The 57,671-nt window shown below is 60.2% G+C and carries 47 protein-coding genes and 1 other RNA gene (1 of these 48 only partly in view); 34 read left to right on the plus strand and 14 right to left on the minus strand.

Annotation, left to right across the window (positions count from 1 at the left end; translation table 11 throughout):
• From sctT to HU767_RS00515, 9 genes are all read left to right on the plus strand, one after another.
• A protein-coding gene (gene sctT, locus HU767_RS00470) for a type III secretion system export apparatus subunit SctT (RefSeq protein WP_186728171.1) crosses the window boundary here: on the plus strand, nt 1-228 show its final stretch. The gene continues 561 nt to the left of window position 1, outside the view; 228 of the gene's 789 nt are visible here — the last part of the coding sequence; its start codon lies beyond the left edge, outside the window; its stop codon occupies nt 226-228.
• Nucleotides 215-1,252, plus strand: a complete 1,038-nt coding sequence (locus HU767_RS00475; protein WP_186705285.1) for an EscU/YscU/HrcU family type III secretion system export apparatus switch protein — start codon at nt 215-217, stop codon at nt 1,250-1,252. The genes sctT and HU767_RS00475 overlap by 14 nt, the downstream gene beginning before the upstream one ends.
• Nucleotides 1,253-1,604: 352 nt before the next feature.
• Entirely contained in the window at nt 1,605-2,087 is a 483-nt protein-coding gene (sicA, locus tag HU767_RS00480; RefSeq protein ID WP_186705284.1) for a type III secretion system translocator chaperone SicA, read from the plus strand.
• Between the two features lie 2 nt (nt 2,088-2,089).
• Nucleotides 2,090-3,859 carry a type III secretion system translocon subunit SctE gene (sctE, locus tag HU767_RS00485; protein ID WP_186728173.1) on the plus strand — a complete coding sequence of 590 codons (1,770 nt, stop codon included), beginning with the start codon at nt 2,090-2,092 and terminating at the stop codon, nt 3,857-3,859.
• A 24-nt stretch (nt 3,860-3,883) separates the two neighbouring features.
• Nucleotides 3,884-5,257, plus strand: a complete 1,374-nt coding sequence (locus HU767_RS28710; RefSeq protein WP_238349386.1) for an IpaC/SipC family type III secretion system effector — start codon at nt 3,884-3,886, stop codon at nt 5,255-5,257.
• Nucleotides 5,258-5,270: 13 nt separating this feature from the next.
• Nucleotides 5,271-6,377, plus strand: coding sequence for an IpaD/SipD/SspD family type III secretion system needle tip protein (locus tag HU767_RS00500; protein WP_186728174.1), 1,107 nt, complete (start codon nt 5,271-5,273; stop codon nt 6,375-6,377).
• 53 nt (nt 6,378-6,430) lie between these two features.
• Nucleotides 6,431-6,715 (plus strand): phosphopantetheine-binding protein, encoded by a 285-nt coding sequence (locus tag HU767_RS00505; protein ID WP_238349387.1) that lies wholly within the window; start codon nt 6,431-6,433, stop codon nt 6,713-6,715.
• Between the two features lie 45 nt (nt 6,716-6,760).
• Nucleotides 6,761-8,881: a hypothetical protein gene (locus HU767_RS00510; RefSeq protein ID WP_186728175.1), complete on the plus strand. Its 2,121-nt coding sequence runs from the start codon at nt 6,761-6,763 to the stop codon at nt 8,879-8,881.
• Nucleotides 8,882-9,149: 268 nt separating this feature from the next.
• Nucleotides 9,150-9,332, plus strand: a complete 183-nt coding sequence (locus HU767_RS00515) for a hypothetical protein (RefSeq protein ID WP_238349388.1) — start codon at nt 9,150-9,152, stop codon at nt 9,330-9,332.
• Nucleotides 9,333-9,492: 160 nt separating this feature from the next.
• On the opposite strand, the gene HU767_RS00520 is transcribed toward HU767_RS00515, so the two are convergent.
• Entirely contained in the window at nt 9,493-10,467 is a 975-nt protein-coding gene (locus HU767_RS00520; protein WP_186728176.1) for a zeta toxin family protein, read from the minus strand.
• A 469-nt stretch (nt 10,468-10,936) separates the two neighbouring features.
• Here HU767_RS00520 and HU767_RS00525 point away from each other — a divergent pair, with 469 nt between their 5' ends.
• The 9 genes from HU767_RS00525 to HU767_RS00565 all read left to right on the plus strand — a co-directional run bounded on the left by HU767_RS00525 (nt 10,937) and on the right by HU767_RS00565 (nt 16,966).
• Nucleotides 10,937-12,196, plus strand: a complete 1,260-nt coding sequence (locus HU767_RS00525) for a winged helix-turn-helix domain-containing protein (RefSeq protein ID WP_186728178.1) — start codon at nt 10,937-10,939, stop codon at nt 12,194-12,196.
• The gene (locus HU767_RS00530; protein WP_272971642.1) at nt 12,193-12,657 is read left to right on the plus strand and encodes a transglycosylase SLT domain-containing protein; all 465 of its coding nucleotides are present in this window, start codon (nt 12,193-12,195) and stop codon (nt 12,655-12,657) included. Before HU767_RS00525 ends, HU767_RS00530 begins: the two co-directional genes overlap by 4 nt.
• A 114-nt stretch (nt 12,658-12,771) precedes the next feature.
• The gene (locus HU767_RS00535; protein WP_186728179.1) at nt 12,772-13,953 is read left to right on the plus strand and encodes a PrgH/EprH family type III secretion apparatus protein; all 1,182 of its coding nucleotides are present in this window, start codon (nt 12,772-12,774) and stop codon (nt 13,951-13,953) included.
• 3 nt (nt 13,954-13,956) lie between these two features.
• Nucleotides 13,957-14,220 (plus strand): type III secretion system needle filament subunit SctF, encoded by a 264-nt coding sequence (sctF, locus tag HU767_RS00540; RefSeq protein WP_186705277.1) that lies wholly within the window; start codon nt 13,957-13,959, stop codon nt 14,218-14,220.
• Nucleotides 14,221-14,279: 59 nt separating this feature from the next.
• A complete protein-coding gene (sctI, locus tag HU767_RS00545; RefSeq protein ID WP_186705276.1) occupies nt 14,280-14,588 on the plus strand; it encodes a type III secretion system inner rod subunit SctI in 309 nt (102 codons plus the stop codon).
• Nucleotides 14,585-15,307: an EscJ/YscJ/HrcJ family type III secretion inner membrane ring protein gene (locus HU767_RS00550; RefSeq protein ID WP_186705275.1), complete on the plus strand. Its 723-nt coding sequence runs from the start codon at nt 14,585-14,587 to the stop codon at nt 15,305-15,307. Before sctI ends, HU767_RS00550 begins: the two co-directional genes overlap by 4 nt.
• Nucleotides 15,294-15,860 (plus strand): secretion system protein, encoded by a 567-nt coding sequence (locus HU767_RS00555; protein ID WP_186728180.1) that lies wholly within the window; start codon nt 15,294-15,296, stop codon nt 15,858-15,860. Before HU767_RS00550 ends, HU767_RS00555 begins: the two co-directional genes overlap by 14 nt.
• Nucleotides 15,832-16,539, plus strand: coding sequence for an oxygen-regulated invasion protein OrgB (locus tag HU767_RS00560; RefSeq protein WP_186728182.1), 708 nt, complete (start codon nt 15,832-15,834; stop codon nt 16,537-16,539). The genes HU767_RS00555 and HU767_RS00560 overlap by 29 nt, the downstream gene beginning before the upstream one ends.
• Before the next feature lie 4 nt (nt 16,540-16,543).
• A complete protein-coding gene (locus tag HU767_RS00565) occupies nt 16,544-16,966 on the plus strand; it encodes a hypothetical protein (protein WP_186728280.1) in 423 nt (140 codons plus the stop codon).
• 177 nt (nt 16,967-17,143) lie between these two features.
• Here the strand turns inward: HU767_RS00565 and HU767_RS00570 are convergent, their stop codons facing one another.
• Nucleotides 17,144-18,622, minus strand: a complete 1,479-nt coding sequence (locus HU767_RS00570) for a hypothetical protein (RefSeq protein WP_238349391.1) — start codon at nt 18,620-18,622, stop codon at nt 17,144-17,146.
• 221 nt (nt 18,623-18,843) lie between these two features.
• Between HU767_RS00570 and HU767_RS00575 the strand changes: the two genes are divergently transcribed.
• The gene (locus tag HU767_RS00575; protein WP_186728183.1) at nt 18,844-19,863 is read left to right on the plus strand and encodes a quinone-dependent dihydroorotate dehydrogenase; all 1,020 of its coding nucleotides are present in this window, start codon (nt 18,844-18,846) and stop codon (nt 19,861-19,863) included.
• A 354-nt stretch (nt 19,864-20,217) separates the two neighbouring features.
• Here HU767_RS00575 and HU767_RS00580 read toward each other — a convergent pair whose 3' ends face one another.
• Nucleotides 20,218-20,433 carry a ribosome modulation factor gene (locus HU767_RS00580; protein WP_003223300.1) on the minus strand — a complete coding sequence of 72 codons (216 nt, stop codon included), beginning with the start codon at nt 20,431-20,433 and terminating at the stop codon, nt 20,218-20,220.
• 531 nt (nt 20,434-20,964) lie between these two features.
• On the opposite strand from HU767_RS00580, the gene rlmKL reads away from it, so the two are divergent.
• Nucleotides 20,965-23,235 carry a bifunctional 23S rRNA (guanine(2069)-N(7))-methyltransferase RlmK/23S rRNA (guanine(2445)-N(2))-methyltransferase RlmL gene (gene rlmKL / locus HU767_RS00585; protein ID WP_186728184.1) on the plus strand — a complete coding sequence of 757 codons (2,271 nt, stop codon included), beginning with the start codon at nt 20,965-20,967 and terminating at the stop codon, nt 23,233-23,235.
• A gap of 142 nt (nt 23,236-23,377) precedes the next feature.
• Complete coding sequence (locus tag HU767_RS00590; RefSeq protein WP_186728185.1) at nt 23,378-25,762, plus strand: GGDEF domain-containing protein; 2,385 nt, start codon at nt 23,378-23,380, stop codon at nt 25,760-25,762.
• 260 nt (nt 25,763-26,022) lie between these two features.
• Here the strand turns inward: HU767_RS00590 and dacB are convergent, their stop codons facing one another.
• The gene (gene dacB, locus HU767_RS00595; protein WP_186705269.1) at nt 26,023-27,489 is read right to left on the minus strand and encodes a D-alanyl-D-alanine carboxypeptidase/D-alanyl-D-alanine-endopeptidase; all 1,467 of its coding nucleotides are present in this window, start codon (nt 27,487-27,489) and stop codon (nt 26,023-26,025) included.
• A gap of 232 nt (nt 27,490-27,721) precedes the next feature.
• Between dacB and HU767_RS00600 the strand changes: the two genes are divergently transcribed.
• The gene (locus HU767_RS00600; RefSeq protein WP_186705268.1) at nt 27,722-28,066 is read left to right on the plus strand and encodes a YggL family protein; all 345 of its coding nucleotides are present in this window, start codon (nt 27,722-27,724) and stop codon (nt 28,064-28,066) included.
• A gap of 162 nt (nt 28,067-28,228) precedes the next feature.
• On the opposite strand, the gene HU767_RS00605 is transcribed toward HU767_RS00600, so the two are convergent.
• Nucleotides 28,229-29,419, minus strand: coding sequence for a benzoate/H(+) symporter BenE family transporter (locus HU767_RS00605; RefSeq protein WP_003199555.1), 1,191 nt, complete (start codon nt 29,417-29,419; stop codon nt 28,229-28,231).
• Between the two features lie 244 nt (nt 29,420-29,663).
• Here HU767_RS00605 and HU767_RS00610 point away from each other — a divergent pair, with 244 nt between their 5' ends.
• The gene (locus HU767_RS00610; RefSeq protein ID WP_186705267.1) at nt 29,664-30,428 is read left to right on the plus strand and encodes a GntR family transcriptional regulator; all 765 of its coding nucleotides are present in this window, start codon (nt 29,664-29,666) and stop codon (nt 30,426-30,428) included.
• A gap of 136 nt (nt 30,429-30,564) precedes the next feature.
• Here HU767_RS00610 and guaD read toward each other — a convergent pair whose 3' ends face one another.
• From guaD to xdhA, 4 genes are all read right to left on the minus strand, one after another.
• Nucleotides 30,565-31,869, minus strand: coding sequence for a guanine deaminase (gene guaD / locus HU767_RS00615; RefSeq protein ID WP_186728187.1), 1,305 nt, complete (start codon nt 31,867-31,869; stop codon nt 30,565-30,567).
• A gap of 20 nt (nt 31,870-31,889) precedes the next feature.
• Complete coding sequence (gene xdhC, locus HU767_RS00620) at nt 31,890-32,726, minus strand: xanthine dehydrogenase accessory protein XdhC (RefSeq protein ID WP_186728189.1); 837 nt, start codon at nt 32,724-32,726, stop codon at nt 31,890-31,892.
• 115 nt (nt 32,727-32,841) lie between these two features.
• Nucleotides 32,842-35,241 (minus strand): xanthine dehydrogenase molybdopterin binding subunit, encoded by a 2,400-nt coding sequence (gene xdhB, locus HU767_RS00625; RefSeq protein ID WP_186728191.1) that lies wholly within the window; start codon nt 35,239-35,241, stop codon nt 32,842-32,844.
• Nucleotides 35,234-36,688: a xanthine dehydrogenase small subunit gene (gene xdhA, locus HU767_RS00630; RefSeq protein WP_186705263.1), complete on the minus strand. Its 1,455-nt coding sequence runs from the start codon at nt 36,686-36,688 to the stop codon at nt 35,234-35,236. The genes xdhB and xdhA overlap by 8 nt, the downstream gene beginning before the upstream one ends.
• A gap of 383 nt (nt 36,689-37,071) precedes the next feature.
• On the opposite strand from xdhA, the gene HU767_RS00635 reads away from it, so the two are divergent.
• The 6 genes from HU767_RS00635 to ffs all read left to right on the plus strand — a co-directional run bounded on the left by HU767_RS00635 (nt 37,072) and on the right by ffs (nt 46,600).
• The gene (locus tag HU767_RS00635; protein WP_186705262.1) at nt 37,072-37,731 is read left to right on the plus strand and encodes a GntR family transcriptional regulator; all 660 of its coding nucleotides are present in this window, start codon (nt 37,072-37,074) and stop codon (nt 37,729-37,731) included.
• A 1-nt stretch (nt 37,732) separates the two neighbouring features.
• Nucleotides 37,733-41,221 carry a chromosome segregation protein SMC gene (gene smc, locus HU767_RS00640; RefSeq protein ID WP_186728192.1) on the plus strand — a complete coding sequence of 1,163 codons (3,489 nt, stop codon included), beginning with the start codon at nt 37,733-37,735 and terminating at the stop codon, nt 41,219-41,221.
• A 258-nt stretch (nt 41,222-41,479) separates the two neighbouring features.
• Nucleotides 41,480-42,325 (plus strand): cell division protein ZipA, encoded by an 846-nt coding sequence (gene zipA, locus HU767_RS00645; RefSeq protein WP_186705260.1) that lies wholly within the window; start codon nt 41,480-41,482, stop codon nt 42,323-42,325.
• A gap of 153 nt (nt 42,326-42,478) precedes the next feature.
• Nucleotides 42,479-44,836, plus strand: a complete 2,358-nt coding sequence (gene ligA / locus HU767_RS00650; protein WP_186728194.1) for an NAD-dependent DNA ligase LigA — start codon at nt 42,479-42,481, stop codon at nt 44,834-44,836.
• Between the two features lie 229 nt (nt 44,837-45,065).
• On the plus strand, nt 45,066-46,226 hold the full coding sequence (locus tag HU767_RS00655) for a putative zinc-binding metallopeptidase (RefSeq protein WP_186728195.1): 1,161 nt from the start codon (nt 45,066-45,068) through the stop codon (nt 46,224-46,226).
• 277 nt (nt 46,227-46,503) lie between these two features.
• Nucleotides 46,504-46,600, plus strand: an RNA gene (gene ffs, locus HU767_RS00660) — signal recognition particle sRNA small type.
• A 185-nt stretch (nt 46,601-46,785) separates the two neighbouring features.
• On the opposite strand, the gene HU767_RS00665 is transcribed toward ffs, so the two are convergent.
• Nucleotides 46,786-47,100 (minus strand): helix-turn-helix transcriptional regulator, encoded by a 315-nt coding sequence (locus HU767_RS00665; RefSeq protein WP_186705257.1) that lies wholly within the window; start codon nt 47,098-47,100, stop codon nt 46,786-46,788.
• Between the two features lie 338 nt (nt 47,101-47,438).
• Between HU767_RS00665 and HU767_RS00670 the strand changes: the two genes are divergently transcribed.
• Nucleotides 47,439-49,187, plus strand: coding sequence for a GGDEF and EAL domain-containing protein (locus tag HU767_RS00670; protein WP_186728197.1), 1,749 nt, complete (start codon nt 47,439-47,441; stop codon nt 49,185-49,187).
• Here the strand turns inward: HU767_RS00670 and HU767_RS00675 are convergent.
• Nucleotides 49,133-49,903, minus strand: a complete 771-nt coding sequence (locus HU767_RS00675; RefSeq protein ID WP_186728198.1) for a transporter substrate-binding domain-containing protein — start codon at nt 49,901-49,903, stop codon at nt 49,133-49,135. The two genes, HU767_RS00670 and HU767_RS00675, sit on opposite strands and share 55 nt — an antisense overlap.
• 132 nt (nt 49,904-50,035) lie before the next feature.
• Here HU767_RS00675 and dnaX point away from each other — a divergent pair, with 132 nt between their 5' ends.
• The 4 genes from dnaX to recR all read left to right on the plus strand — a co-directional run bounded on the left by dnaX (nt 50,036) and on the right by recR (nt 54,500).
• Nucleotides 50,036-52,099 (plus strand): DNA polymerase III subunit gamma/tau, encoded by a 2,064-nt coding sequence (dnaX, locus tag HU767_RS00680; protein ID WP_186728199.1) that lies wholly within the window; start codon nt 50,036-50,038, stop codon nt 52,097-52,099.
• A gap of 64 nt (nt 52,100-52,163) precedes the next feature.
• Nucleotides 52,164-52,502, plus strand: coding sequence for a YbaB/EbfC family nucleoid-associated protein (locus HU767_RS00685; protein ID WP_003183512.1), 339 nt, complete (start codon nt 52,164-52,166; stop codon nt 52,500-52,502).
• A 300-nt stretch (nt 52,503-52,802) separates the two neighbouring features.
• Nucleotides 52,803-53,831 carry an NADP-dependent oxidoreductase gene (locus HU767_RS00690; protein WP_186705253.1) on the plus strand — a complete coding sequence of 343 codons (1,029 nt, stop codon included), beginning with the start codon at nt 52,803-52,805 and terminating at the stop codon, nt 53,829-53,831.
• A gap of 66 nt (nt 53,832-53,897) precedes the next feature.
• The gene (gene recR / locus HU767_RS00695) at nt 53,898-54,500 is read left to right on the plus strand and encodes a recombination mediator RecR (RefSeq protein WP_186728200.1); all 603 of its coding nucleotides are present in this window, start codon (nt 53,898-53,900) and stop codon (nt 54,498-54,500) included.
• 127 nt (nt 54,501-54,627) lie between these two features.
• Here recR and HU767_RS00700 read toward each other — a convergent pair whose 3' ends face one another.
• The 3 genes from HU767_RS00700 to hemN form a co-directional block, all read right to left on the minus strand.
• Nucleotides 54,628-55,176 carry an adenine phosphoribosyltransferase gene (locus HU767_RS00700; protein WP_092197401.1) on the minus strand — a complete coding sequence of 183 codons (549 nt, stop codon included), beginning with the start codon at nt 55,174-55,176 and terminating at the stop codon, nt 54,628-54,630.
• Nucleotides 55,177-55,252: 76 nt separating this feature from the next.
• On the minus strand, nt 55,253-55,987 hold the full coding sequence (gene fnr / locus HU767_RS00705) for a fumarate/nitrate reduction transcriptional regulator Fnr (RefSeq protein WP_053120659.1): 735 nt from the start codon (nt 55,985-55,987) through the stop codon (nt 55,253-55,255).
• 94 nt (nt 55,988-56,081) lie between these two features.
• The gene (gene hemN, locus HU767_RS00710; protein WP_186728201.1) at nt 56,082-57,464 is read right to left on the minus strand and encodes an oxygen-independent coproporphyrinogen III oxidase; all 1,383 of its coding nucleotides are present in this window, start codon (nt 57,462-57,464) and stop codon (nt 56,082-56,084) included.
• Nucleotides 57,465-57,671: the final 207 nt, after the last annotated feature.

Raw genomic sequence — 57,671 nt, forward strand, 5'->3', positions numbered from 1 at the left:
GTGGTGGCGACCTTGCTGGTCAGCGAGGCGTTGCTCGGCTTGCTCTCGCGCTATGCGCCGCAGATGAACGCTTTCTCGGTGTCGCTGACGGTCAAGAGCCTGGTGGCGTTGGTGGTGCTGATGCTGTATTTCGGCGTGCACCTGCCCGATGAAGTTCTGCGCATGGGCATGATGTCCGACGGCTTGGCGAAGTATTTGGGCGGGGAGGAGGCTGATGTCATCCACTAGCGCCTCGAAGACTGAAAAACCCACCGCCAAACGCCTCAGGGATGCCGCGCGCAAAGGGCAGACGTTCAAGGCCAAGGACCTGGTGATCACCTGCCTGACCCTGTGTGGCATCACCTACATGGTCTTCAACAGCTCGCTGGTCGAAGTCATGGAGGTCTACCGGCGCATCATCGCCAGCGATTTTGACGCCGACCTGCAAGCCTATTCGGCGATGCTGGTGCTGGTCGGCCTCGAGGCGTTGCTGCCGTTGTTGCTGGTGTGCGTGCTGACCAGTGCCTTGCCGGCCTTGCTGCAAAGCGGTTTTACCTTGGCCAGTGAAGCGTTGAAGCTGAATCTGGGGGCGTTGAACCCGGTCAATGGCTTCAAGAAGCTGTTCAGCCTGCGCACGGTCAAGGACACGCTCAAGGCGCTGCTGTACCTGGGCAGCTTCGCCATGGCGCTGTGGATCGTCTGGATCACCCAGCGCCAGTTGCTGTTCGCCCAATTGTTCGCCGAGGCACCGGCGCTGTTCGCGATCTGGGGGCGTTTGTTGCTGGTGTTGGTGCTGGCATTCCTCGTTTGCGTGCTGCTGATCGTCGTGCTCGATGCCCTCAGCGAATACTGGTTGTTCATGAAAGACCAGATGATGGACAAGGATTCGGTCAAGCGCGAACACAAGGAGCAGGACGGCAACCCGCAGATCAAGGGCCGTCGTCGCGACCTGCACATGGAGCTGTTGTCGGAACAGGTCAAGTCCGATGTGCGCAGCTCGCGGATGATCATCGCCAACCCGACCCACATCGCCATCGGCGTGTATTTCCGCCCGGAAATCACCTTGCTGCCATTTATCTCCCTGATGGAAACCAACCAGCGCGCCCTGGCGGTTCGGGCGTACGCCAAGGAGGTAGGCGTGCCGGTGGTTAACGACGTCGCCTTGGCTCGGCGGATCTTCAAGACCCACCAGCGCTACAGCTTTCTCCAGGTGCAGGAAATCGAGGAAGTACTGCGCCTACTGATTTGGCTTGAGCAAGTCGAGCAGGCGTGAGGCCAGGCAAAGCCAGGCACAGTCTTTGTGGCCAGGGAGGAGGGCTGTGCGACTCCGCTCGATTGAAGGGCCCATCACTTGTGCCTGGCACCTGACCCTGTGGCGAGGGAGCTTGCTCCCGCTGGGCCGGGCTGGCGCTCCAGCGCGCAGCGGCCCCAAAGGCTGGCGACGCGGTGTTTCAGGTGGATTGAGTGGCGTTTTGGAGGGGCTGCTGCGCAGCCCAGCGGGAGCAAGCTCCCTCGCCACAAAAGCAGCCTCGTCATGGCATGAGCGCAATTTGGCAGCGGCCCTGCCGGCGTTTTGGCCCAATGCACCGGTCAGCGACGCTGACGTTTTTTCAGGAGTGTGGCTGATGAGTCGTGATAACAAACAAGACGAGCAGGTGGCCCTGGACGTCGTCGATGCAGTGCTCGGTGGGGCGGCGTTGAAAGACGTGCAAGGCCTCAGTGACGAGCACATGGACGGTCTCTATGCCTTCGCCTTCCAGTTCTACGAACAGGGGCGGCTGGACGATGCCGAGAAGTTCTTCCACTTCCTGTGCATCTACGACTTCTACAACAGCCATTACTGGATGGGACTGGCTGCAGTGCATCAGCTCAAGCAAAACCACCAGAAAGCAATCGACCTGTATGCCATCGCTTTCGCCCAAGGCAAGAACGACTACCGACCGATGTTGTACACCGGCCAATGTCACTTGGCCCTGGGCAAGGTCGGCAAGGCCCGGTTGTGTTTCGAGTATGTGCTTGAGCAAGCCACGCAAGACGATCTGCGCGAGCAAGCCAAGGTGTATCTCGACACCCTGGCCCACATGGAACAGCACTGTTCGGAGGACTGAACATGAGTGAAATAAGGACTGCTTTCAACCCGGCGCTTCACGGCGCGATGAGCCGCAGCGAAGCCTTTGAAAAATACGGCGCGGCGGCCAGCAAGGCCGCCAGGACCGCGGATTTTCAGGAGGCCGGCCAGAAAGCGCTGGCGGACCTGATGTCAGTGAAATACGAAGGCCACGACGGCCCGTCCGCCGCCAGTACCGGTCGGCCCGCATTGCACCCGCCAGCGCCGCGCGCCGATGGCAATAAACAGGAAACCAGCGGCGATCTGTTCACGTTATTGATGGCGATGATCAGCGAGCTGATCGGCGAGGTCGACGTCAAGAAACTGAAAAATCGCCTGGCGATGCTGCAGAGCATGGCTGGCGCCAAGCAACAGGCCCATGAAAATCTCTCGGCTGAATACACCGCTGCCGTCCAGGCGATGGAGGCCGCCGAGGGCAATGTCGGCAGCAGCCAGGAACACCTCGAACAACTGCGCGATCGGGTCTTGCACTTCCAGGGACTGCTGGATGAAAGCGAGGCGCGGCTGGCGCAACTGGACCCTCAATCGCCTGAATATGCACAGGAACTGGCCCGTCGCGACCAGCTAAAAGGCGAAGTGGCGAGCCATACCCAAGCCTTCAATGTGGCGACCGACGCGCATCTGAAGCTGATCGAAGTTGCCAATGCCTGTGCCAAGGCCGTGGGCACGGTATTCGCGAAAGTGGTCGCGTTCAGCGTGAATAGTTCGACACCCAAGCCAACCGATGAAAAGGCCCTCAGCAGCAGCGCGCTGGCGCTGTTGAACCGCTTGAAAATCATCGAGCTGCTCGGCGAATCGGCGCAGAACAAGGAGGAACTCAGCCAAGAGCTGTTCCAGGAACTGCAAGCCAGGCTTCAGGCACACATGGAGCGTGAGTCGGAAAAATACCTGGAAGAAGTCCGCAAGGCCGAGGCTCTGCAAAAGACCATGGGCTGCATCGGCAAGATCGTCGGGGCGATCCTGACGGTCGCGACCATCGTCGCCGGGGTCCTGACCGCCAATCCGGTGCTCATTGCGGTAGGCGTGATCGGCGCGGCGGTGATGATTGCCGACTCGGTGATCCAGGACAAAACCGGTGTGTCGTTCATGGCTGAAGCCATGAAGCCCCTGACCATCGTCATGCAAGAAGCCATCAAGCTGTTCACCGAGATCTACACCAAATTGCTGATCGGCCTGGGTGTGGATGAAGACACGGCCAAGAAAATCGCCCAGATCGCCGGCATGATCCAAGGCATCGCTTCGACCTTGGCGGCTGTCGTGTTGTTGGCGATGGTCGGGGTGCAAGTGATCGGGCCGATGGTCAGTGCCGTCGCCTCGAAACTGGCTTCGGTGGTCGCCCAAGCCACGCCCGCCGCGATGCAAGCGATGAAGCAAGTGGCAACCTCGGTCGGCAACACGTTGACCCAGATGCTCACCCAATTGCGCGGCTTCATCACCAATGGCGCTGATCCAGTATTGCTGGCGCGTTACGCCGCCAACCTGGAGATCGCCCAGGCCGTCACCGAGTTCGGCAATGTGGCGGTGCAGGGCGGGCTGCAAATCAAGAGCAGCTGGCACCAGGCCCAGGCGGCCGTGCTCCTGGCCGATGTGCGGGTAAGCATGACCATCAGTGAGGAGATCAGCGCCTACCTGACCCAGGTGGTCGAAAACTATGGGCAGGCGATGCAGGAGCGAACTCGCCAGATCGAGCATTTGTTTGCCGATATGCAACGCAGCCATTCCGTCAGCTTGCAGATGGTTCGGCATGTTTAACATTACTTTCGAAAGGTATGTCTGATGATCGCTATCGTTGCTACGAACCGGGGCATCCCTACCCTCATTGAACACGGTCGGAATAACAATACAGGGTTGAGCGAGTTGATCGCCCAAGACCTGGTTTCGAAGGATCGCATAAATAAAAGTCTTTCAAACGCTCCGATATTCGACACGATCACCGCAAGGCAGGTGCTCCAGAACGGCAATTTCACCGTGCCTTCGGCTGCGGAACTCGAACGTGCGATCGATGCGTATCAACCCACGGAATCGGATTGGGAAGACCTCGCTGAAGCCTTGTCGATGGTCAGCGATGAAGTACGTAACGACCTGGCCTTTGACCCGGGCGCCTGGGAGAAACACGCCAACGTGCTGGTGGCCGCGATCATCGCCCTGAACATCGCACGGGTCGCCAATGCACAACTGCGCGGCCACTTCAGCGTCATGGCCTCCGATGCGGCGAAGTCCCAAGGCGCGGCCATTATTGAGTCCGGCAAAGCGGCGCTGAACAGTGCCATCACCGCCGCAGTGGTGTCCGGTGCCATCGCCGGGTTCGCCATGGTCAAGACCTTCCAGGGCCAGAAGTTGAAGCACGCCGACATCGACCTGCACAAGCGTAACGCCATGGACGCTCGCAATATCGAACGCGGCCTCAAGGTTGAACGCAGTCGCGGCGAGTGGAATCCGCAGACCACCTACAAAATCAATACCCTTGACGATTTTGGCCGCCCGACGACAGTCGATTTCAAACTCAATGCCCCGTCCAGATCGCCCGAGGACCTGAAGTGGTTCGACAAGGAAATAGTCAAGGCGCAGGAGGTTGGTCGCAACGCCAAATGGCTGAGTGAAACAGATCCCCAGAACCGGCTGAACCTGCACAAGCCTAACGCCCTGCATGCCAAGAACATCGAGCGTGACCTCACGCTTGAGCGCAACCGCACTGACTGGAATTCGGACACCACCTATAAGATCAGGACGTTCGATGATTTCGGTCGTCCGACGCTGGTCGATTTCAAACCCAAGGGGGCGCCTCTGTCACCCAAGGATCAAGCCTGGTTCGACAAGGAAATTGCCAAAGTCCAAACAGTCAGTGAGACCTCCGACTGGCTGAGCCAGATGGGCAGCAAAGGCATCGAAAAGAAACTGGAAATCGGCCGCGCGCTCAATGCCATGTCGATGAGCATGAGCCAGGTGGTGGCGAACATCGTGCGCATGAACGAGCACGCCGCCCGGGAGAAAGAAATGCTGATGCAAAGCGCGCAGAACAGCCAGAAGAGCCTGAGTGACGAGATTGGCCAGAAAGACGCGGCCGAGGCGGCGTTGTTGCAGAAGCTGATGGAGATGGTGATGCAGCTGTTTCAATCGCGCAGTGATGTTATCCGCGCCATGACGGCGTAAAGGAGAGAGGTCTATGGAAATTACCCAATCGATTCGTTCGCCTATCGTATTGCTGCCGAACGTGGAGGCCATCACGGATACCGCGTCGCCTGTGGACGTACCCGCTGAGATTCAAACGGTCAGTTCCCTGACGAATCTACTCGATCGGTCCATGAACGCAATGAATCGCAGCCTGGGCCATTTGCTCAGGTGCCCGTCGATCATCGCCAAGCCTCTGGAAGGCACGGCCGCCGAGACCACAGCACAACACCTGATCGCGGAGTTCGTCGAACAGATCCACTCCAAGCGTGACCGAGCGCAAATGTGGGCCGGGCAGATGCGCCAATGCTGTGCGGTGATGACCCACAGCCAGAAAACAGGGCTCATGGATGAAAGCCAGCGCCAGCCGCTCAATGACGAACAAAGCAGGATCCTTCGCGCCCTCCAGGAACATCTGGAAGAGAAGAAGCCCCGTGAGATCGCGGAGGCTTTGGACGCGGCGATCAACTCATCGAATGACTTTTTTGACAAACTGCTCGAACTGATCGACCTGATCAAGAACAGTTACCTCGCAGGCTACGAGCACATCATTGCGGCCTATTCGGACTTCTTTTCCGACTTCAACACTGACATCACCGCGATGATGAAGGATTGGATCGTAGGGGCGAACGACGGCAAGGAGGTCAAGTTGAATGTGGGCGCGTTGCGCAATGCATTGGATAGACTGATCGCAAAGTATTCCCTACCCAACTCCGCTGCCATCCTCTTTCCAAAACCACCTGAAACAGGTGCCACTAAGGAAGAAGCAGAAAACTGGCTCAAGGCACTGGGCCTACCTGCGAGTTGCCTCAAGCAGAATCCCGCCCCGAACGGTCCTTGGTGTGTCGTCATCGACACCGGGCCACTGACAACGATGAAAAGTAGTCTGCCGTCGGGCGGCGGCACGGTGACCTGGGATACCGCCAAATTCAACGCCTGGCAAACCGGCTTCAACGCCCAGGAGGAACGCATGAAGAACATGCTGCAGTCGTTTACGCAGAAGTATTCGAACGCCAATTCTTATCATGACAATTTCAATAAGACGTTGTCGGCGCATTTGAATCAGTTTGCGGATATGTTGAGGGCGATGTTGAATTTTTGAATAAAATCAGAAATTAGCTAAGGGCTATGGTTGGTCTGTGAGCGTTCATCTACATGGCGGGGAAAATGCTTTTGGTGGGGTTCAGTGTTCGATTTGAAACAGAGGGGAAAGTCATTGAGCTTCTGTCGGACTATTTTTCGATAGATTATGGAGTGATTGTGCTCGGCTCAAGTTTAGTTGAGGACCTGTATGTGGATTCGATCGAGTTGTTGGAAATAGTGATGATGCTGAACGATGCGTTCGGTATCGTGCTACCCGAACGTGAGGTGGCAAACTTGAGGGTGGTGGATGATATTTGCTGTTTGGTTTGGGCTGAGCAGTCCTTGATTGACAACTGATTAACTTGCTTTGTGTATAAAAGGTAAATGGTTTAGGAGGGGGTGATGCGCATAGAGGCTGAAGTGATAAGTAGTGTGCCTCGTGTCGGTGTGGACGCCAAGGCTTCATTGTTGAAATCGGAGTTAATTGCGGTTTCCGCTTCAAATGCTGCTCCAGCTATTCATAAGGGCTGGGAGGCAGAGGATTATGTTTCTCTAAGCGAGTTGAGTCGAAGGGGAACTGGTCAGATTGAGGGTTCCGATCGCAGGCTGATTCCCAAAACTCATGATTGCTATGATTTGGCAAAGTTGTCTAGGATGCCAGAAATACCGAGGCCGTCAGAGAAGGCGGCAAAAAAATATAATAAGCCAACTGTTGGGTTGGTAGCTGATGAAAGTATAAGGTTGCGATTGGAGTTGTATAATAAGTCTTCGGTATTTGGCGGCGTTCCGGGTTTCATAGATGCGTTTTTAAGGGGGGAGCCCGGGGGGCGAACTGAAGGGTATCTACAGCGCCCGGAGCAATTTTGCACCACGTCATTTCACCCTCGATTGGGAGGGTTTATCATTTCACCTAATCAGAGCAATATACCGGAGAGAGGACAAAGCTATACGGATGATTCGGCAACTATTCTAGAGCGAACTCGAGGGAAAGCAGGGTTCGGGTTGGTCGCTTATTGGATACCTCCATGCACATACGAACGATACCCGATGTTTCAGAAATTATTTCCTGACACAGCGATTCCCGACAACGCTCCAGCTGTGGAGGCTTCAGATTCTACTAGCACTAATAGGCAAGAGAGACGTTCCACTCAAGAGTCAAATGAGACTTATAAGCTTCGGTCTGGAGTGGATTTTCTCTCCGTTCCGTTAAATCTTAGAAGGGAACATGTGCCCTTGTTAAAAGAGCTTAGGGAGCAGGCGATAGTTCATCTTGAGGAGCAGTATAAGTGCGATGCGGCAGTGGAGAATGTCGAAATTTATACACATGGTCCTTTTTATCTGAAAAATAGCTGCGGATTTCATGTTCATATCAGGGTTAATGTTCCGCAGCACCCCTTGGAAACGGATCTTCGTATATTTAATATTGATGATGTGGTTAAGGAGTTAGATGGTTGTGGGCGAATCAATTTTTCTGGGGGCGCTGAGGGTAGCTATTTAGAGTTTTCTGTTGAGGAAATGAAACTTAGCGGTTTGAAGTTTAAGGAGGTTCCCAATGTATGGGCTGAACCCGCCAAGGAAGAGCTCGGTGGGGAGCGAGGTCGCGTTTCATTGCGAGGGGTAGCTTCAGACAGTGGTACTTATAAAGTGCCTGAAAAGTCTGCAAAGAAATATGACCGTGACGAGGTGGGGCTTGTAGCTTTGCAAGCTTTGAAATTGCGGGTGGCACGGTATGGCGAAAATAAAGTAGTGCCGGATTTTGTTCACGAATTTCTGACTAATCCAGAAAGCAAAAAGGCGCAAAGTTTTTTTAAATGTCCTGAGCAGTTTGCCGCTACTCGGTTCTCTGAAGAGGTTGGTGGAATTTTCATAATGCCTAACTCAAAGCATATTCCTGGGAAATTTGAAGTTTTTCCTGAGCCTGGCTCTGTCAGGAAAGATACTTTGAATAAAGGAGGCTTTGCTTTGGTGGCTTACTGGGTGCCGCCGAAGGTCTATGAGGCTCAGTTGGTATTTGAAAAGCTGTTCAATATCAGTGGAAGTGCTGCCGAGGGTGACTGTTCGCGTAGGGAAACAATTGATGAGTACAAGACAAGAACAGGTTTAGGTCATATCAGCAATGCAATAGATGTAAAGAAAGCGCACTTGTCAATGTTGGAGGAGTTTAAGGTTGGTGCATTAGACTATCTCTTCAAGGTGTTTGAGGTGACCGATAAAGATAGAGTTGATTTTTATCTGCATAGTCCGATTTATGGGAATAAAACGGCAGGTCTCCATATTCATGTCCGGGTCAATCAGCGACTGCCGGCTGGCGAGTTAGATACCAATGCTCTAAAACTTGATACGCTGATATCGATTCTAAAAGATGAGGGTGTGAAGGACGATGATATTATGATGGCTGTTTTGGATTCGGTGCCCAAGACCAAATCAGGAAAGTACTTCATGTATACTGCTGCTTGGGGTAAAAAACAATTTGATGGAATAGACGTTGAATTCGTTGGTAATCCTTGGCGTCGTCCCAATTAATTATGTCAAAACTCGATGCGATGTAGTGATTTGCTCCTTGTGTCAACTGTGGGTAGCGGTCCGCTGAAGATGGTTGTGCGGGCGGGTAAAATACATGCTTGAAGAGTATTCCTACGGCTTTTGTTGTGTTTTCGTCATGCTGCGGGCTTTTTATCCTACGGCATGCTCTGACTCAACTTCCTATAGTCACGCAGCTCGCCATCGCGAGCCTGTGCCCGCCACAGGCTCAATCGCGCTTCAGTAACTTTCTATAGAGAAGTCTCAACGTATGGACAGTGCAACTGATCAAACCCCAGCCAAGTTATTCGTTTTTGACCACTGGCTACTGCAAAGCGACGGAACGCTGATGCGAGATGGACAAGGAGTTCATGTTCCACCCAAAAAATTGCACGTGCTGCAACCTGCTGCTGAAGTCGGCGAGTGCAGTCGTGAGCAGGGAAAAGCTGCGTGAAGTGTATCGAATAAACATGCAGCTCAAGTCGAAGGCATAAATTAAAAAGCACCAAAGCGTGATTTTTATCGGGTCACCGATTTTTTGAGTCTCCAACGAAGGGGATAACAAATATCGGTGACTTTTCAGATGTTAAATGATAGGCAGTGTGGAGTGGTATTTATTGTCTCAGTTCTGGATTGCTGTAATTTAAGTTGAAGCTGACGGCATTTGACAGGTTTTCAAATAACTTGGCATGATTGTGCTGAGTGTCTTGTCTTCCTGTCTCAATTGCCTTCACAATTTCTTTAGGTGAAATGGCTGTAGTGGATTGGTAATAAGAGTGCCCATTTCTTCCGCGAACTATTATCTCGTCCAAATCAGAGGAGAGTTCTTCATACCTTTCCGGATTAGTAAGGCTTTGATAGGCGTCTTCATGATATGCCGCAGGCGTTCTTCTTGCTCCTCCAGATGGAGGTTCTCCCAAGTTTATATCTTTTAATGCTGACTCATACCTTGAGAGTATCCCTACGTTACTGGTGGCCTTGTCGACAGCGAGAACTGTTAGGGACGTACGAAAACCGTTTTCTTTGCAAGCCTTCACCAACGTAAGCATTTCTGTGCCGTTTCCTTGTATCGATGCTTGCGTTACCATGTTTAGCCTGTTTTCAAATCCATATTTTCTTAGTCCGTCTTCCAAATAGCGTGCTGCTTCCTTACAGCCAGGTACAGTGCCTGGATAACCCTTTGATGATTTTTCTGTATATCCCGGTATATACTGTTTTAGTTCGTCATAGTCGATAATTAGGCAGTCGCCTTTAAGCTCGGTGGAAATGTTGTTTGTAATCGTTGATTTCCCCGCTCCCATTTGACCGGTTATGATGTGCACTACCGGCTCTTCTTTTGGGCTTGCATTTCCTGCAAGCTGATTTGTAACCTCGACTAACAGCAGCCTTTTTTCTTCCTGATTCAGCGGTTCAAGTTTCCTGGGGTCCGTTGGAGTCGCTACTTGCCGAAGTTCATGAAAGCTATTACTTCGATTTAATGTAGATACGAGCGCTCCAGGCAATCTGTTGTTTACTTGTTGCTCCAGATTCCCCCCTGCAATCGATCTGATGGTTGCCGGTGCGCTGACTGGCCCCAAAAAAACACCCATAGCTTTCGCCTCATTCTTAAAAGTGATTGGAACAACTTTATCGGTTGTCAGTATTTTTCAGAGTTTTCTTGGAAATGCTTTTGCATATTGAAATAAAGGGCGCGAGCCGCGCATTCAAAAAAAGCTCATCGTCGTTGCGGTGCGTCATTTTTTTAGTTTGTTATCGCTGATCGGTTGCGCTGTTTCCTCCGTATAAAAGTCTGCGTTAATGATGGTTGGTTTTCAGCTGGAAAATGGATATCGAGGGTAAATATCGTCAGGGGTGGCAGGGAAATCGGATAACTATTTAAACTAGAGGGGATGTGAATATTCCTACGGTGTTTGTCGTGTTATCGTCGGAGCGCTAGGTAATTTTCCTGCGGAATTCGCCCACACATCTTCCTATAGTCACGCAGCTCACCATCCTGAGCCTGTGCCCGCCACAGGCTCAATCGCGCTTCAGTAACTTTCTATAGAGAAATCTCAACGTATGGACAGTGCAACTGATCAAACCCCAGTCAAGTCATTCGTTTTTGACCACTGGCTACTGCAAAGCGACGGAACGCTGATGCGAGATGGACAAGGAGTTCATGTTCCACCCAAAGAATTGCACGTGCTGCGCCTGTTGTTGAAATCGGCGGGCACGGTCGTGAGTAAGGATTATCTGCTGGACCAGGTCTGGCCCAGGATGGATGCGGCGGAGGAGTCGTTGACCCGGTGTGTCTACGCGTTGCGCAAGTTGTTCAAGGAGAACAAGGATTACATCGCCACGGTGTATGGCCAGGGCTATCGGTTCACCGGTTCCGTGGTCGAGCTCGACGTGGCGAGCCAGGCGAGGGCGGTGGCACCGTCGTTGGCGGTGTTGCCTTTGCGCAATCTGGACGAGATCGCCGCGCTGGATCTACAAGACCTGATGATCCGCCAGCTGACCACGGCGTTCGGTGAGGCGTTGCATGTCATCCCCTCGGGGCTGATCGCGGCCAGCGGTGTATCGGACGATGTGCGGGCGTTGGCCGGGCGGTTGTCGGCGGATTATTGCTTGAACGGGCGTTTTATCGGTGCGGGCGGGTTGCAACACTGGTCGGTCGAGCTGATTTGTGGCCGCGATCAATCTCTGCTGCATGGGCAGACGCTGGATGCCTGTGATCTTGGGGAGGCGCTGGGTGTGTTGACGAGGCTGGTGGCCCAGCGTGTACCCGGGTTGCGTCCTGTCGGTGATCGCTGCGGGTCCTATTCGGCGGCGGTGGCCTATCTCAACGGGTTGTGCAGCGTGCAGCAGCACACGGCGCAAAGCCTGCGCGATGCCCTTGTATTGTTCAGGCAGTGTTTGAAACTCGACGCCGGGTACGCGCCGCCCTGGTGTGGCTTGGCGGATGTGTGGCTGGGGCGGGTGATGATGGGCCTGGGCGACCCGGTACGGGCAATTGAAGAGGCGAATTCGGCGGTGTCCAGTGCGTTGATGCTGGACCCCGGCAGCATTCCGGCATTGACGCGTTTGGCGTTGCTCACCAGTTTGCGTGGCTGCGAGCAGGCGGCCCAGGTGTTGTTCCGGCGCTGCCTGCTGTCGGCCGATCAGGTCGACGTGCTGTACTTTCATGCTTGGCATCACTGGTTCTGGCGGCGCAACGAGCAGGCGCTGCAGATACTCGAACAATGCCTGGAACATGATCCGGACTGTGTCCGGGCGCAGATCCTGCGGGTGCGCGTTCACGAGCAACTGACGTGGATCGGCGAGAGGCGCCTGGCATGAAGCGGCGCCGGAAAACCTGGCTGTGCCTGCCGGTGTATCTTGGCCTGGGATTCGGCATGGCCCAGGCGCACGCCTGGTGCTGGAACAAGGCGGGGCAGATGCATGCCATCGAACCCGAACTGCTCCAAGCGATTGCCGATGTCGAATCAGGCCTGCGCCCTGACGCCATCAATCACAACCGCAACGGCACCCGCGATATCGGGCTGATGCAGATCAACAGCATTCATCTGTCACGCCTCAGTACCGAGGGGATTACCGAGCAGCGCCTGCTGGATGAGCCTTGCCTGTCGGTGGAAGTCGGTGCGTCGGTGCTCGCCGGATTTATCGCCCGCTATGGCTATAACTGGACGGCAGTCGGTGCTTATAACGCCGGCAACTCGCCCCATCGCCAGGCTGCGCGGCTGCGCTATGCGCGCAAGGTCTGGCAACGCTACCAGGTCATCACTCGGCGGCGAGAGTGACGGTGTCAGGGATTCTGATCCTATGCCACCACGCAATCGACAGAATTGGATCAGGAATCCCGCGACCGCCCCCTCTAACCTACCTGCTCATTCGACCTTCCTGGAGTTTGGACGGTGACAGTCCCGACGGCCCCCCCATTACAGCCCTGCGTCCTGCGGATCCTCAACGGTCCGTTGCAGGGCTGCGAGTTTCCGCTTGGCGAGGGCACGACCCTGTTCGTCGTCGGGGCCGTGGCGATGTGGGGGGATGGCGCACGTGCCGCCAGCGTTCCGGCGGATGCCATTTTTATTCCCCTGGAGGAAAGCGGCTGCAACTTCGAGGTGCTGGCCGACCAAGCCACGCCGGACGGTGTGCCGGTGCGTTTGCTCGGTGACTCGGTCGAAATGCGCCACTGTGCGTTCCAGGCCAGGGTGCCGCTTGGCGGGTTGCAAGTGGCGCTGCGCCCTGGGGATCAACCCTGGACGCCCGAATGCCTCGCTCAGCCACAGGACACCCCACGCGCTGGTGGCGCTGCCATCCGTTGGCCTGACGCCCGTTGGACCCGATGGGGCGGCGGTGCCCTGGCGCTGGTTGCGTTGGTCGTGGCGGTCAGCATTGGCTCGATGCCGGGGCCGGCGCCTGAAACCGATATTCGAGCCCTGATCGCCGGCGCCAGTGCGCCGGTCCAGGTGCTGCGCGGTCGTGACGATGGGGTTTATGTCTTCGTGTCTTCGGAGCGCGATGCCGGTTGGAGCCGACAGGTGCTGGCGCGGCATGCCAGCCTGCACGGCAAGGTCCTGCTGCCGGATCAGGAACGGCGTCGGCTGGAGCAAGTACTGGTTGATCACGATCCGCAATTGGCCTGGCATTTTCTCGATCTCAAGGAACCGTCGCAGCCGCGCCTGCTGCTCAGCGCCCAACGCAACCTGCTGACGCCCGACCAGCAGGCCAAGCTGCTCGATGCGCTGCTCGCGGCGGCGCCTTATGCCCGCGACGTAGTGGTGCAGATGCAGGACGACGCGCTGCTCGCCGACCTTGCGCAGGGCGGTTTGCAGCGTCTTGCGCTGACGTTCAGCCGGGTCGAACACACGGATGCTGTCTCGTACGCCATCGGCGGCAATCTGCAGGACGTCGAGCTGGCCGCTGCGCGCCAGTACGTCGAAGATTTCTACCGGCAGTGGGGTGATCGCTACGTGCACTTCACGGTCGAGCTCAGGGACGACGCGCTCAAGGGCAAGTCGTTCCAAACCGGCCCGCAGGGCTACGTCAAGACGAGCCCTTCGTCCTGGCTTTTTTCCGATAAGCAAAATAGGTGACTCATGGCTGGTATCCCGCCCTTCCTTCCCGAATTTCCTGACGACTTTCTCGGCGAACAAGCCGCTGCGTTCGAGCGTGGCGCCCAAGGTCTGAAGGAGGCCCTGGATCATGCGCTGGATGAGCTCAAGCTCGACGCCTCGGACCCTGGAAAACTGGCGGCGTACCAGACCGCGTTCTCCTCCTACACGGTATTTCGCAACGCCCAGACCAACACGATCAAGGGCTTCAAGGATATCGACATGGCGATCATCCAGGCTGCGCGCTGACGCTTTCCCTTTCGACCGGCCATCGCTCATGAAGATGGCCATTTTCATGAGTGCATTGTATGTCCATCCAGAGTCTTGACCTGTCGCTTATCCAGCGGTCTGCCTTCATTGAACTGCGTGGCCCGCAGGAAGGTCCGGTCGTTTCACTTGAATCGCGATTGATCGAAGCGTTTGCCGGTTCGGCAGTCGATAGCCAACAGGAGGTCTCGGCGATCGATCAGTTGTTGCAGCGCCCGGACATCACCGACCCTGAAGTACTGGCGCAGCTGCAGGAACTGACGGGGCAATACAACGTGGATATCAACTTGCTCAACGTGCTGGTGCGCAAAGCCGTGGGCACGGCAGAAACCCTGTTGCGGGCATCATGAAGACGAGCGTCCTGGTGCTGCTGTTGTGCCTGGCGCTGGCGGGGTGTCGCCAGCCGAACCTGCTGGAAGGGCTGGATCAGCAGCAGGCCAACGAAGTGCTGTCGGTGTTGCAACGCAACAACATTGCGGCGGTGAAAGTCGACACCGGTAAAACCGGTTATGCGGTAAAAATCGACGCCCTCGATTTTTCCGCGGCGGTCGATCTGCTCAATCTTTATTCGTTGCCTTCCCGGCCGCGCTTGCAAGTGTCCGAGATGTTTCCTGCCGATTCCCTGGTGGCTTCGCCCCGCGCGGAAAAAGCCCGGTTGTATTCGGCGCTGGAGCAGCGCATCGAACAGTCGCTGGGTGTGCTCGAAGGCGTGGTGTCGGCTCGGGTCCATGTCAGTTATGACCTGGATGCCGGCGAGGGCGGGCGCAAGTCGCCGCCTGTCCATCTCTCGGCGGTGGTGCTGCATGAGCGCGATGTCGAACCGCAGTTGCTGATCACCGACATCAAGCGTTTTCTCAAGAACAGTTTCGCGACGGTGGAGTACGAAAACGTCTCGGTGGTGCTGTCCAAGCGCTCGGCGACCCAGCATGTCGCGCCGTCGGTGGCTGTGACGCGGGGGCATTCGCCGTGGCCTTGGTGGTTGGCGGCGATCAGCGCGGTGCTGTTGGCCGGTGGCGGCGCTTGGGTCTATCGCCAGTCAAGCGCAGGGCGGCGTGATGTCGGAGCTTGAGTTGCTGGAGCGAATTCTCGTCGAGCCCTTGGGGTATCTGCACCCCCAGCGTCTGGTTGTACCGGCGGGATTCGACGGAATCGAAGCCCATGCCGTGCTCAACCGCATCCTGCTCGAAGGGCTGGAACTGCAAGGCCCGTGGCCTTCGATGCCGTTGAGCGGCGTGGCGAAACAATGGGTTCGCCACTGGCGGCAACTGCCTTATATCGCCCTGTTGATGGGCGCTTATCGCCTGATGCCCGACCTGGCGCGCGGCGCGGTGCTGCTGGGCTTGCCCGGGGCGGTTCGCCGGTTCGCCAGCTTCAACCTGGGGCCGCGAGGTGGCCTGCCGATCGAGCGCGCTAAGGTTTCAGTGGAGCAGGTCGAAGCGGCCGGCCTCAATGCGTTGTGGAGCTGGAGCGAGCATGTTCCTCGTCCGTTACTCGAACGCCTGGAATTGCAATTTTCCGAATCGGTTGTTCGCATGCACCGGCAATGGTCGGTCACCCAACCTGATCCCACCCTGTTCTTTTTGGCGGTGCAGCATGCTCGACTCCATCCGAACCCTGACTGATTTGCCCATGGGCGATGACGTGCGCCTGGCTCGCGAAGACATCGCTGCCGCGCGGGGTCGTCATCGCTTGCAGCTGGAGGCCCAGCGCCGTGCACGGGAGTGTGTCCAGCAAGCGCACTGCGACGCGCAGGCGGTGCATGCGCAAGCGTTTCAACAGGGCTACGCCGAAGGCATCCTGCGGGCGAGCGAGCATCTGGCCGACGCTTTGCTGAGGACGCAAACCTTCGGGCTGCAATTGCGCAACGACCTGGCCCGGGCCGCCGGTGATCTGCTCGGGCAAACCTTGAATCGCCCGGAGTGGCTGGATGAAATGCTGGAACGCTGGCTGGCTGGGCAGCCGGGCGACTCGGGCGCGGTACTGCACCTGTTGCTGCCGCTGCATTGTCGCCCGCGTGGCCCTGCGCTGCGCGAAACCCTGGGCCGATGCTGGACCGGCGAGCTGATTGTGGAATATCACCCGCAGGATCGCTATGTGCTGCGGCTGGCGGATCAACTGTTGGAATTCGATGTCGAGGCGAGCCGGGAGCGGCTGGTACCCCGGTTGCTGGCGAGCCTCGCCAACCTGCCGGAGACGGTGCGCTTGTTGGATCAGGCCTCAAGGCAGGCGCTGGCGGACGTGTACGCAAGCTTCACCGATTTCGCGCCAACCGACCCTGCCGAGCTTCGCCATGAAGATTGAACCCATGATGGTTTCCAGCCTGTTCGATCACGACGTGAATGAGTCGGTCCAGACCCTGGAATCGCGGCTGCTGGCGGCCCGCGAGCAAGCACCTGACAGCAAACGCCCCGATCCCGAGTTTGAGCATTTGTATCAATTGCTGCTGGCGATGGAGGGGCAGGGGGAAAAGGCGATTCATGAATTCCTCCGTACGTTGCGCGGGCCGGATGGCACAACGGCGGCGTACCCCACCGCCCAGGCGTTGATGGCGATCACCTTGCAGGTCTTGGTGCGATTGAAGGACGAGGGGTTGGAAAAGTCGCAGATCTTCAAGGAAATCAGCGGTGCCAATGGGTTGGCGTTCGCGATGGATGTTTTCGTCAAGGGTTTTATGCGGGAGGTGTTCCAGCCGATGGGGGATGAGGTTTGGGAGAAGAGTGAGTGGTGAAGGCGGCAAAATGGGCGATGCCCACCTGGTAAAGGAAGAGAAGGTAAACAGTGATTTCGTGGCGAGGGAGCTTGCTCCCGCTGGGGCGCGAAGCGGCCCTTTCTTGGGGCTGCTGCGCAGCCCAGCGGGAGCAAGCTCCCTCGCCACGGTTAGGCGTATTCCAGGCAAGCCGATGAGTCAGGCGTTTGCTGCGGGAGTGGTGCGTGCGTTGACGTAAGCCGTGCCGGGACGTACCGCGAACACGACGGCGGCGACTAGCGCGTTGGCAATATGGTCGACCATTTCTTTTGAGATGGGCAAAGTTGAAAAGTATCGGGATGCCGAGGTGACGACGGCCACGATTATCTGGCCGATGGAGGTTCGTATCGCATTGGTGGACAGGAGCTGATCTTTCACCTGCTCGACAGAGGGTATTCGTAATTCCAAGGGCTTGACACGAAAGGCTTCTTCAGACGGATCCTTTTTCAAGGCGTGCATTGCTGTGCCCATGAGCAGTTGCCCGGCGACGTCGGCCCCGGCGTTGTAGACGCCCCGTAATAAATCGTCTCCTAGTTCCGGGGCCAGGGATTCGACAATTTGCTCGGCCCGGGCCTCAGCCGACAGATTTGGATCATGCGGCGTATTGGCCTGTTGTTCCATCCAGGCCCACAGTTGAAAGGTAAAGCCTTCCGTTTCTGACGATGGAGGCTTGTTACCTTGGGCCATGGCATACCCGGCACCTGAGTGTGGGGCGGTGTAGTTCATGCCGGTAAAGGACAGGAACTGGAGCATACCGTTCAGCACGCCTGCTGCCGCCGTGCCGCTGGGGTTGGGTTTTGTATTGTCGCCGGTGGGACAAAACAGGCTCACCAGATCCTGGGCAAACGTATAGAACAACATGGCCGAGCCGGAGGATGCCAATGCTGGCAGTGCGGAGGGCGCCGCTATGGCAGCGACCAGAGCCAAGGTTGACATTCCGAGAGTGATGGCGCGCGCCAGGCGCGTTTCGGCGTTTGCGGTTCCCTTGCACTCGTCCCGAATCGCACCGAGGATGTTCAGCAGTGGCCCGATGCACTGGGTAACCCCGCCCATCACGCTGCGTGTCAGCGGCGAAGCGGCATTGGATTGGAGGGTTTTTTCCAGGATGAACCCGGACAGTTGCCTGATCACCGTAAGGGCACCGGTGACCAGGCCGGTGCGTAGGCCGGAAATGGTCAAGTTGCTCGCCCAGCGTCCGAGATTGCCTTCGAATTCGTTGTTGGCCAGTTTGCCTAGGCAATCACTGATCCAATTAAGGATGGTCAGGGCGCGTTGTATGAATGTGTCGGAATCTGACGAATGCTTTGAGCCTTCGAACATCTCCATATCAATCACGAAATCTTCATCGTATGTCTCCTTTAGGATTTCCCTAAAGGCTGTATAAGCGTGCAAGTCGGCTTGATCTTCTCGCTCTGTAATGATTGTCTTGAATGCTTCCTCAACCCCCTTCAGTCCAAACCTCAACTGTTCCGACGAAAGCGGGCTTCTCTGCTCGGCTGGGATGATGTCATCGAGCATCTCGATAATGGTATCGGTTGGCCCCCTCTCAAAGTCGATGACCGTGTCCGGTTTATGGGCGCGAACGGAGTCGTTTGGAATGGGTTGCGTTATAGATGCGCCTAAAGATGAGACAGACATTTTTTGATCCTGCGTGACGAAGGGCTACTGGGTTGCTGCCATTGCAGCTGCATCGGTCTTTTGCAGGTTTTTGGCGCTTGCAACTATCAAATAGCGCTCCGACGCAAGGGCCGCAGCGTGTCGATACCCAGATCGAACCCGGAATCAAAGCGTCTCTCGCCGCTGACGCTCCTGCTCGGTATAATCCCGTCACTTTTTATCGCCCAGAGCCCACCCCACCCATGTACACCCTGGCCCGTCAGCTGCTGTTCAAACTTTCCCCGGAAACCTCCCACGATTTGTCCCTGGACCTGATCGGCGCGGGCGGGCGTTTGGGCCTCAACGGTTTGCTGTGCAAGGCGCCGGCGAAAGTGCCGGTGACGGTCATGGGCCTGGAATTCCCCAACCCGGTGGGGTTGGCGGCTGGCCTGGACAAGAATGGCGCGGCCATCGACGGCTTCGCGCAGTTGGGTTTCGGTTTCGTCGAAATCGGCACCGTCACGCCGCGACCACAGCCGGGCAATCCCAAGCCACGGTTGTTCCGCCTGCCGCAAGCCGAGGCGATCATCAATCGCATGGGCTTCAACAACCTGGGCGTCGATCATCTGCTGGCCCGTGTGGCCGCGGCCAAGTACAGGGGCGTGCTGGGCATCAACATCGGCAAGAATTTCGACACGCCGGTGGAGCGCGCCGTCGATGACTACCTGATCTGCCTGGACAAGGTCTACGCCCACGCCAGCTACGTGACCGTCAACGTCAGCTCCCCCAACACCCCGGGGCTGCGCAGCCTGCAATTCGGTGATTCCCTCAAGCAACTGCTGGCCGACCTGGCCCAACGTCGCGCGGAACTGGCGTTGACCCACGGCCGGCACGTGCCCCTGGCGATCAAGATCGCCCCGGACATGACCGACGAAGAGACCGCCCAGGTGGCCCAGGCCCTGATCGAGACGGGCATGGACGCGGTGATCGCCACCAACACGACCCTGGGGCGCGAAGGCGTCGAAGGGCTGGAGCACGGTGACGAGGCGGGCGGCTTGTCGGGCGCGCCAGTGCGTGACAAGAGCACCCACACGGTGAAGGTGCTGGCCGCTGAATTGGCGGGGCGCTTGCCGATCATTGCGGCGGGGGGGATCACCGAAGGCCGGCACGCCGCCGAGAAGATCACCGCCGGGGCGAGCCTGGTGCAGGTTTACTCGGGTTTCATCTACAAGGGGCCGGCGTTGATTCGTGAGTCGGTGGATGCGATTGCGGCGTTGGGGTGAGCCGGAGGTTAAAGTTCGGCGCTGACCCATTGTGGCGAGGGAGCTTGCTCCCGCTGGACTGCGAAGCAGTCCTGAACCCGGTTGGCACTGTTTTCCTGGATAACTTCGTGTCATGGTTTTGGGGCTGCTGCGCAGCCCAGCGGGAGCAAGCTCCCTCGCCACAATAATGTTCACAGCTCAGGCATTCGTAAGTGTCCATGAAGCTCAGGCACTCTCAGCGTTCATGAAACCCAGGCATTAAAAAGGGCTCCTCGAAGGAGCCCCCTGGGCCGTAGCCCGCCGCCCGGATGGGACGTGCGTGGTTAAATCGATTGGGATGTCAAATTGTCGAGTTCTTGAGTAATAAGCCCTGTGTCAGCCGACGGCGTGAAGTTCGTTGAGTCTGTGGATACCCGCAGTGCCGGTCATACCGTCCCAGTTGTCGCCGCGTCCTTCTCGCCAGCCATTGATCCAGGCTTGACGTACCGACGGTAGAGTAAAGGGGCAAAGCTCACGGGATTTACCACCAACGCCATATTGGTAACCACGCAAAAATGCTCTTTCCAACGGATCACGCTTAAGTCTTCTCATAGGGTGTTGCCCTCACTTGTTGACTGTTGCTTAGCGTCGACCTCTATCGAGGCCGGGGCAGAATCATTCTGCCGTTGGTGGCTCGTTGCCGGCGTGACGAGCCGAGGTGTTGACGCCGTTGCGACGTCAACCTGTGTTGAGTTCTAACCAAAGCGTCACAGGGATGGAATGATCGTTTTGTCATAAGCACGTAACAATAAAGATGTTAGGGCGATAAGTAACTTGATGTTCGTTGACCGCTTTTGAGCAAGACCCCTGTATGATCGGCCCTGCGCCAAAGGGGACTGGCTTTCCTTGAATGAGAATGTCCACCCGTTGCACTCGGGTACTATTCGACGAAAGGGTCGAATTTTCACAATTTGTTGCACAGAATTTTTTATCTGCCTTCGCATCTAAGCTCTTTTAACCTGAGCGGCGAGGGCGGCACGGCACACTTTCGTGCCACACGGGTGCTCTTGAGAAAAGCACCTGATTGAACCCGGCCCGGCAATGCGTTGCCCGGTCCACTTAGCCAAAGGCTCTGGAAATCCCATGTCCGATCGTTTCGAACTCTTCCTCACTTGCCCCAAGGGCCTCGAAGGCCTGCTGATCGAGGAAGCCGTCGGGCTTGGCCTTGAAGAGGCGCGCGAGCACACTTCGGCCGTGCGCGGCATGGCCGACATGGAAACGGCCTATCGCCTGTGCCTGTGGTCGCGCCTGGCCAACCGCGTGTTGCTGGTGCTCAAGCGCTTCCCGATGAAGGACGCCGAAGACCTGTACCACGGCGTGCTGGACGTCGACTGGCAAGACCACATGCTGGCCGATGGCACCCTGGCGGTTGAGTTCAGCGGCCATGGCTCGGGTATCGACAATACTCACTTCGGTGCCTTGAAGGTCAAGGACGCCATCGTCGACAAGCTGCGCACGCCATCGGGCGAGCGGCCGTCCATCGACAAGCTCAACCCGGACCTGCGTATCCACCTGCGCCTGGACCGCGGCGAAGCGATCCTCTCCCTCGACCTTTCCGGCCACAGCCTGCACCAGCGCGGTTATCGCCTGCAGCAAGGCGCCGCGCCGCTGAAGGAAAACCTCGCCGCCGCGATCCTGATCCGCGCCGGTTGGCCGCGCATTGCCGCTGAAGGCGGGGCGCTGGCCGACCCGATGTGTGGTGTTGGCACGTTCCTGGTGGAAGCCGGCATGATCGCCGCCGATATGGCACCGAACCTGCGTCGCCAACAGTGGGGCTTCACCGCCTGGCTCGGCCACGTGCCGGCGTTGTGGAAGAAATTGCACGAAGAAGCCACCGAGCGCGCCGCCGCCGGGCTGGCCAAGCCGCCGTTGTGGATTCGTGGCTACGAGGCCGACCCACGGCTGATCCAGCCGGGCCGCAATAACGTCGAGCGTGCGGGCCTGAGCGAGTGGATCAAGATCTATCAAGGCGAAGTCGCCACCTTCGAGCCGCGCCCGGACCAGAACCAGAAAGGCCTGGTGATCTGCAACCCACCGTACGGCGAGCGTCTGGGTGACGAAGCCAGCCTGCTCTACCTCTATCAGAACCTCGGCGAGCGCCTGCGCCAGGCGTGCCTGAACTGGGAGGCAGCGGTGTTCACCGGCGCGCCGGACCTGGGCAAGCGCATGGGCATTCGTAGCCACAAGCAGTATTCGTTCTGGAACGGCGCCTTGCCGTGCAAGTTGCTGCTGATCAAGGTGTTGCCGGACCAGTTCGTCACCGGCGAGCGTCGCACCCCGGAACAGCGCCAGGCCGAGCGTGAACAGGCCGCCTACGATCAAACCCCGGAAGTGCCACAAGAGCGCCAGTACAACAAGAACGGCAACCCGATCAAGCCGGCGCCGGCGCCAGCCCCCGTGGTCGAGCAGGCGCGGTTGAGCGAAGGCGGGCAGATGTTCGCCAATCGTCTGCAAAAGAACCTCAAGACGCTGAGTAAGTGGGCCAAGCGTGAAGGCGTGGACTGTTACCGGGTCTACGACGCCGACATGCCGGAATACTCCATGGCCATCGACCTCTACCATGACTGGGTACACGTCCAGGAATACGTCGCGCCGAAGTCCATCGACCCGGAAAAGGCCTCGGCCCGGTTGTTCGATGCCTTGGCGGCCATTCCCCAGGCACTGAACGTCGACAAGAGCCGCGTGGTGATCAAGCGCCGCGAGCGTCAGAGCGGCACCAAGCAGTACGAGCGCCAGAGCGCCCAAGGCAAGTTCACCGAGGTCAACGAAGGCGGCGTGAAGCTGCTGGTCAACCTCACGGACTACCTGGACACCGGGCTGTTTCTCGACCATCGGCCGATGCGCCTGCGGATCCAGAAGGAAGCAGCCGGCAAGCGTTTCCTCAACCTGTTCTGCTACACCGCGACCGCCAGCGTCCACGCTGCCAAGGGCGGTGCCCGCAGCACCACCAGTGTCGACTTGTCGAAAACCTACCTGGATTGGGCGCGACGCAACCTGTCGCTCAATGGTTTTTCCGACAAGAACCGCCTGGAGCAGGGCGACGTGATGGCCTGGCTGGAAGCCAGTCGTGACGAGTACGACCTGATCTTCATCGACCCGCCGACCTTCTCCAACTCCAAGCGCATGGAAGGTGTGTTCGATGTGCAGCGCGACCACGTCCAGTTGCTGGACCTGGCCATGGCGCGCCTGGCGCCGGGCGGCGTGCTGTACTTCTCCAACAATTTCCGCAAGTTCCAGCTCGAGGACAACCTTGGCGAGCGCTATGCAGTGGAAGAGATCACTGCCAAGACCATCGATCCGGATTTCGCCCGCAACGGCAAGATCCACCGCGCTTGGAAGATCATGGCGCGTTGAAGGCGATCGATTGGATCCACGGAGCCTTGTAGTTCAAGGCTTCTAGCCTCATTTAGGGACTGGCCAAAGTGATGGCGAATAGCTATAACTTAGGCTGTGTCCAGGGCTGTGCCTATGCCTGGTACCTTTGCGAGTTGTGTCTATGGCATTGCATCAGGTGCGCCCCAGGATCCTGGGCTTTATCAGCGAAGACGTGTCGGCCTGGCTGGTGGCTTCGCTGGTGCTGCTGGCCGGTACCTGCCTGACCGGTTTGCTGAGCTGGGCGATGATGAGCCTGTTCAACCAGCAATTGCACCAGCGCTTCGAATTGCAAGCCGAGGAACGCTTCAGCCGCATTGAGGAGCGATTCCAGGACCAGGAACAACGTCTCGATGGCCTGAGACGGTTCTTTGCCAATTCGGCAGGGGTTTCCAACGCGGAATTTCATGGCTACGTCGAACCGTTGCTGCGGCGCACCCTGGCCTTCGCCTGGGCACCACGGATCTTTCGGGAGCAACGACAATCCTTCGAACAAGTGACGCGGGACCAGGGGGGCGACTCCTTTGGCATCCGTGAGGTCGCCGATGGCGGCGGCCTGCGGCAGGCCGCCGAGCGGGACGAATACGTGCCGGTGCTGTACCTCCAGAGCCAGCCGCTTTCCATGTCCCCCCTGGGATTCGATCTGCTTTCCCATCCCTTGCGCCGGGCTGTGCTTGAACGGGCGCGCTCGCTTGGCACGATAGTAGTCTCGCAGCCACTGGATCTGATGGGGGTAGGCCCAGACTTCGCGCGTGGGGTGTTGCTGGTTGCGCCGGTCACCCGAGCCTCGGCCAAGGAGCCGTTCGGTTACGTGGTGGCGGGCATCAACATGCGTCAGTTGGTGGCTGACGGCTTGCCGGCCGCAGGTCATGACAACCTGTCGATGCGTGTCCTGGACCTATCCACCGACGACCGGGAGGAAGTGCTGTTCGATTCCCTTGACTCGCCGGGTGACAGTGACTTGTCGGCGACCCGCCTGTTGCGCCTGGCTGACCAGGACTACCGGGTAGAGTTGCGGCCCAGCCGGGTGTTCCTGTCCTCCAATCACTCGTCGGTGACGAGCCTGGCTGTGCTGGGCAGCCTGCTCAGCCTGCTGCTCAGTGCCTTGCTTTATGTGCTGGTCAGCCAGCGGCAGCGAGCCTTGGCACTGGTGGAACAACGCACCGGCGAACTGCGTGCCCGGGAGCAGGAGTTGCGCGGTACCCACGGCCAGTTGCGCGGTGTGCTGGATGCCGCGACCCAGGTGGCGATCATTGCCACCGACCTGCGCGGCGTCATCACCACTTTCAACGCCGGCGCCGAGCAGATGCTCGGCTACCCGAGCTGCGAGGTGCTGCAAAGCATGACCCTGGAGAGCCTGCATGTGCCGCGCGAACTCCAGGCCCGGGCCGCTCAGCTTGGCGCGCGCTTTGGTAAACCCATTCCTACCTGCCATGCGATGCTGCTCGAGGGCGGCGAGCAGGGTGGGCAGCAGGCGCGGGAATGGACCCTGGTGCGCCGCGATGGCAGTCACCTGACCGTGAACATGCTGGCCACGCCGATGCTCGATGAGCAGGGGCTGTGGGTCGGGCACCTGGCGATCTGCATCGACATCACCGAGCGCAAGCGCGTCCACGAAGCCCTGGCCGCCCGGGACCTGCTGCTCAAAAAGCTCAGCGCCCATGTCCCCGGGGGAATCTACCAATTCAGGATGGATTTCAATGGTCGCTTCAGTGTGATCTATGCCAGCGACGGCATCCGCGACATCTATGAATTGGAACCCGATGTACTGGTGCAGAACGCCGAGGCGATTTTCTCGCGTATTCATCCGTTGGACAGTACGCGCGTCCGCGCTTCGATCCGTGCTTCGGCCAATACCTTGAGCCCATGGCGGGAAGAGTACCGGGTGCAATTACCCTTGCGCGGGCTGCGCTGGGTGCGCGGCGAGGCCACCCCCGAGGAACTGCCTGGCGGCGGGGTGTTGTGGCATGGCTATATCTCGGATATTTCCGACCTCAAGCGTGTGGAAGAAGAGCTGCGGGCCTTATCCGTGACCGACGCCCTGACCGGCATTCGCAACCGCCGTTATTTCCAGGAACGCTTGACCTCGGAAATGGCCCGGGTCGAGCGCGGTTCCGGTGGGCTGGCGGTCATCATGCTCGACATCGATCACTTCAAGCGCATCAACGACCAGCACGGCCATGCGGTGGGCGACCGGGTGTTGCAGGCGTTCTGCCAGCGCATCATCCAACGGTTGCGCCGTACCGATGTGTTCTGCCGGTTGGGTGGGGAGGAGTTCGTGGTGCTGTGCCCGGACACCGACAGTGACAGCGCTTATTCCCTGGCGCTGGGGCTGTGGGAAGGCTTGCGGGCTGCGCCCATCGACGATGTCGGGGTGGTTACCGCCAGCTTCGGCATCGCCACCTGGCGCGCCGGGGAGGGCGCCGATGCGTTACTGCTCAGGGCCGACTCAGGCGTCTATGCGGCCAAGCAGGCCGGGCGGGATCGGGTCGAGACGCAGCTGGGGTAGCCAGGGGATATTGAGGTCAAAGTGTGGGAGCGGGCTTGCTCGCGAATGCGGCATGTCAGTCAACACAATGGTTGAATGTTGTACCGCCTTCGCGAGCAAGCCCGCTCCCACAGTTGATCTTCAGTGGGCACAAGATTTGTGTATGGCCCGATTCACTGTGGGAGCGAGCCTGCTCGCGATTCGGTCGGTCAGCAACATCGATGTTGAATGACATACCGCATTCGCGAGCAGGCTCGCTCCCACATGGGGTATGTGCTGGGTTAGAGCACCGAAGCCGTCTGTGGCAGTTTCGGCTGGCGGTACAGGTCCAGCAGCACCTGGTCCAGCACCGACGAAGCGCCCCATGGCTTTGGATCGTTGAGGATCGCCACCACTGCCCAAGTGTTGCCGTTGATGTCGCGGCTGTAGCCAGCGATGGCGCGGACGGTGTTCAGGGTCCCGGTCTTGACGTGGGCTTCGCCGGCCATGGCGGTGGTCTTCAGGCGTTTGCGCATGGTGCCGTCGGTGCCGGCAATCGGCATCGAACTGATGAACTCCGCCGAATACGGGCTGCGCCAGGCGGCTTGCAGCATCGCTGCCATTTCCCGCGCGCTGACCCGTTCGGCGCGGGACAGGCCGGAGCCGTTCTCCATCACCAGGTGCGGTGCGGTGATGCCTTTCTTCGCCAGCCACTGGCGTACCACCCGTTGCGCAGCCTTCGCGTCGTCACCGTCGGCTTCGTTGCGAAATTGTGCGCCCAGGCTCAGGAACAGTTGCTGGGCCATGGTGTTGTTACTGTATTTATTGATGTCGCGGATGATCTCCGCCAGGTCCGGGGAGAACGCCCGGGCCAATACCTTGGCGTTGCTCGGGGTCGTGGCCAGGCGGTCCTGGCCCTGGATGCTGCCGCCCAATTCCTTCCAGATGGCCCGCACCGCGCCAGCGGTGTAGGTGGCGTGATCGAGCAGTGACAGGTAGGTCTGGGAGCTGCAACCTTCACCGAGTTGGCCGCTGACAGTGACGGTCATGCTGCCATCGGCCTGGGCGACGGGGTTGTAGCGAACGCCGCCGGCACATTGCTTGCCGTTGATGGCCTTGACCACGTTTTCGATGCGAATGCTGGCAATCGGTGGCTCAACCGACACCAGCACCCGGCCGCCATCATTGCGAGCGACGAAGCGCAGGGCCTTGAGGTTGACCAGCAGCGAGTCGGGCTTGACCAGGAAGGGTTTGTTTTCGTCGTTGCCGTCGTCGTTGAACTCGGGCAGTTGCGGCTGGATGAAGAAACTGCGGTCCAGCACCAGGTCACCGGTGACCTGCTGGACGCCGTTGGCCCGCAGATCGCGCATCAACAGCCAGAGTTTTTCCATGTTCAGCTTGGGATCGCCGCCGCCCTTGAGGTACAAGTTGCCGTTGAGGATCCCGCCGCTCAGGGTGCCGTCGGTGTAGAACTCGGTTTTCCATTGATGATTGGGGCCGAGCATCTCCAGGGCCGCATAGGTGGTCACCAGTTTCATGGTGGACGCCGGATTGACCGAAACATCGGCGTTGTACAGGGTTGGCGTGCCGGGGCCGTTGAGCGGCACCAGCACCAGGGACAGGGCGTCGTTCTGCAGTTTGCTGGCCTTGAGGGCCTTTTGTACGTTGGGCGATAGGGCGGTGTTGATCGTGGCAGCGTGGGCGGTGACAGGGAGGGCCAGGGGAAGAAGAAGGCTGGCCAGAAGCAATGGACGCAAAGATTTGATCATTGAAATAAAACCCTACGGGCGAGGGGGAAAATACGAGGACATGAAAATGAACGTCCTCAACGGTCATGAAAGTGTCGGCATTATGCCCCAAGGCGCAACGGCATGTGCCGTGCCCAAGCCCAGCGAAGCGGTATTTTTTTACCAACGGTTAACGGACTTGCCCGATGAGTCGGGCAATCGACGCACCAAACTGGTAAAGTGCCGGCCGTTATTACTTATGAGGATTGTTCCAATGGCGACTAACCGTTCCCAGCGTCTGCGCAAAAAGCTGTGCGTGGATGAATTTCAAGAGCTGGGTTTCGAACTGAACCTGGATTTCAAAGAAGATCTGGCCGATGAGGCTATTGACGCTTTCCTCGACGCTTTCCTGAAAGAAGCCATGGAAGCCAATGGCCTGGGCTACGTCGGCGGTGACGACTACGGTCTGGTTTGCCTGCAGAAGCGTGGCTCGGTCACCGAAGAGCAGCGCGCTGCCGTTGAAGCCTGGCTCAAGGCCCGTCCTGAGCTGACCAGCGTTGAAGTCAGCCCGTTGCTGGACGTGTGGTACCCGGAAAAGCCGATCAATCCGGTCGCTTGATGGTCAGAAACCGGCAGCCCTTTTGGGTGCCGGTTTTTTTGTGCCTGCCATTTATGTGTTGCTTGCCAGGCAGCCTTCGCGAGCAAGCCCGCTCCCACAGTGGATATGTATCGCTCACATCGCCTTTGTGGGAGCGGGCTTGCTCGCGAAGCTTTTAAGCTCTCAGGCGCTACGCCAGTTCAGGATCAGCAACGTCAACACCCCCGCCACAATCCCCCAGAACGCCGAACCGATGGAGAACAGCGTCAGCCCCGACGCCGTGACCATGAAAGTGATCAGCGCCGCTTCCCGCTCCTTCACTTCGCTCATGGCGATGCTCAAGCCATTGATGATCGAGCCGAACAGCGCCAGGGCCGCGATGGACAACACCAATTCCTTGGGCAGCGCCGCGAACAACGCCGCCAGCGTCGCGCCGAATACCCCGGCAATCCCGTAGAAAATCCCACACCAGACCGCCGCCGTGTAGCGCTTGTTGCGATCTTCGTGGGCGTGGGGCCCGGTGCAGATGGCCGCGCTGATGGCCGCCAGGTTGATGCCATGGGAGCCGAACGGTGCCAGCAGCAGCGAGGCGATGCCGGTGCTGGTGATCAGCGGCGAAGCCGGCACGTTGTAGCCGTCGGCCCGCAACACGGCGATGCCGGGCATGTTCTGCGAGGTCATCGCCACCACGAACAGCGGAATGCCGATGCTGATGGTGGCTGCCAAGGAAAAGTGCGGCGTGGTCCAGACCGGCGTCGCGACTTCCAGGGCAAAACCGCTGAAGTCCAGCAGCCCCAGCAGGCCGGAAAGCGCTGTGCCGATCAGCAGTGCCGCGAGCACCGCGTAGCGCGGCGACAGGCGCTTGACGATCAGGTAGGTGAAAAACATCCCCAGCACCAGGCCGGTGCGATGCTGGGTGGCGACGAAGATCTCGCTGCCGATCTTGAACAGAATCCCCGCCAGCAACGCCGCCGCCAGCGAGGCCGGAATGCGCTTGACCAGGCGCTCGAAACTGCCGGTCAGGCCACAGATCGTCACCAGCACCGCGCAGGTTATATAGGCGCCGATGGCCTCGCCATAACTCACGCCGCCCAGGCTGGTGATCAGCAGCGCGGCGCCGGGTGTCGACCAGGCGATGGTGATCGGCGTGCGATAGCGCAGCGACAGCCCGATGGAGCACACCGCCATGCCGATGGAGATCGCCCAGATCCACGAGGAAATCTGCCCGCTGGTCAGCCCCGCCGCCTGTCCGGCCTGGAACATCAGCACCAGGGAACTGGTGTAGCCGGTCATCATCGCGATGAACCCGGCGACGATGGCCGAAGGCGAGGTGTCGGCCAATGGACGAAGTGGCGTGGTCGTGACTTCGGTCATGGTGGGCGGTGGTCCTTGTTGTAGATTATCTGGGCTTGATAGCCCCACAGATTTGCGGTTTAAAGCCTAAACTCAACCCCATCATCGATTGCAATACAGCCATGCCCGCAAACAGCCGTACAGTCGTGTTGCCATCAGAGGTTGTGTACAATCGAGCTGTTTTTTACGCGATACTTGCCAGCGACCCGCTGTGCCGTATTACAGTCACGGTCAATTCGCCGCAGTTCTCCCGACTCGAGTGCCCATGAACGAACAGTTGCAGCCCCTCAAGAAACAACCGCGAGCTGGTAAAACCGGCCGCAGCGGAACCCAGGACGATATTGTCTATGCGCACATCTTCGAGGCCATCCTCGAACAACGCCTGGCGCCCGGGACCAAATTGAGCGAAGAGGCGCTGGGGGAGATTTTCGGAGTCAGCCGCACGATCATTCGCCGGGCCTTGTCCCGCCTGGCCCACGAAGGCGTGGTGTTGCTGCGGCCCAATCGCGGTGCCGTGGTGGCGAGCCCGAGTGTCGAAGAGGCCCGCCAGGTGTTCATGGCCCGGCGCCTGGTGGAAAGGGCGATCACCGAGCTGGCGGTGCAGCACGCTACCGCCGAACAACTGGCTGAGCTGCGGCAGATGGTCAGCGACGAGCGCGACAGTTTTTCCCGGGGCGACCGTGGCGCCGGCATCCGTTTGTCGGGCGAGTTCCACCTCAAGCTGGCCGAAGCGGCGAAGAACGCCCCGCTGATCAGTTTCCAGCGCAGTCTCGTGTCCCAGACGTCGCTGATCATCGCGCAGTACGAAAGCGGCAACCGGTCCCACTGTTCCTACGACGAACACACCCAATTGATCGACGCCATCGAGGCCCGCGATGCCACGCTGGCCGTGGACCTGATGATGCATCACATGGACCACATCGACAGCAAGCTCAACCTCGACGAGGAAAGTGCGTCGGATGACTTGCACGCGGTGTTCTCGCATCTGTTGCAGAGCAAGAAGCCGGGGCGGTCGACGGCCAAGCTCTGAAGGTTGAATCAGTCATACCGAGTCGCGCCCTTCGCGAGCAAGCCCGCTCCCACATTCGACCGTGTTGTCATGACATACGCGGATCAAATGTGGGAGCGGGCTTGCTCGCGAAAGCGGTGTGACAGGCGAATGAAATCTAGCGCTGATGCACCAACCTGCCAGCCGCATAAGTCTGCGCCACCGTCCGGTCATCCCCCAGCGTCATCAACACGAACAACCGTTCGGCAATGTCCTTGGCCTGCTTGAGGCGATAGCTCAGCAGCGGCGTGGCGTTGTAATCCAGCACCAGGAAGTCCGCGTCCGTCCCCGGTTGCAACGTGCCGATCTTGTCCTCCAGGCGTAGGGCCCGGGCGCCGCCGAGGGTGGCCAGGTACAGCGACTTGAACGGGCTCAGCCGCGCGCCCTGCAATTGCATCACCTTGTAGGCTTCGTTCAGGGTGTGGAGCAGCGAAAAACTGGTGCCGCCACCGACGTCGGTGCCCAACCCGACGTTCACCTTGTGCTTCTCGGCCATGGGCAGGTTGAACAGGCCGCTGCCGAGGAAAAAGTTCGAGGTCGGGCAGAATGCGATGGCCGACCCGGCCTCGGCCAGCCGCGCACATTCGTCATCGCATAAATGCACGCCATGGGCGAACACCGAACGCTCGCCAAGCAGTTGGTAGTGATCGTAGACGTCCAGGTAGCCCTTGCGCTCCGGGAACAGCTCCTTGACCCACTGCACTTCCTGCAGGTTCTCGCTGATGTGGGTCTGCATGTACAAGCCGGGGTATTCCCCCAGCAATTGACCGGCCAGGGTCAGTTGTTCCGGGGTGCTGGTGGGAGCGAAGCGCGGGGTCACGGCGTAGTGCAACCGGCCCTTGCCGTGCCAGCGCTCGATCAGCGCCTTGCTCTCGGTGTAGCTGGATTCGGCGGTGTCGACCAGGTAGTCCGGGGCGTTGCGGTCCATCATCACCTTGCCGGCGATCATGCGCAGGTCGAGCTTCTGGGCCACTTCGAAAAACGCGTTCACCGACTCCGGATGCACGCTGCCGAACACCAGGGCGGTGGTGGTGCCGTTGCGCAGCAGCTCCTTGACGAAAATATCCGCCACCGCATCGGCGTGGGCCTTGTCGGCGAACTGGCTTTCGCAGGGGAACGTGTAGGTGTTGAGCCAATCCAGCAATTGCTCGCCATAGGCGCCGACCATGCCGGTTTGCGGCAGATGGATGTGGGTGTCGATCAAACCTGGCGTGATCAGTGCGTCCGGGTAATGGGCGATGTCGATGTCCGCCGCCAGGGTCGGCAACAGGTCATGGGCGTGGCCGATGGCGCTGATCTGGCCGTTCTCCACCACCAGCAGTCCGTCTTCGAAATATTCATAGGACGCTTCGATACCCACTTCGGCCGGATCGGCGAGGCTGTGGAGCAGGGCGGCGCGGAAGGCTTTGCGTGTCAGGGGCATGGTCTGTCTCGATAAAGGGATTAACGCTGGCTGCGGCGCGAAGCTGGCAGCAACTTGGCAATCGGTTCGGCGCGCACGGTGTGCTGGCCGAAATCGGCGTTATAGGTGGCGATGATTTCGCCGGCGATGGAGATGGCGATTTCCACAGGCAACTTGCCTTTGACTTCGCCGATACCCATCGGGCAACGCATGCGTTGCAAGGTGCTGCTATCAAAACCACGATCACGCAGGCGATGCTCGAACTTGACCCGCTTGGTCTTCGAACCGATCAGGCCGAAGTAGGCAAAGTCGTTGCGCTTGAGGATCGCGGCGCTCAGCTCCAGGTCGAGCTGATGGTTGTGGGTCATGACGATGCAGTAGCTGCCGGCGGGCAATTCATCGACTTCATCCAATGGCTCTTCGGCCACGATCTTGCGCACGCCATGGGGCAAGTGTTCGGGGAACTCCGCTTCTCGCGAGTCGATCCAGCGCACCTTGCAGGGCAGGCTCGCCAGCAGCGGCACCAGGGCGCGGCCGACATGGCCGGCGCCGAACACGGCGATCTGCGCCTGGACCTGGCCCATGGGTTCGAACAGCAACACGGTGACGCCGCCGCAGCACTGGCCCAGGCTCGCGCCGAGGCTGAAGCGCTCCAGGTGGGTGTTCTGCTGGCCGCTGGCGAGCATTTGCCGGGCGATCTCCATGGCCTTGTATTCCAGGTGTCCGCCACCGATGGTATCGAACGTCTGGCTGGCGCTGATGACCATCTTCGAACCGGCGTTGCGCGGGGTGGAGCCGAGTTCTTCGATGATCGTCACCAGCACGCAGGGTTCGCCGCGGGTTTGCAGGTCGGCGAGGGCGCTGATCCAGTTGTACATATTCACCTCGACATCTCTGTTGTCTGTTCAACCACCTTCGCGAGCAGGCTCGCTCCCACATTTGGATCGCGGTTTCCTGTGGGAGCGGGCTTGCTCGCGAAGGCGGCGCTGCGGTCTAAAGCGAAGCCAACTCGGGTTCAGCTTCCTCAGCCTTGGCCGCCTTCAACTGCCGCATCTGCTCACACCCCCACAACACCCGCTCCGGCGTTGCCGGGGCATCGATGTTCGGTTGATGCCGGTAATCCCCCAGGCTCGCCACGGCGTCCTTGATGGCGCACCACGCGGCGATGCCGAGCATGAACGGCGGCTCGCCCACAGCCTTGGAATGGAACACCGTGTCTTCAGGGTTCTTGCGGTTTTCCACCAGCTTGACCCGCAGGTCTAGCGGCATGTCGGCCACGGCGGGGATCTTGTAGCTGGCCGGGCCATTGGTCATCAGCTTGCCCTTGTCATTCCACACCAGCTCTTCCATGGTCAGCCAGCCCATGCCCTGGATGAAACCGCCTTCGACCTGGCCGATGTCGATGGCTGGGTTCAGCGAGGCGCCGACATCGTGGAGGATGTCGGTGCGCAGCATCTTGTACTCGCCGGTGAGGGTGTCGACGATCACCTCGGCACACGCCGCGCCATAGGCGTAGTAGTAGAACGGCCGGCCACGGGCCTGGCTGCGGTCGTAGTAGATTTTCGGGGTCTTGTAGAAGCCGGTGCTGGACAGCGAGACCTGGGCGAAATACGCCTGCTGTACCAACGCTTCGAAGGTCAGGATGTGATCGCGCACCCGCACATGGCCGTTGTGGAATTCCACATCCTCTTCACTGACCTTGTAGTGCCGCGCGGCAAATTCCACCAGGCGCCGCTTGATGATTTCGGCGGCATTCTGCGCCGCCTTGCCGTTCAGGTCGGCACCGCTGGAGGCGGCGGTGGGCGAGGTGTTCGGCACCTTGTCGGTGTTGGTCGCGGTGATCTGCACGCGGTCCATTTCCACCTGGAACACCTCGGCCACCACCTGGGCGACCTTGGTATTCAGGCCCTGGCCCATTTCGGTGCCGCCGTGGTTGAGGTGGATACTGCCGTCGGTGTAGACGTGGATCAAGGCGCCGGCCTGGTTGAGGAAGCTGGCGGTGAACGAAATGCCGAATTTCACCGGGGTCAGCGCCAGGCCCTTTTTCAGGATCGGGCTATTGGCGTTGTAGCGACGGATCGCTTCACGGCGCTCGGCGTACTGGCTGCTTTCTTCAAGCTCGGCGGTCATTTCCTCGAGCATGTTGTGCTCGACGGTCTGGTAGTAGTGGGTGACGTTGCGTTCGGTCTTGCCGTAGTAGTTGGCCTTGCGCACCGCCAGCGGATCGAGCCCCAGGTGTCGGGCGATGGCGTCCATCACTTCTTCGATGGCGACCATGCCCTGCGGCCCGCCGAACCCCCGGTAGGCGGTGTTCGACGCGGTGTTGGTCTTGCAGCGGTGGCCGTTGATGGTCGCATCGCCCAAGTAGTAGGCGTTGTCGGCGTGGAACATCGCCCGGTCGACGATGGAGGCCGACAGGTCAGGCGAGCAACCGCAGTTGCCGGCCAGTTCCAGGGCGATGCCGTGCAAGCGCCCGCGGCTGTCGAAGCCGACGTCGTATTCGATGTAGAAGGGGTGGCGCTTGCCGGTCATCAGCATGTCTTCGACCCGGGGCAGGCGCATCTTGGTCGGCTGCCCGGTGAGGTGCGCGATGACGGCGCACAGGCAGGCCGGGCTGGCGGCCTGGGTTTCCTTGCCACCAAAGCCGCCGCCCATGCGGCGCATGTCCACCACGACTTTGTTCATCGACACGCCGAGTACTTCGGCCACCAGTTTCTGCACTTCGGTGGGGTTCTGGGTCGAGCAGTAGACGATCATGCCGCCGTCTTCGGTGGGCATCACCGAGGAAATCTGGGTTTCCAGGTAAAAATGCTCCTGGCCGCCGATGTGCAGCGAGCCCTGGATACGATGCTCGGCGCTCGCCAGCGCCGTGGCCGAATCGCCGCGCTGGTGGGTGTGGCTGTCCAGCACGAAGTGCCGCTTGCGCAGGGCCTCGACCACGTCCAGCACCGGCTCCAGGTCTTCGTATTCGATGATGGCGGCCATCGCTGCCTTACGTGCGGTCTCAAGATCCTTGGCGGCAACAGCCAGCACCGGTTGGCCGACGAACTGCACGTCATCAATGGCCAGCAGCGGATCGCCGGGCAGCAGTGGGCCAATGTCCTTCAGGCCTGGAATGTCTGCGTGGGTGATGGCGATGCGCACGCCCTCAAAGGCGTAGCACGGCGCGGTATCGATGCGGATGATCCGGGCGTGGGCGCGGTCCGACAGCCGGGCATAGACGTGCAACTGGTTGGGGAATTCCAGGCGGTCATCGATGTACTGCGCCTCGCCGGACACGTGCTTGGCGGCGCTGTCATGCTTGACGCTGCGGCCCACGCCAGTGGTGAGGTCGCGGGCGAACAGCTCCGCCAGTTCGGCTTGAGTCTTCTCTACGGCGTGATGGTTAGACATAAGCGGTCACCCGAGTCTCGATGTGCGGCGTTTGCAGTTCGATGAAATATTTGCGCAACAGGTTGCGGGCGCTGAGCAGGCGGTATTCCTTGCTGGCGCGGAAATCCGACAGCGGCGTGAAATCCTCGGCCAGGACGGCGCAGGCGCGTTCGACGGTGCTGTCGGTCCACGGCGCGCCGATCAATGCGGCTTCACAATGCTTGGCGCGTTTCGGTGTGGCGGCCATGCCGCCGAAGGCCACGCGGGCGTCGCGGACCACGCCGTTGTCGATGCGCAGGTTGAAGGCCGCGCATACGGCGGAAATGTCATCGTCCAGGCGCTTGGACACCTTGTAGGCGCGGAACGCCTGTTCGGCGCTGGCTCGCGGCACGATGATCTTTTCGATGAATTCGCTTTCCTGGCGGGCGGTAACCCGGTAATCGATGAAGTAGTCTTCCAGGGCCAGGGTGCGGCGGACCTGGCCCTTGCACAGCACGATCTGCGCGCCGAGGGCGATCAACAGGGGCGGCGAGTCACCAATAGGCGAGGCGTTGCCGATGTTGCCGCCCAAGGTGCCCTGGTTGCGGATCTGCAGCGAGGCGAAGCGTTGCAACAGTTCGCCGAAGTCCGGGTATTCGGCTTTCAGGGCCTCGTAGCAATCGGAGAGGGCGGTGGCGGCGCCGATCTCCAGGCGGTCGTCGAAGCGTTCGATACGCTTGAGTTCGGCGACGTTGCCCACGTAGATCATCACCGGCAGGGTGCGATGAAATTGCGTGACTTCCAGGGCCAGGTCCGTACCGCCGGCCAGTAGGCGCGCCTGGGGATAGGCGTCGTAGAGATCGGCCAGGTCGGCGACGGTCAGCGGCACCAGGCAGCGTTTGTCGCCGCTGTTGAGTTCACCGGTCTCGGTGGGGGCGATGGCTTTGAGGCGGGCGATGGTTTCGGCCTCGCGGGCGTCGAACTGGTCCGGCTGCTTGCTGCAGCAAGCTTGCTCGGCGGCGGCCAGGATCGGCCGATAGCCGGTGCAACGGCACAGGTTGCCGGCCAAGGCTTCGTGGGCCTGGTGGGCGTCGGCTTGCTCGCTGTTCTTCTGCAGGGCGAACAGCGACATGACGAAGCCCGGTGTGCAGAAACCGCATTGCGAACCGTGGCAGTCGACCATCGCTTGCTGAACGCTGTGCAGTTGGCCCTGGTGCTTGAGGTCCTCGACGCTGATCAGTTGCTTGCCGTGCAGGGACGAGACGAAGGTCAGGCACGCGTTGAGGCTGCGGTAGCGAATGCGTTCGCGGCCATTGGCGTCCGTTTCCAATTCGCCCACCACCACGGTACACGCGCCACAGTCGCCGCTGGCGCAGCCTTCTTTGGTGCCGGGTTTACCAACGTGTTCGCGCAAGTAGTTGAGTACGGTCAGGTTCGGGTCCAGGGCGTGCTCGCTACGGAGTTCCTGGTTGAGTAAAAACTGGATCACGGAAGGCCTCGCAGACGCATTATTGTTGTTTCGACGTGGGCCTGAATTTATCAGGTCTGACTTTTCGGTCAACGATTTTCTGACTTAAGGGTCAAGAAAATCCATCTGGTCGATAAACAACGCTTTATGGACACGGTGGAACCCTGTGGGAGCCGAGCTTGCTCGCGATGACGGCGGTACATTCAGTATGGATGCAAGCTGACAGACCGCTATCGCGAGCAAGCTCGGCTCCCACAGGTTCTTCCACAGATTCTGTTCCAGGATGAGAGTCCGGATTTTTTTGCTTATATCGTGCCAAAAACCCGCTGCAGGCCCTGCGCCATGACGTACCGAGTGCGCTACACTGCGCCGCTTGTGCAGATCGAAGAGTTTGAAGGACAACCATGACGTTCAAGGCCCCGGACAGCCTCGCCGAGCAAATCGCCCATCACCTCGCCGAACGCATCATTCGCGGCGAAATGAAACCGGGAGAGCGCATCCAGGAGCAGAAGGTCACGCTGGCGCTCAACGTCAGCCGCGGCTCGGTCCGCGAGGCCTTGCTGATCCTGGAGCGACGCCATTTGATCGCGATCCTGCCGCGCCGTGGCGCCCACGTCACCGAACTCACCGAGCACAAGGTGCGCAGCCTCTGCACGCTGATGAGCGAGCTGTACATCCTGTTGGGCAACGCCGTGGCCCATGGCTGGAAAGAACAGGCCGACATGGCGCCGTTCGTCGCGATCCAGCAGCGTCTCAACGACGCCTACGCGCGCCAGGACATCCGCACCTTCGTCGATGAAAGCTTCAGCGTGATGCGCGCCGCCTACCCCTTTGCCAACAATCCGTATCTGCAGGAAACCGTCGAGAACCTGCAACCGGCCATGAGCCGTGCCTATTTCCTGGCCCTGGACCAGCGCAAGGCGGAAATGAGCGAATTTCTCGACCTGTTCCAGCGCCTGCTCGCCGCTGTGCTGGCCCGTGATTTGCCGCAGATCCGCATCGTGCTCACGGCCTACGCCCAGCGCAGTTGCGACCTGGTGGTTTCTGCCCTGACGGCGGCCTGACGTGCGGCTCAAGTGCATCAAGTTGGCGGGGTTCAAATCCTTCGTCGACCCGACCACGGTGAACTTCCCCAGTAACATGGCGGCGGTGGTCGGGCCCAATGGTTGCGGCAAGTCGAACATCATCGACGCCGTGCGCTGGGTGATGGGCGAAAGCTCGGCCAAGAACCTGCGCGGCGAGTCGATGACCGACGTCATCTTCAACGGCTCCACCAGTCGCAAGCCGGTGAGCCAGGCCAGCATCGAGCTGGTGTTCGATAACTCCGACGGCACCCTGGTGGGCGAGTACGCGGCCTATGCGGAAATTTCCATTCGTCGCAAAGTGACCCGCGACAGCCAGAACAGCTATTTCCTCAACGGCGCCAAGTGCCGTCGCCGGGACATCACCGATATTTTCCTCGGCACCGGCCTGGGCCCGCGCAGCTACTCGATCATCGAGCAGGGCATGATCTCCAAGCTGATCGAGGCCAAGCCCGAAGACCTGCGCAACTTCATCGAAGAGGCCGCCGGCATTTCCAAATACAAGGAGCGCCGGCGCGAGACCGAAAACCGCATTCGTCGCACCCACGAAAACCTGGCGCGCCTGACCGACCTGCGCGAAGAACTCGAACGCCAGCTCGAACGTTTGCATCGTCAGGCCGAGGCTGCGAAGAAGTACCAGGAATACAAAGGCGAGGAGCGTCAGCTCAAGGCCCAGCTGTCGGCCCTGCGCTGGCAGGCGTTGAACGAGCAGGTCGGCCAGCGTGAGGCGATCATCGGCAACCAGGAGGTCAGCTTCGAGGCCCTGGTGGCTGAGCAGCGCAACGCCGACGCCGCTATCGAGCGCTTGCGCGACGGCCACCATGACCTGTCCGAGCGCTTCAATCTGGTGCAAGGGCGCTTCTATTCCGTGGGGGGCGACATCGCCCGGGTCGAGCAGAGCATCCAGCATGGTCAGCAACGGCTGCGGCAGTTGCAGGACGACTTGAAGGAAGCCGAGCGGGCGCGCCTGGAAACCGAATCGCACCTGGGTCATGACCGCACGTTGCTGTTGACCCTCGGCGAAGAGCTGGACAGGTTGACGCCGGAGCAGGAAATCACCAGCGCCGCCGCCGAAGAGGCTGCCGCAGCCCTGGAAGAAGCCGAGCTGACCATGCATGGCTGGCAAGAGCAGTGGGACAGTTTCAACCTGACGTCGGCCGAGCCGCGGCGCCAGGCAGAAGTCCAGCAGTCGCGCATCCAGCAGTTGGAAACCAGCATGGAGCGCCTGGCCGAACGTCAGCGCCGCCTGTCCGAAGAGCGCGCCTTGCTCGCCGCGGATCCGGAAGACGCCGCGATTCTGGAGCTGAGCGAGCAACTGGCGACCAGCGAGGCCACCCTCGAAGACTTGCAGGCCAGCGAAGATGCCCAGGTCGAGCGCCTTGAACAACTGCGCCAGGCTTTGCAACTGGCCTTGCAGAACCAGCAACAGGCCCAGGGCGAATTGCAGCGGCTCAATGGGCGCCTGGCTTCGCTGGAGGCCTTGCAGCAAGCGGCGCTGGACCCGGGCACTGGCACCGCCGAATGGCTGCGCGACCAGCACCTGGCCGAGCGTCCGCGCCTGGCCGAGGGCCTGAAGGTCGATGCTGGCTGGGAATTGGCGGTGGAAACCGTGCTCGGCGCCGACCTGCAAGCGGTGCTGGTGGATGACTTTGCTGGCTTCGACCTGTCGGGCTTCACTCAAGGCGATCTGCGCCTACTCAGCCCGGCCGGCGATGGCGTGCGAATTCCCGGCAGCTTGCTCGATAAGGTCGAGGCCCAGGTCGACCTGTCGCCCTGGCTCGGGCAGGTCAAGCCAGTGGACAGCCTTGAGCAGGCCTTGGCTTTGCGCGGGCAATTGGCAGCCGGCGAAAGCTTGATCAGTCGTGACGGGTATTGGGTTGGCCGGCATTTCCTGCGGGTGCGCCGGGCCAGCGAAGCCGAGAGCGGCATGCTCGCCCGCGGCCAGGAAATCCAGCGCCTGGGCGCCGAGCGCGAAGAGCGCGAAGCCAGCGTCGAAGCCCTGGAAACCGAATTGCAAAACCTGCGGGCGCAACAGCGTCAACAGGAAAACGGCCGCGAGCACCTGCGGCGGCTGTTGCAGGATGAAGCGCGCCAGCAAGGCGAGCTCAAGGCGCAGTTGTCGGCCGGCAAGGCCAAGGTTGAACAACTGGCGCTGCGCCGTACCCGCCTGGAAGAAGAAATCGCCGAACTGGGCGAGCAACGAGCGCTAGAGCACGAGCAGATCGGCGAGGCGCGCTTGCAACTGCAAGAAGCCCTCGATGCCATGGCGTTGGACACCGAGCAGCGGGAACTGTTGCTGGCCCAGCGTGACAGCTTGCGTGAACGCCTGGACCGGGTGCGCCAGGAAGCACGCCAGCACAAGGACCACGCCCATCAACTGGCGGTGCGCCTGGGCTCGCTCAGGGCCCAGCACGATTCCACGCGCCAGGCCTTGGAACGGCTGGAAATGCAGTCCGAGCGCCTGACCGAAAAGCGCGAACAGTTGAGCCTCAATCTGGAGGAGGGCGAAGCGCCACTGGAAGAGCTGCGCCTCAAGCTTGAAGAGTTGCTCGACAAGCGCATGAGTGTCGACGAAGAGCTCAAGACCGCGCAAATCGCCTTGGAGGACGCCGACCGCGAACTGCGCGACGCCGAAAAGCGCCGCGGCCAGGCCGAGCAGCAATCGCAACTGATCCGTGGCCAGATGGAACAGCAGCGCATGGAGTGGCAAGCCTTGACGGTGCGGCGCAAGGCCTTGCAGGACCAGTTGCTGGAAGACGGCTACGACCTCGACGGCGTGCTCGCTACCCTGGTGGCCGGGGCGAACGAGAAGGACGCCGAGGAAGAATTGGAGCGCATTGCCCAGCGCATCCAGCGCCTGGGGGCCATCAACTTGGCGGCCATCGACGAGTACCAGCAGCAGTCCGAACGCAAGCGCTACCTGGACGCCCAGAACGACGACCTGGTGGAAGCGCTGGAGACCCTGGAAAACGTCATCCGCAAGATCGACAAGGAAACCCGCAACCGCTTCAAGGATACCTTTGATCAGATCAACGGCGGTTTGCAGGCCCTTTTTCCAAAAGTTTTCGGTGGCGGCAGCGCCTACTTGGAACTGACGGGCGAAGATTTACTCGATACAGGGGTGACAATCATGGCGCGTCCTCCTGGCAAGAAGAACAGCACCATCCATTTGCTCTCCGGTGGCGAAAAGGCGCTGACCGCGCTGGCCCTGGTCTTTGCCATCTTCAAATTGAACCCGGCGCCGTTCTGCATGCTCGACGAGGTCGACGCGCCGCTGGACGACGCCAACGTAGGCCGTTACGCACGGCTGGTGAAAGAAATGTCTGAAACGGTGCAGTTCATCTACATCACCCACAACAAGATCGCCATGGAAATGGCCGATCAGTTGATGGGGGTGACGATGCACGAGCCGGGCTGTTCGCGACTGGTGGCGGTGGATGTGGAGGAGGCCATGGCCATGGTGGATGCCTGAACAACGGCTTGTAGGGCTTCAACTTCGAACGCTGTAGGTATTTTTTACCCTTGGGGCTGATGTTCAATTCACAGATTGGGCACAAGCCTATGCGACAGACGGTGTAAAGTTATCTTTGGTCGTGCTAGTTTAATGTCAATTTTTCGTATGCGTGGGCAAAACGCCATTCAGAACATAGAGTTGGCGCCACGTTTTAAAGCGGTTTGCAAATAGCTAAGCCCCTTATTTTTCAGCATTTTTATAGAGGCACGGGATTACATGGAAATCGGTCTGCGCGAGTGGCTGATCGTCATCGGCATCATTGTCATTGCCGGTATTCTTTTCGACGGCTGGCGTCGCATGCGCGGCGGCAAGGGGAAACTGAAGTTTCGCCTGGATCGCAGCCTGTCGAACCTGCCCGATGAGGATGATAGCGCCGAGCTGCTGGGGCCGCCGCGGGTGCTGGACGCCCACAAGGAGCCGCAGCTGGACGAGCATGACTTGCCGTCGATGAGCGCGCCTGCCCGTGAGCCACGGGAGTCGGGTTCCAAGCGTGGCAAGCGCAACAGCGAGCCGTCCCAGGGTGATTTGAACCTGAACCTCGACCTGGATGGCGGGCCGAGCTTCAGCAGTCGCGACGGCGACTTCCCGGACGAAAACAAGGCCCCGAGCGCCGACAAGGACCAGGCCCAGGCTGAAGAAGTGCTGGTGATCAGCGTGATCTGCCGCGACCCGGCCGGCTTCAAGGGCCCGGCGTTGCTACAGAACATCCTCGAAAGCGGCCTGCGTTTTGGCGAAATGGACATTTTCCACCGTCACGAAAGCATGGCCGGTAACGGCGAGGTGCTGTTCTCCATGGCCAACGCGGTCAAGCCTGGCGTGTTCGACCTCGACGACATCGATCATTTCAGCACGCCGGCGGTGAGCTTCTTCCTTGGCCTGCCGGGCCCGCGTCATCCCAAGCAAGCATTCGACGTGATGGTGGCCGCCGCTCGCAAGCTGTCCCAGGAGCTCAACGGCGAACTGAAGGATGACCAGCGCAGCGTGCTGACCGCCCAGACCATCGAGCACTACCGCCAGCGCATCGTCGAATTCGAGCGCCGGGCGCTGACCCAGAAGCGCTGATCAATGACACAGGCTCTCCCTGACCAGAGAGCTTTTTGTGGCAGGAGAGCTTTTGTGGCGAGGGAGCTTGCTCCCGCTGGGGGCGAAGCCCCCCAAAAGGTTTAAAAAGAATGAGCAGCCCAGGCTGCTCTTTTGCTTTATGAGAGAACACCCATGAACGCCGTCGAAACACGCATCCTAGAGTTGCGCACCGAGCTGGACCAGCACAACTACCGCTACCACGTCCTCGACGAACCCAGCATCCCGGACGCCGAGTACGACCGCCTGTTCCACGAGCTCAAAGCCTTGGAAGAGCAGCACCCGTCACTTGTCACCAGCGACTCCCCGACCCAGCGGGTCGGCAGCGTGGCGCTGTCGGCGTTCAGCCAGGTGCGTCACGAGATCCCGATGCTCAGCCTGGGCAATGCCTTCGACGAAACTACCCTGCGCGAATTCGACCGCCGGGTGACGGAAGGCCTCGACCTGCCCATGGGTGATTTGCTGGGCGGTGGCGCGGCAGTGGAGTACAGCTGCGAGCCGAAGCTCGATGGCCTGGCGGTCAGCCTGTTGTACCAGGACGGCATGCTGGTGCGCGGCGCCACGCGCGGTGACGGCACCACGGGCGAGGACATCAGCGTCAACGTACGCACCGTGCGCAACATTCCCCTCAAGTTGCAGGGCACTGGCTGGCCGCCGCTGCTGGAAGTGCGCGGCGAGGTGTACATGTCCAAGGCTGGCTTCGAGCGCCTGAACGCCACGCAACTGGAGGCGGGCGGCAAGACGTTTGCCAATCCGCGCAACGCGGCGGCCGGTAGCTTGCGTCAGCTCGATTCGAGGATCACGGCCAACCGTCCCCTGGAGTTCTGTTGCTACGGCATCGGCCAGGTGACGGCGGACATCGCCGACACTCATATTGGCAACCTCAAGCAACTCAAGGCCTGGGGCATGCCCATCAGCCGTGAGTTGAAGCTGGCCCACGGCGTCGACGAATGCCTGGATTACTACCGTGACATCGGCGAGCGCCGCAACGCGTTGCCCTATGAGATCGACGGTGTCGTGTTCAAGGTCAACAGCATCGCTTCCCAGCGCGAGCTTGGTTTCCGTGCCCGGGAACCGCGCTGGGCCATTGCCCACAAGTTTCCCGCCACCGAAGAACTCACCGAGTTGCTGGACGTCGAGTTCCAGGTCGGCCGCACCGGCGCGGTGACTCCGGTGGCCCGTCTCAAGCCGGTGAAAGTCGCCGGCGTAACCGTGGCCAACGCGACGTTGCACAACATGGACGAAGTGGCGCGCCTGGGCGTGATGATCGGCGATACGGTGATCATCCGCCGTGCCGGGGACGTGATCCCGCAGGTGGTGCAGGTCGTCACCGAGCGCCGTCCGGAAAACGCCCGCCCGGTGGAAGTGCCCCAGCAATGCCCGGTCTGCGGCTCCCACGTCGAGCGCACGCAACTGATCAAGCGCAGCAAGGGCCGCGAAACCGTTAGCGAAGGCGCGGTGTACCGCTGCGTCGGTCGCCTGGCCTGTGGCGCGCAGCTCAAGCAGGCGATCATCCATTTCGTCTCGCGTCGGGCCATGGACATCGAAGGCTTGGGCGAGAAAAGCGTCGAGCAACTGGTGGATGAGGGCCTGGTGGGTTCGCCTGCCGACCTGTATGCGCTGACCTTCGAGCAGGTGGTCGACCTGGAAGGCTTCGCCGAACTGTCGAGCAAGAACCTGCTGGCCGCCATCGTCGACAGCAAGCAGCCGAGCCTGGCGCGTTTCATCTATGCCCTGGGCATCCCGGACGTGGGCGAGGAGACCGCCAAGGTCCTGGCCCGCTCCCTCGGTTCGCTGGAGCGCGTGCAGGCGGCGTTGCCCCAAGTGCTCACGTACTTGCCTGATGTCGGCCTGGAAGTCGCCCACGAGATCCACAGCTTCTTCGAAGACCCGCACAACCGCCAGGTGATCAAGGACCTGTTGCGCCATGGCCTGGAGATCCAGGACCAGGGCGAGTTGGGCGCCGAGTTCTCCGCCAGCACCACCCTGGGCGGCTTTCTCGACAAGTTGCACATTCCCTCGGTGGGGCCGGGTGGGGCGCAGAAGCTGGCGGACAAGTTCGGCTCGCTCGACGCGGTGATGAACGCCGACTGGCTGGACATGCGCCAGGCCCTGCCGGAAAAACAGGCCAATGCCGTGCGCGAGTTCTTTGCCATCGCCGCCAACCGTCAGCAGGCCGAAGCGGCGGAGCAGCAGTTACGCGACTTTGGCATGCACTGGCAGAGCGAGAAGAAGGTCGTCGAAGGCTTGCCCGAGGCGGGTCACACCTGGGTGCTGACCGGTTCGCTGGAACTGATGAGCCGTGACGTCGCCAAGGATAAGTTGGAGAGCCTGGGAGCGAAGGTCGCCGGGTCCGTGTCGGCGAAAACCCACTGCGTGGTGGCCGGGCCGGGTGCTGGTTCGAAGTTGACCAAAGCCAACGAGCTGGGGGTGAAGGTGCTCGACGAACAAGCTTTTGTCGATTTCCTGGCGGGCCATGGCATCACGGTCTGAGGGTGATCGGCTTTTGTGGCGAGGGAGCTTGCTCCCGCCGGGTGGCGCAGCCGCCCCAATCGGGGCGACGCAATGCTCCTGGTGGACCGCATTAGCTGGTTTGCGACGGCTGCGCCGCCGAGCGGGAGCAAGCTCCCTCGCCACGATTTACCGGCGTCATGACCCAGCGTTTTGGAACGATCATGAGCGTAAGGTGATCTAGTCTTGCAGGCTCCAGGGAGAGATCGCCATGTACCGCTTCTTCGAACAGCTGAGTTCACGCATTGCCGCGCCGTTCCTGGGTGATCGGTCACGTAACAGCAAGGTCTGGCCGTGCCGCTGCGGCCAGTCATTGTTCTTTCGCAACAGCCAGTGCCTGGCCTGTCTGGCGGCGCTGGGTTATCAACCTGAGCGGAGCCGCCTGTCCTCCCTGCAACCCGGTGAGCAACCCGACACCTGGACGCTGGATGCCGATCCGCACGCCGGGCTGTTTCGCCGTTGTGCCAACCTCGACACCCCGGCGGCCTGCAATTGGCTGCTGCCGGACAATGGCCACGATACCCTGTGCATCGCCTGTAGCCTGAATCGCACCATTCCCGACCTGTCGATTCCGGAAAATCCTGAACGTTGGCGCAAGGTCGAGACCGCCAAGCGTCGACTGGTCGCGCAACTGATCACGTTCGGCTTGCCGGTCATCCCGAAAACCGTCAATGAAGACATCGGCTTGGCGTTCGATTTCATCGGCGTCGACCCAGATGGCACGCCGCCGACCACGGGTCACGCCAGCGGATTGATCACCCTCGACATCAAGGAGGCGGACGATGCCCATCGCGAGCATGTGCGCCAGCAAATGCACGAACCGTATCGCACCTTGCTCGGGCATTTTCGTCATGAGGTAGGGCACTACTACTGGGACCGGCTGATTGCCAACAGCCACTGGCTCGGGGCTTTTCGCGAACTGTTCGGCGACGAGCGCGCCAGCTATTCCGACGCCCTGGAGCGGCATTACCAGCAAGGCGCGCCGCTGGATTGGCAAACCCGCTACGTGAGTGCCTACGCCACCATGCACCCATGGGAGGACTGGGCGGAAACCTGGGCCCATTACCTGCACATGATGGACGCGGTCGACACTGCCCTGGGCTTTGGCATGAGTGCTCGGGAGATGGATTTCGACTACCAGCCGTTCCCGCCCGAGACCTTGTACGACGCCGAACACGCAGGCGGCGCGGCCTTTCTCTCGTTCGTCAACGCCTGGATCGAACTGGCCGGCATGCTCAACGAATTGTCCCGCAGCATGGGCCAGCCGGACTTCTACCCGTTCGTCGTACCGGCTGCCGTCATTACCAAGCTGCACTTCATCCATCTGGTGATCCAGGAGGAGGGCGGTCGGGCGGATGAGGTGCTGTTGTAGGTTTCAGTGCAGGCAAGCGCAGACCCCACACTGGCTCCAGAGTCCACAGGCTCCTGCGTCCAGGCACAGAACCCCTGTGGGAGCGAGCCTGCTCGCGATAGCGGTCGGTCAGCTTGCATCCATGCCCGATGTGCCAACGTCATCGCGAGCAAGCTTTGCTCCCACGGCAAGTGCTTGAACGCCTTCAGTTTTTAATCCGACACGAACGGTTGTAACTTCTTGCCAGATAGGTACAATGGCGCGGCTCGCCGTCAGGCGGGCGTCGTTATGGTGACCCCATCGGTCCCCCCGCAACGATTACCCGTGAACCTGGTCAGATCCGGAAGGAAGCAGCCACAGCGGGAACATTGTGTGCCGGGGTGTGGCTGGTGGGGTTGCCTCCATAACGCCCAAGCCTTCATTCGCAAGGTTTGCCAAATTCAAAATTTCTTGTTGTTCTGCTGATCGATATTGATCGATGCTTTCTGCTGTCCAGGTTTTTTGCTGGACAAGACAAGTGAGCGCCAAAGAGAAGCCTGGCCTGTCTTGCATCGACAGGCCAGGCTTCTCTTCCATTGCATCAAGGCTTGGACAAGGCCTGGTCGACCGCTGCAATCAGCTTCCCAAGATCCTTCGGGGTGGCTTTGTGTATGACACCGAACAGGTAAGCCCGCTGTTCGTCCTCATCGGTCATGTCGGCAAAAAAAGCCTTCAGTTGCACATCCAGCACATTGGCAAGCAGGAACAAGGCTTCGACGCTGGGGGTGTAGGTGCCGGTTTCGAAGCGGCTGATGGTTTTAGGGTCAAAACCGGTTTTTTCGCCAAGTTCAGCCTGAGTAAGCCCCGCTACTTTGCGGTAGCGTCTGATGGCTGGACCCAAACTTGAAATTTGCATCGCTTAATTCCCATTTAGAATCAAGAACTTAACGATAGATTTTCGCATTAGGCAACCGCGTGATCCATCACCTTGCTTTGCAAAGTGTGATGTGTTTCGTAGAATCGGCCTTTGGCACGGGTATTTGGTGACCCGCTTTGCGAAGCCGAGGGCTGTGCAAAGACCGGGCCTTGTGTTTCTTGCCACGATACAAGGCAAGGGCTGCGCCCTCCCTGGGCACCGCCAGGGCCCGCGCTCCAGCTTCCCTCAAAGTGTTTGAGCCTAGTTGATTTTCGCCTGTCTTGAAGGCGGTGCAACCGCGCGCGACAAATGAGCCTGACTCATGGATGACTGCTTCGATGGATAAGAAGTACCGCAGGGCCGTTGACGCCGCCGCGATTTTTTCCGAGACCGATCTGAGCGGGCGCATCACTTACGTCAACGATCAATTTTGCAGCCTTTTTGGTTACCGGCGCGATGAGTTGCTGGGCGCGAACCATCGCCTGCTCAATTCCGCTCAGCACCCCGGCGAGTTCTTCAGCGCCATGTGGCGCACCATTGCCTTGGGGCAGGTCTGGAAAGGGGAAATCTGCAACCGGGCCAAGGACGGTACGCTGCATTGGGTCGACACCACCCTGGTGCCGGTGATCGACGATGAGACCGGGCAAATCGAGCGCTACCTGGCGATTCGCTTCGACGTCAGTGAAAAGCGTCGCTTGCTGCATTCGCTGCAATGGCGGGTCGGTCACGATGTGCTGACCGGGCTGCCCAATCGTACTTATCTGTCGGACCTGCTGGACCAGGCGCTGGAATTTTCCCGCACGGAGAACCTGCCCCTGGCGGTGTGCATGCTCGATCTCGATGGTTTCAAGGCCGTCAACGACGGCTATGGTCATGCCAGCGGTGATCGGCTGCTGGTGGAGGTTGCCAGGCGCCTGCGCAGCATCGTGCGTGGCGAGGACGTGGTGGCGCGGCTGGGCGGGGACGAGTTCGTGCTGGTGCTGCGCCATGTGCGTGGCATGGAAGAGCTGCATGCCGCGTTGAACCGGGTGTTGATCGCCGTCTCCATGCCGTATGGCATTGATGGCAAGGACATCAAGGTCTTCGCCAGTATTGGCGTCACGCTGTTCCCGTGGGACAACGAAGACGCCGAGACCCTGCTGCGTCACGCCGACCAGGCGATGTATGTGGTCAAGCAAAGCGGGCGCAATCGTTTCCACTTGTTCGATGTGTCCCGGGACAAGGAGGTACGGGCCACTTACCAGACCGTCGAACGGGTCCGCCAGGCACTGGCCGATAACGAGCTGCGGCTGCATTTCCAACCCAAGGTCAACATGCGCCATGGCACCGTGGTCGGCCTGGAGGCGTTGCTGCGCTGGAAGCATCCGCAACGTGGCCTGGTGCCGCCTCGGGAGTTCCTGCCCTTGGTGGAGGAGACTGACCTGATCGTCGAGATCGGCGAGTGGGTCATGGAGCAGGTCTTGACCCAGTTGCAGCAATGGCAGCAAGTGGGGCAAGGCTGGCCAGTGAGCATCAATATCTCGGCACGGCATTTCCAGCGGGCGGATTTTGTCGAGCGGCTGCGGCAGGTGTTGGAGCGACATCCGGCGGTGCCGCCACGCCTGTTGGACCTGCAGATTGTCGAGTCTGTCGCCGTGGAGAACCTGGCCCACGTCAGCGCCTGCCTCCAGGCATGCCAGGCGCTGGGCGTGGGGTTTTCCCTGGGGGGTTTTGGCACGGGCTACTGCTCGCTCAACGACCTCAAGCACCTGCGCACGCAAACCATCAAGATCGACAAGACCTTCGTCCGCGACATCCTCGATGACCGCGACGACCTGGCACTGACTGAAGCGGTGATCGGCCTGGCCCGGGCCTTTGGTCGCGAGGTGGTCGCCGAGGGGCTGGACAGCCTGGAGCACGGCCAACTGCTGCTGAGCCTGGGCTGCGAGGTGGCACAAGGGTATTTCATCGCCCGGCCCATGCCGCCCGAACAGATACCCGACTGGGTTCAGGGCTTCATCCCACCGTCCCAATGGCAACAGCGGTCCGGCGATCAAGGCGAAGGCGCCTCGCTCTTGACCCGCGATGTTTCACTGCGGCCGGTGTAAAGCTGGATGATCGCGTCGATTTCCCCGGACGTTTTCATGTTCAGCAATGTCCTCAGAATGCGTTGTGCGGGAATGTCCGGATCGTTGCGCACGTAACAGCTCAACTGCTGTTCCTGCAGGACAGTCACCTCATGGAGCTGGCGATCAGCGGCATGCCGTTGATTGAACCAGTCCAGCGCCCATTGGTTGGTGACCCCATAGCGATAACGCCCGGCCAGCAGTTTCGCCAGCACTTGTTCCTGGCTACGGGCATCGTCGCGGTGCAGTTGAGCGGTGTCGAATAAGGGTTGCAGGGTCGGGTAGCTATAGCCGAGCACGGTGCCGATGGCTTGGTGCGAGAGCGTTGCTGGCGTGACCGTCGCCGGTGCGCTGGTCGGGGCGACGAGCAGGTCGCGCTGGAAAAACAACGGGATGCTCCATAGATAATCGCCATTGTCCTTCACCCAGTCAGGGCTGACATAGCAACGTATATCGATTTCGCCGTGTTTCATGGCAGCGTCGAGCCGGGCGCGAGACAGGACGTGGAATTGCGCCGGCCTTCCCACTTGGGTCGCCAGGCTGGTCATGATGTCGGGAAGGATGCCCTGGATCGGGCGGCCTCGTTCGATCTGTACCATGGGCATTGCCCAGCCGTCGGTAATGGCGAAACGCAAGGGGACTTCTTCGGCTAAGCAACCGGTACCCAGCAACAGCAAAGCCCCCATGGCTGATCGCATAAACTCTCCCTGACTGTATAAAACCGCGTCGACAACCCAAGCTTAGTCAGATTAGACGAGCACACCGGATGCAATTTCGCCCCTGCTCCGCTAGCATTAGCCGCTTATGTTCCTTCGTTGCGACGGTTTTCGATGAGTTATCAGGTTCTTGCACGTAAATGGCGTCCGCGCTCGTTCCGCGAAATGGTCGGCCAGACCCATGTGCTCAAGGCTCTGATCAATGCCTTGGACAGCCAGCGGCTGCACCATGCCTACCTGTTCACCGGGACCCGGGGCGTGGGCAAGACCACCATCGCGCGGATCATCGCCAAGTGCCTGAACTGTGAAACCGGCATCACCTCGACGCCTTGTGGCGAGTGTTCGGTCTGCCGGGAAATCGATGAGGGCCGCTTCGTCGACCTGATCGAGATCGACGCCGCCAGCCGCACCAAGGTCGAGGACACCCGCGAACTGCTCGACAACGTGCAGTACGCCCCGAGCCGTGGGCGCTTCAAGGTCTACCTGATCGACGAAGTGCACATGCTCTCCAGCCATTCCTTCAATGCGCTGCTCAAGACCCTTGAAGAGCCGCCGCCCTACGTCAAGTTCATCCTGGCGACCACCGATCCGCAGAAACTTCCTGCAACGATTCTGTCGCGGTGCCTGCAGTTCTCCCTGAAGAACATGACGCCGGAACGGGTGGTCGAGCACCTGACCCACGTATTGGGTGTCGAGAATGTCCCGTTCGAAGACGATGCGCTGTGGCTGTTGGGCCGCGCCGCCGATGGTTCGATGCGTGACGCCATGAGCCTGACCGACCAGGCCATCGCGTTCGGTGAAGGCAAGGTCATGGCCGCCGATGTCCGGGCCATGCTCGGCACTCTCGATCATGGCCAGGTCTATGACGTCTTGCATGCGCTGATCGAAGGCGATGCGAAGGCGCTGCTCGAGGCGGTGCGTCACTTGGCCGAGCAGGGCCCGGACTGGAATGGCGTGCTCTCGGAAATCCTCAACGTGCTGCACCGTGTCGCCATCGCCCAGGCCCTGCCTGAAGGCGTCGACAACGGCCACGGCGACCGTGACCGCGTACTGGCCCTGGCCCAGGCGCTGCCGGCCGAAGATGTGCAGTTCTATTACCAGATGGGCCTGATCGGCCGACGCGATCTGCCCTTGGCGCCGGATCCGCGCGGCGGCTTCGAAATGGTCCTGTTGCGAATGCTGGCGTTCCGGCCAGCCGACACGGCGGATGCGCCGAGGCAAGCGCTAAAGCCAGTGGGGATCAGCCAAGCCACAGCTGATTCCGCCAAGCCAGTGGCTGCCGCGCCCGTCGTTGCGCCGGCAGTGGCTTCGGCTCCGGCCGCGGTGGTGCCTGTCGCCCAGCCGATGCCGACGCCTGTTGTCGCGACGCCTGAGCCGGAACCCGAGGCGCTGCCCGAGCCCGTCGTTGAAGAAGTCATCGACCTGCCGTGGAACGACCCGGTCGAGCCGGAAGTTGTCCAGCAGCCGGTCGTCGAGCCCGTATTGGAAACCGTTGCCGAGCAGCCTGAGTTGCCGCCAATGCCGCTGCCAACGCCCGACAGCGTGGTGCCCGATGCGCCAGAGTGGGTGGCCGCGCCGGTGCCCGAGCCAACGGTGGCCGATGTCGATGTCGCCACGCCGGGCATCGACCTGGACGACGAGCCGCCGCTGGACGAGGATTATATCGAGCCGGACATGGATTCGGCCTACAGCTACCTGGACGACCTGGCCAGCGAGCACGCCGCTGAACCGGCCCCGGAGCCCGAGCCCGAACCGGCGGCGATGCCGGCCACCGGCCTGGCCCTGCAATGGCTGGAACTGTTCCCTAAATTGCCGATCAGCGGCATGACCGGCAGCATCGCCGCCAACTGCACGCTGATGGCGGTGGAAGGCGACCACTGGCTGCTGCACCTGGATCCGGCACACAGTGCACTGTTCAACGCGACCCAGCAGCGTCGCCTCAACGATGCGCTGAACCAGTACCACCAGCGTAACCTGACGTTGACCATCGAGCTGATCAAGCCCGAGCAGGAGACCCCGGCCCAGGCCGCGTCCCGCCGCCGTGCCGACCGTCAGCGCGAAGCCGAGGAGTCGATCCACGGCGATCCATTCATCCAACAGATGATGCAACAGTTCGGCGCCGTGGTCCGTCACGATACTATCGAACCTGTCGAGGCCCCGGTCACCCAGGGCTCATAACTGAAGGCGCCGGGCCGAACGGGCCGGGCGCGTTGTTTATCCAAGTACTTTCGAGGTGATTCCCATGATGAAAGGTGGCATGGCCGGCCTGATGAAGCAGGCGCAGCAGATGCAGGAAAAGATGGCCAAGATGCAGGAAGAACTGGCCAACGCCGAAGTCACCGGCAAGTCCGGCGGCGACATGGTGACCGTGGTCATGACCGGTCGCCATGACATCAAGCGCGTCAGCATCGACCCAAGCGTGGTCGAAGGCCTGAGCGAAGACGACAAGGAAATGCTCGAAGCCCTGTTCGCCGCCGCCGTCAATGACGCGGTGCGCAAGATCGAAGCCAACAGCCAGGACAAGATGTCCGGCATGACGGCAGGCATGCAATTGCCGCCGGGCATGAAACTGCCGTTCTGATTCGCCATCCCGGTCGGGATGGGCTAAACACAATGCCAGGCATCGCGCCTGGCATTTTTGTTTCTGTCGGAGCCTCGGGTAGCTGTTCGACCGCTTTCGTCGGAACGCCGCCCGGAGCAGGCTCGCTCCCACACTGGATTGAAGGGGCTTCGATTGTGATATTCGCCGCAGGTTCTATGTGGGAGCGAGCCTGCTCGCGAAGGCTGCACCGCGCTATCCCGGAATAAACATCGAACGCCGCCCCCTCGGTAATGGTCTGCTTCCTATACGTGTCCGCCCAACGAACAAGGAGACGCCTCCATGTCATCGATTTCCAACCAGCGCATCGTCCTGGCCTCCCGTCCCCAAGGTGCGCCCACCCCTGAAAACTTCCGTCTTGAACATGTGACACTGCCGGATCTGGCAGAGGGACAGATCCTGCTCAAGACGTTGTTCCTGTCCTTGGACCCCTACATGCGCGGGCGCATGAGTGATGCGCCTTCCTACGCCGCTCCGGTGGAAATCGATGAGGTGATGACCGGCGGCGCTGTCAGCCGCGTGGAACGTTCGACGCACCCGAAATTCCATGAGGGCGATTGGGTGGTTGGCGCTACGGGTTGGCAAACCCACAGCATCAGTGACGGGCGCAACGTGATGCCCATTCCTTCCGGGCTACCCAGTCCGTCGATGGCCCTGGGGGTGTTGGGCATGCCGGGCCTGACCGCCTACATGGGGCTGATGGACATTGGCCAGCCCAAGGCCGGGGAAACCCTGGTGGTCGCGGCAGCCTCGGGTGCCGTGGGCTCGGTGGTCGGCCAGGTCGCAAAAATCAAGGGCCTGCGGGTGGTCGGCGTCGCGGGCGGCAGCGAGAAATGCAAGTACGTGGTCGACGAACTGGGCTTTGATGCCTGTGTCGATCACAAGAGCGCCAATTTTGCCGAGGAATTGGCGCGGGCCTGTGACAAGGGCATCGACATTTATTACGAAAACGTCGGCGGCAAGGTCTTTGATGCCGTCGTGCCGTTGCTCAACGCCAAGGCACGAATCCCGCTCTGTGGCCTGATCGCGTCCTACAACGACAATCAGGCGCCGAACGGTCCGGATCGCTTGCCGCAACTGCAGCGCACCTTGCTGACCAAGCGCGTGCGGATCCAGGGGTTTATTGTGTTTGACGACTACGGTGACCGTCAGCCGGAGTTCGTCAGTGCCATGGCGCCTTGGGTGCGCGATGGCAAGGTCAAGTTTCGCGAGGACGTGGTCGACGGCCTGGAAAATGCGCCACAGGCGTTTATCGGCCTGTTGGAAGGGCGCAACTTCGGCAAGTTGGTGGTGCGGGTCGCGCAGGATTGAGTATTTGACGCTAATCGGAGGCGCGGGTATAAACCGCGTCTCGTTGTTATGTCGGACATTTCCTCCATGAGCTTCAGCCCTTTGATTCGCCAACTGATCGATGCCCTGCGAACGTTGCCGGGTGTAGGTCAGAAAACTGCCCAGCGCATGGCGTTGCAATTGCTTGAGCGTGATCGCAGCGGCGGTTCACGCCTGGCCCAGGCCTTGAGCCAGGCCATGGAGGGCGTAGGGCATTGCCGTTTATGCCGCACCCTCACCGAAGACGACCTCTGCCCGCAATGTGCCGACGCGCGTCGCGACGACAGCCTGCTCTGCGTGGTGGAGGGGCCGATGGATGTGTATGCGGTGGAGCAGACCGGTTTCCGTGGCCGTTATTTCGTGCTCAAGGGCCATTTGTCCCCACTCGATGGCTTGGGGCCTGAAGCCATTGGCATCCCACAGTTGATCGCGCGGATCGAAGAGGCGGGCACGTTCACGGAAGTCATCCTCGCCACGAACCCGACGGTCGAAGGCGAAGCCACCGCCCATTACATCGCCCAATTGCTGAGCAACAAAGGCTTGGTCGCCTCCCGCATCGCCCACGGCGTGCCGCTGGGTGGGGAGCTGGAATTGGTGGACGGCGGGACGCTGGCGCATTCGTTTGCGGGGCGTAAGCCGATCGCCTTGTAACAGCCACCCCAAAGCTAATGTGGGAGCGGGCTTGCTCGCGAAAGCGGTGGATCAGCAAGCGATTATATTGACTGACACTCCGCTTTCGCGAGCAAGCCCGCTCCCACAGGTAACTGTTGCTCGAAGGTTATTTCTCGCTAAGCGAAAACTGCGTCAGGCAGAACGTTGGAATTCCCATGTCTTCCAGACGCTGGGAGCCGAGCAGTTCCGGCAGGTCAATGATCGCCGCGGCTTCGTGGACTTTGGCGCCCATGCGGCGAATCAGGTTGGCGGCGGCAATCAGCGTGCCACCGGTGGCGATCAGGTCATCGAACATCACCACCGAATCACCTTCGCACAGGCTGTCGGCGTGCACTTCAAGGAAGGCTTCACCGTATTCGGTCTGGTAACCCTCGGCCAGCACGTCGGCCGGCAGCTTGCCTTGCTTGCGGAACAACACCAGCGGCTTGTTCAACTGATAGGCCAGGATCGAGCCGATCAGGAAGCCGCGAGCATCCATTGCGCCAATGTGAGTGAACTCTGCCTCGACATAGCGGTGGGCAAAGCTGTCCATGACCAGGCGCAGGGCGGTCGGGGATTGGAACAGTGGAGTAATGTCGCGAAAGATCACGCCGGGCTTGGGGAAGTCGGTCACGGGGCGGATCAGGGATTTGATGTCGAAGGAGTCAAAGACCATCGTCGAGGTGTCCTGGCAGGGCTGCAAACGCGGCAGTATAGCGCGGCGAGGCCAATCCCTCAGCCGCGCAGGTTCATCAGCCGTCGATCGAGCCGCCAGCCAGGGCGCAGAGCTGGATCGGGTCGAGAATGTGAATTTCCTTGCCTTCGGCGGCAATCAGCTCGTTCTGCTGGAAACGCGTGAATACCCGGGACACGGTTTCCACCGCCAGGCCCAGGTAGTTGCCGATTTCGTTGCGCGACATGCTCAGGCGGAACTGGTTGGCCGAGAACCCGCGGGCGCGGAAGCGTGCCGAGAGGTTGACCAGGAACGTGGCGATCCGCTCGTCGGCGGTTTTTTTCGAGAGCAGCAACATCATCTGTTGATCGTCACGGATTTCCCGGCTCATGACTCGCATCAACTGGCGGCGCAGTTGCGGCAGCTGTATGGCCAGCTCGTCCAGGCGATCGAAGGGAATTTCGCACACCGAGGTGGTTTCCAGCGCCTGGGCCGAGACCGGATGGGTCTCGGTGTCCATGCCCGACAGGCCCACCAGTTCGCTGGGCAAGTGGAAACCGGTGAGCTGTTCTTCGCCGCCGTCGCTCAAGTTGAAGGTTTTCAAGGCACCCGAGCGCACGGCATAGACGGAATCGAACGCGTCGCCCTGGCGAAACAGGAATTCACCTTTTTTCAACGGGCGGCCTCGTTTGACGATGTCGTCCAGCGCGTCCATGTCCTCCAGATTCAACGAAAGTGGCAGGCAGAGGGGGGCCAGGCTGCAATCCTTGCAATGGGCCTGGTTGTGGGCGCGCAGTTTGACGGGCTCGGACATTTCTTAAATCCTTGTGGGAAAACACACATAAGGCGTAAGGGTACCCCAGAGCAGACACTCCAGCCAGTGCGGTGTCGTCGTCAAATTGTCGCGCTCAAATGACCCGGGAGAAACGTTGGCGATTGTGCTGCTCCAAATAGGCATCGAACACCATGCACACGGATCGCACCAGCAGGCGCCCAGCGGGCAGTACCCGGATGTGGATGTCATCCAACTCGATCAGCCCATCCTCGGCCATGGCCTGCAATTGCGGCCACAGCGGCGCGAAGTAACCGCGAAAATCGACATTGAAACGGTGCTCGATGTCCGCGAACGCCAGGTGGAAATGGCAGATCAATTGCTGGATCACCGCACGTCGCAACCGATCGTCGGCCGTGCAGGTCAGTCCTCGACTGGTTGCCAGTTGCCCGTCGGCGAGGGTGTTCTGGTAATGGTTCAGGTCACTGCTGTTCTGGCAGTACAGGTCGCCGATCTGGCTGATGGCGGAGACGCCGAGGCCGATCAGGTCGCAATGGCCATGGGTGGTATAGCCCTGGAAATTGCGCTGCAACGTGGCCTCTTCCCGAGCGATGGCCAGCTCGTCGTCGGGCAGGGCGAAGTGATCCATGCCGACGTAGCGGTAGCCGGCGGCGGTCAACTGTTCGATGGTGCCTTGCAGCATCGCCAGCTTCTGCTCCGGGTTTGGCAAGTCCTGGCTGTTGATGCGCCGCTGGGGCATGAAGCGTTCCGGCAGGTGGGCGTAGTTGAACACCGAGAGGCGGTCCGGTTGCAAGTGGATGACTTCTTCGACGGTGCGGGCGAAATTATCCGGAGTCTGCTTGGGCAGCCCGTAGATCAAGTCGATGTTGATCGAACGGAACTGCAGGGTCCGGGCAGCCTCGACCACCGCGCGGGTTTCTTCCAGGCTTTGCAGGCGATTGACGGCGCGTTGCACGGCCGGATCAAGGTCTTGCAGGCCGATGCTGACCCGATTGAAACCCAGTTCACGCAACAAGCCCATGGTCGACCAGTCGGCTTCCCGGGGATCGATCTCGATGCTGTAGTCGCCGGAATCGTCGTCCAGCAGGTTCAGGTGCTTGCGCAACGAGGCCATCAGTTGCCGCAGCTCGTCATGGCTGAGAAACGTCGGGGTGCCGCCGCCAAAGTGCAGCTGTTCGACGCGCTGGGTCGGGTCCAGGTGGCAGCCGATCAGCTGGATTTCCTGTTCCAGGCGTTGGAGGTAGGCGTGGGCGCGGCCACGGTCCTTGGTGATGACCTTGTTGCAGGCGCAGTAGTAGCAAATGTTTGCGCAGAACGGTACGTGCACATACAGCGACAGCGGCCGCCGGGCCTTGCGGCTGTCACGCAGGGCATGGAGCAAGTCGAAGGTGCCCACCTGGCCGCCGAACTGCGCCGCAGTCGGGTACGAGGTGTAGCGTGGTCCCGCCAGGTCGTAGCGGCGGATCAGGTCTGAGTCCCAACGGATGGCGTCGAGCATGCGGGTGTTCCCCGGATAGGCTGGCATGGGGCGAGTCTAGGGGGCTGTGGGCGAGGCTGTTTTGATTTGCGTCAACGGCGCATCGGGCGTTGTCGATGCAGGCCTCATCGCGAGCAAGCTCGCTCCCACAAATGCCCAATCCACCCCAAATCCTCTGTGGGAGCGGGCTTGCTCGCGAAAGCGGTCTGACTGAGCCGATGGTGTTGG

It is taken from the genome of Pseudomonas sp. SWRI179 (assembly GCF_014268705.1).
Taxonomy (GTDB): Bacteria; Pseudomonadota; Gammaproteobacteria; order Pseudomonadales; family Pseudomonadaceae; genus Aquipseudomonas; species Aquipseudomonas zanjanensis.

Coding starts and splice junctions, on each gene's coding strand:
- HU767_RS00475 (WP_186705285.1), top strand. CDS start 215: ATGTCATCCACTAGCGCCTCGAAGACTGAAAAACCCACCGCCAAACGC.
- sicA (WP_186705284.1), top strand. CDS start 1,605: ATGAGTCGTGATAACAAACAAGACGAGCAGGTGGCCCTGGACGTCGTC.
- sctE (WP_186728173.1), top strand. CDS start 2,090: ATGAGTGAAATAAGGACTGCTTTCAACCCGGCGCTTCACGGCGCGATG.
- HU767_RS28710 (WP_238349386.1), top strand. CDS start 3,884: ATGATCGCTATCGTTGCTACGAACCGGGGCATCCCTACCCTCATTGAA.
- HU767_RS00500 (WP_186728174.1), top strand. CDS start 5,271: ATGGAAATTACCCAATCGATTCGTTCGCCTATCGTATTGCTGCCGAAC.
- HU767_RS00505 (WP_238349387.1), top strand. CDS start 6,431: ATGGCGGGGAAAATGCTTTTGGTGGGGTTCAGTGTTCGATTTGAAACA.
- HU767_RS00510 (WP_186728175.1), top strand. CDS start 6,761: ATGCGCATAGAGGCTGAAGTGATAAGTAGTGTGCCTCGTGTCGGTGTG.
- HU767_RS00515 (WP_238349388.1), top strand. CDS start 9,150: ATGGACAGTGCAACTGATCAAACCCCAGCCAAGTTATTCGTTTTTGAC.
- HU767_RS00520 (WP_186728176.1), bottom strand. CDS start 10,467: ATGGGTGTTTTTTTGGGGCCAGTCAGCGCACCGGCAACCATCAGATCG.
- HU767_RS00525 (WP_186728178.1), top strand. CDS start 10,937: ATGGACAGTGCAACTGATCAAACCCCAGTCAAGTCATTCGTTTTTGAC.
- HU767_RS00530 (WP_272971642.1), top strand. CDS start 12,193: ATGAAGCGGCGCCGGAAAACCTGGCTGTGCCTGCCGGTGTATCTTGGC.
- sctF (WP_186705277.1), top strand. CDS start 13,957: ATGGCTGGTATCCCGCCCTTCCTTCCCGAATTTCCTGACGACTTTCTC.
- sctI (WP_186705276.1), top strand. CDS start 14,280: ATGTCCATCCAGAGTCTTGACCTGTCGCTTATCCAGCGGTCTGCCTTC.
- HU767_RS00550 (WP_186705275.1), top strand. CDS start 14,585: ATGAAGACGAGCGTCCTGGTGCTGCTGTTGTGCCTGGCGCTGGCGGGG.
- HU767_RS00555 (WP_186728180.1), top strand. CDS start 15,294: ATGTCGGAGCTTGAGTTGCTGGAGCGAATTCTCGTCGAGCCCTTGGGG.
- HU767_RS00560 (WP_186728182.1), top strand. CDS start 15,832: ATGCTCGACTCCATCCGAACCCTGACTGATTTGCCCATGGGCGATGAC.
- HU767_RS00565 (WP_186728280.1), top strand. CDS start 16,544: ATGATGGTTTCCAGCCTGTTCGATCACGACGTGAATGAGTCGGTCCAG.
- HU767_RS00570 (WP_238349391.1), bottom strand. CDS start 18,622: ATGTCTGTCTCATCTTTAGGCGCATCTATAACGCAACCCATTCCAAAC.
- HU767_RS00575 (WP_186728183.1), top strand. CDS start 18,844: ATGTACACCCTGGCCCGTCAGCTGCTGTTCAAACTTTCCCCGGAAACC.
- HU767_RS00580 (WP_003223300.1), bottom strand. CDS start 20,433: ATGAGAAGACTTAAGCGTGATCCGTTGGAAAGAGCATTTTTGCGTGGT.
- rlmKL (WP_186728184.1), top strand. CDS start 20,965: ATGTCCGATCGTTTCGAACTCTTCCTCACTTGCCCCAAGGGCCTCGAA.
- HU767_RS00590 (WP_186728185.1), top strand. CDS start 23,378: ATGGCATTGCATCAGGTGCGCCCCAGGATCCTGGGCTTTATCAGCGAA.
- dacB (WP_186705269.1), bottom strand. CDS start 27,489: ATGATCAAATCTTTGCGTCCATTGCTTCTGGCCAGCCTTCTTCTTCCC.
- HU767_RS00600 (WP_186705268.1), top strand. CDS start 27,722: ATGGCGACTAACCGTTCCCAGCGTCTGCGCAAAAAGCTGTGCGTGGAT.
- HU767_RS00605 (WP_003199555.1), bottom strand. CDS start 29,419: ATGACCGAAGTCACGACCACGCCACTTCGTCCATTGGCCGACACCTCG.
- HU767_RS00610 (WP_186705267.1), top strand. CDS start 29,664: ATGAACGAACAGTTGCAGCCCCTCAAGAAACAACCGCGAGCTGGTAAA.
- guaD (WP_186728187.1), bottom strand. CDS start 31,869: ATGCCCCTGACACGCAAAGCCTTCCGCGCCGCCCTGCTCCACAGCCTC.
- xdhC (WP_186728189.1), bottom strand. CDS start 32,726: ATGTACAACTGGATCAGCGCCCTCGCCGACCTGCAAACCCGCGGCGAA.
- xdhB (WP_186728191.1), bottom strand. CDS start 35,241: ATGTCTAACCATCACGCCGTAGAGAAGACTCAAGCCGAACTGGCGGAG.
- HU767_RS00635 (WP_186705262.1), top strand. CDS start 37,072: ATGACGTTCAAGGCCCCGGACAGCCTCGCCGAGCAAATCGCCCATCAC.
- zipA (WP_186705260.1), top strand. CDS start 41,480: ATGGAAATCGGTCTGCGCGAGTGGCTGATCGTCATCGGCATCATTGTC.
- ligA (WP_186728194.1), top strand. CDS start 42,479: ATGAACGCCGTCGAAACACGCATCCTAGAGTTGCGCACCGAGCTGGAC.
- HU767_RS00655 (WP_186728195.1), top strand. CDS start 45,066: ATGTACCGCTTCTTCGAACAGCTGAGTTCACGCATTGCCGCGCCGTTC.
- HU767_RS00665 (WP_186705257.1), bottom strand. CDS start 47,100: ATGCAAATTTCAAGTTTGGGTCCAGCCATCAGACGCTACCGCAAAGTA.
- HU767_RS00670 (WP_186728197.1), top strand. CDS start 47,439: ATGGATAAGAAGTACCGCAGGGCCGTTGACGCCGCCGCGATTTTTTCC.
- HU767_RS00675 (WP_186728198.1), bottom strand. CDS start 49,903: ATGCGATCAGCCATGGGGGCTTTGCTGTTGCTGGGTACCGGTTGCTTA.
- dnaX (WP_186728199.1), top strand. CDS start 50,036: ATGAGTTATCAGGTTCTTGCACGTAAATGGCGTCCGCGCTCGTTCCGC.
- HU767_RS00685 (WP_003183512.1), top strand. CDS start 52,164: ATGATGAAAGGTGGCATGGCCGGCCTGATGAAGCAGGCGCAGCAGATG.
- HU767_RS00690 (WP_186705253.1), top strand. CDS start 52,803: ATGTCATCGATTTCCAACCAGCGCATCGTCCTGGCCTCCCGTCCCCAA.
- recR (WP_186728200.1), top strand. CDS start 53,898: ATGAGCTTCAGCCCTTTGATTCGCCAACTGATCGATGCCCTGCGAACG.
- HU767_RS00700 (WP_092197401.1), bottom strand. CDS start 55,176: ATGGTCTTTGACTCCTTCGACATCAAATCCCTGATCCGCCCCGTGACC.
- fnr (WP_053120659.1), bottom strand. CDS start 55,987: ATGTCCGAGCCCGTCAAACTGCGCGCCCACAACCAGGCCCATTGCAAG.
- hemN (WP_186728201.1), bottom strand. CDS start 57,464: ATGCTCGACGCCATCCGTTGGGACTCAGACCTGATCCGCCGCTACGAC.